This window comes from Burkholderia sp. 9775_39, assembly GCF_015712225.1.
Classification (GTDB): Bacteria; Pseudomonadota; Gammaproteobacteria; order Burkholderiales; family Burkholderiaceae; genus Burkholderia; species Burkholderia cenocepacia.
Genome location: NZ_JACCQC010000024.1, coordinates 1 through 57,671 on the forward strand (window position 1 = coordinate 1; position 57,671 = coordinate 57,671).

Here is a 57,671-nt window from a genome sequence, read left to right on the forward strand (position 1 = left end):
ATCCGCATAGGGCGGCCCGCCCGTGTATCGCCCCTCCGGTCCGAACCGCGTACCGGGCGGGCCGCCCTATGCGGATCGGCCGAGCTTCGCACCGCCGGCGGCACGCCACGATCGTCGCCCGCCGCCGCCGCGGCCGCACGGCTATATATGGACGGACGGCTACTGGCGCTGGCAGCGCGGTCGCTATATATGGGTGTCCGGTCGCTGGGTCGCACGGCGCCCCGGGCGCCGCTGGGTGCCCGGCTACTGGCGCCGCCAAGGGCCGGTCTGGGTCTACGTCGACGGTTCGTGGCGGTAAGCAGCGGCTCGATACCGGCCGATGAAGCGCCCGGGCCGGACGGCGCGCGAGAACCGCCGCCGCTCGCGCCACGGAATCAGTCGCCACGGCAAGGGTGCCAAATCAACCTATCGTCGGGCTATCCATTCCGACGCCATCCTTCGGATAACGAAGTCACGCGATGGCGATGCGAATGCATCCGCACATGCTTCAACCCGTCGAGCTCGCCTGCCGCGCACCGCCAGTCAACGAACCGATGCACGCAGCGCACTCAACGCCCGCCGCCTTCCTGCTCGCGCGCCCGACGGCGCGCCGCGCAGATCGCGCGATGATGTTCGTCGGCCCACCGGATCATCGCTTGCATCGGCGTCAGGAACGAACGCCCGAGGTCGGTCAACGCATATTCGACACGCGGCGGCACTTCGGCGAACAGCGTGCGGCTGACGAAACCGTCGTGTTCGAGCCGCTTCAGCGTGCGCGACAGCATCTGGTTCGACACATCGCCGATCGTACGGCCGAGTTCGTTGAAGCGTATCGTTCCGCCCGCCAGCGCCTCGAGTACGAGCAGGCTCCACTGGTCGCCGATGCGGTCGAGCACATCGCGGATCGGGCATGGCTGATCGAGTTCGACGGATTCGTCGGCAGACGGAAGCGGCATGACGGCATTCTCTTTCAAGGGCGATGCGCGGTCACCGCGGCGTGACCTGTTCACACCGCGATGACTTCTTGTGACGGGTTCGCGGCAACTGTACCATTCGATCGGCCGACAGCCGCCCGGATTCGCCAGTTCAACGAAGCATGACGATGCCCCGCGGCGTCGCAATACCGGCAGCGGCAACGTGGTCTCGTCGGCGCGCCGTTGATGCCGATACGGCGTGCACGTCGCGCCCCGCCCGCACCGACCGCCGATCGTCGCGCGCCGCGCAAAGCCGCCGTCTCGCTCGCGCATCCCTCCACGAACCGTCAGACAAGGAAAACGCTACATGTCATCGTTCCGCTCCCCCGCTCGCGCCGTTGCCGCATTCGTTCTGCTGGCCGCATCATCGGCGGCCGCGCTGGCTGCCGGCCCGGCCACGCGCGACCTGGCCGCGGAGGAAGCCAACCGCCAGTTGGTGCTGACGTTCTACGACCGCTTCTTCAACCGGCACGAAGCAGTCGAAGCCGCCGCCGTCGTCGCGGACGACTACAAACAGCACAACCCGCACGTGCCGGACGGCAAGCAGCCGTTCGTGTCGTACTTTGTCGGCGCGTTCCAGAAGAACCCGGCTTCGCGCGCGCGCATCGTCCGCAGCGCGGCCGACGGCGATCTCGTCTACCTGCACGTGCATGCGACCGAGCGGCCGGGCGATCGCGGCGAAGCGGTGGTCGACATCTTCCGCGTGAAGGACGGCAAGATCGTCGAACACTGGGACGTGATCCAGCCGGTACCCGAAACGTCCGCGAACCGGAACACGATGTTCTGATTGTCCTGATGCACGAGGCCGGCGCGCGGCACGCCGCGACCGGCACCGCATCGCGCTCACCGGAGCGTCGGCCGGCCGCCGGGCAAGCGCGGATGCCCCGCGGCGGCGAACTCCCCTACAATCGTGCTTCGCCGCCGCGCCGGCCTCCGTCTCGCATGATCGCAATGCCGGCCACCGTGCCGCCGCACGCGACGCACGGCCTGCACGCGCGGCCGTTCGCGAAGACGGTGTCAACGATGAGCCCCGCCCATATTTCCCTGAGCAACGCCGGCGACCTGGTCGCCAGCCTCGGCAGTCCGCAGTTTCCCGCCCGGCTCTGGGCGTGGCTGCGCGAAACCGTCGATCCGCAGTCCCATTACAGCGTCGCGACGCGTTACCGTCGCGACGCGCCGTCGCACTCGGTCGACAGCGTCGACGTGCTGTTCTTCGCCGGCGGCGACGATCCGGACGGCACGCGCCACGCGCTCGATCTGTATACACAGGGCGACTGGCGCTCCGACACGCTGCTTCCGCACATCGAGCGCGCGACCGATTCGCAGCTCGTGTTCTCGTGCAACGAGGAAATCGACACGGCGACCGAGTACGGCCGCCAGTTCGCGCTCGGCGAGCTCGGCGAAGACTGCACGCTGCTCGGCAGCGAACGCGACTACGTCTATGTGTTCTCGCTGTTCCGCCGGCGCGGCCAGCCGTCCTATACGCTGGCCGAACTGGCACTGCTGCGTCAGCTCGGCGATTTCGTGCTGCCGCTGCTGATCCAGCATGCGCGGCTCGCCCGCCTGACACCGCGCTCGGACGACGGCGCGCTGCTGCAGCGCTTCGAACAGCGCCTGGCGCGCAGCGGCGCGACGCTGTCGCAGCGCGAACGGCTCGTGTGCCGCGCGGTGCTGCAGGGCCAGCCTGTTCCGCGGATCGCCGACACGCTCGCGCTCAAGCCGAGCAGCGTACGCACCTATCTCGGCCGTGCGCTCGCGAAACTCGGCGTCGCGAACCGGGCCGGGCTCTTCGCGTGGTGCGTCGAGGAAGAAGCAACGCCGGAAGACCGCGGCAACTAGCCGCCACCACTGCGTCGTGACTTCTACCGTCCGTCCTCCTTTGTCGCGCGTTGTCCTCAAAACGATGACAGACAGCCGCCGCTCCCGCTCCTAGTATCTGTCTCCACCGACGACAGGAACGCGTCGGATGCCACGGAGACACGCAATGCCGAATACCGAAGGGACGCCGGCCCGCGAGGCCGCGCGCGCGTCGACCGCCGCTGTACCGATACGCGCTCGTCGACGAACCCGGCATGACGCTCCGGTAGCCGTGGTCGGCCTTCATCCCCGCGCAGCCCCGCCTCTGCCGCGCGGCGCCGGGACATAACGCTCCGCATCCCATTCCAACCCGACCGGGTTCATGCGACCGGACGAGCCACACGGCCCGCCCGTCGGACGCGTGCGCCCGTCGACACACCCCCATCCGGAGGAGACACATGCAACACGCCGATACCGTCTATCTGAACGGCCTGCTTTACACGGGCGACGCGCAGCGCCGCTTCGCGCAGGCCCTTGCGACGAAGGACGGCAAGATCGTCGCGGTCGGCCGCGACGACGACATCCGCCTGCTGGCCGGCCCCGCGACGCGCACGGTCGACCTCGCCGGCCGCCTGATGCTGCCCGGCTTCATCGACGGTCACGTCCATCCGCTCGAAGGCCATCAGATCCTCGGCGACTTCGACCTGTCCGGCATCAACGATCCGGACACGATCGTGCAACGCATCCGCGCATGCGCCGATGCGACGCCGAACGAGCCGTGGGTCTATCTCGGCGGCGCGAACCTCGCCGCGTTCGGCGCGTATCCGACCCGCGAACGGCTCGACCGGGTCGTGCCCGACCGGCCGCTGCTCGTGGTCGGCTTCGACGTGCACAGCGGCTGCCTCAACACGAAAGGGCTCGAAGCGGCCGGCATCCGCACCGATACGCCCGATCCGTCCGGCGGCGTGATCGAGCGCGATGCGTCGGGCGCGCCGACCGGCGTCGTGCATGAAGCGGCGTTCTACCGCGTCTGCCCGATCATTCCGCAACTGAGCCCGGCCGGCTACCCGAAGTCGCTCGCGAAAGCCCATGCGATGGCGCACGGCTACGGCATCACCGGCTGGTTCGACGCACGCGTCGAGGAGGCGGAACTCAAGGCTTACGCCGACGCGCAGCGCGCCGGCACGCTGAAGGCCTACATGAGCGCGGGCCTCTATGCGAACCCGCGCCGCGATCCGCGCGAGCAGGTCGAACGCTTCGTCGCGTGGCGCCGTCAGTACGAGCGCGACAACCTGCGCCTGCATACGGTGAAGATCTTCGTCGACGGCGTGCCCGAATCGAAAACCGCCGCGCTGCTCGAGCCGTACGCCGGCACCGACGACTGCGGCCTCGCGCTGTGGAGCCAGGACGCACTGAACGAAATCTGCCTGCTCGCCGATACGGCCGGCTTCGACCTGCACTTCCACACGCTCGCCGACCGCGCGGTGCGCATGACGCTCGACGCGCTCGAAACCGTCCAGCGCCGCAACGGGATGCGCGACCGGCGCGCGCAGCTCGCGCACCTGCAACTCGTCGATCCGGCCGACATGAGCCGCTTCAACCGGCTCGGCGCGATCGCGAGCGTGCAGACGCTGTGGACCGCCGCCCGCGAGGAGCAGCAACAGCTCTACCGCGACCTGCTCGGCGCCGAGCGCACCGCACGCAACTATCCGTTCCGCAGCCTGCGCAACGCGGGGGCGATGCTCGCGGCCGGTTCGGACTGGTCGGTCAGCACGATGGACCCGATGCAGATCATCCAGACGGGCGTCACGCACCTGCTGATCGACCAGCCGGACAGCCCGCCGTGGAATCCGCACGAACGGCTCGACCTGCTCACGATGCTCGAGGCCTATACGGTCAACACCGCGTATGCGCTGCGCTTCGACGACTGCACGGGCTCGCTCGAAGCGGGCAAGGACGCGAGCTTCGCGATCCTCGACCGCAATCCGTTCGCGCACCCGGTCGAGACGTTCGCGCAGGCCCGCGTGATCGAAACGTGCTTCCGCGGCGAAGTCGTGTACGCCGCGCCGGGCTGGGCCGGCTGACGCGCGAACCGGCCGCCGTCACGCGACGCCGAGCGCCAGCACCTGCTCGGTCGTCAGCACGTCGCCGAACGTGTCCGACAGCGCGGCCAGCGTCGCGCGATGGAGCTCGCGGTGCGGCACCGTGCCGCCGTCCGCGACGTCGAGGTCGCGCGTCGCACAGGCATCGTCGACGACGATCACCGCATAGCCCAGCGGCACCGCATCGCGTGCCGCGCCGGCCACGCACGCATGCGTCATCAGGCCGGTGACGATCAGCGTGTCGATGCCGGCCGCCTTGAGCCGCGCATCGAGATCCGTCGTCGGGAAGACGCTCACCGAAGTTTTCTTCACGACGGCGTGATGCGGCGCCGGCTGCAGGTCCGCATGAAAACGGAAGCCGTCGCTGCCATCGGCGAAGATCGGGCTGTCGGCCGTATCGACGTGCTGGACGTGGAACACCGGAATGCCCGCGCGATCGGCGAACGCGATCACGCGCTGCGTATTGTCCAGCGCGCGCGGCCCGTCCGGAATCGGCAGGCGGCCGCTGAAGTATTCGTTCTGGAAATCGATCACCAGCAGCGCGGTGCGGGCGGCGGCGATCGACGTCGGCGCGCTCGCGCCGGCCAGGGTACGGATGGTCGGATGTTGCATGACATGCTCTCTCGGTGGTTACATTGACGAAACGGCGCGCCGGCCCGGCCGGCGCCGCCGCACGCGGCCCGGAACCTCTCCGGCCGCGACGCGCCAGTGTCGGGCCGCGCGGCGCGATGCGACAGCGGCGCGCGGGACAACCTCCGACAGGATCGGGCCAACGTACGTGTGAGCAACTTACGAGAGCGCGGCCGTTCGCGCGCCCGGCCGCGTGCGGCCGTACGCGACCATCATCGCGAAGCTGAGCAGGAAACCCGCGCCGCCGATCAGCAGCAGTCCGATTTCGCCGAATACGGGCAGCAGGTTCGTCAGCGCACCCGTCACGACCCACGCGACCGCCATCACCGAGCCCGCGACGCCGAGCGCCCAGCCCTGCCGATCGTCGCTGACGGCATCGGAAAACGCCGTATACATCGTCGTGTACGCAACCATGTCGAAGCAGCCGACGACCATCGCGAGCGCCCACAGCACCGGTTCGTGCGGAAACAGCGCGGACAGGATCTGGCCAAGGCCGGCCACGAGCAGGCCCGTCTTCGCGATATCGACCACGCGCCACACGCGCAACATCAACCGCACGACACACAGCAGCCCGAACACGAAACAGATGCCGATCACGCCGCTGAACAGCCCGAGCCGCGCGCTCGTATAGCCGAATTTCGCCTGCAACAGCAGCATGATGGTCTGCAGGTAGAGTCCGTAGCCGACCTGCATCAGGAAGAACACCACCGACAGGAACGCGACGTTGCGCTGTCGCGCGGCCTCCCAGATGATCCGCAGCGGCAGCAATGGATCGATGCGCGTATCGCCGCGCGGCGCGGCGGAATCGCGATACGACACCCAGGTCCAGCCCGCGCAGATCAGCGACAGCGCGGCGACCAGCACGAACGGCGTGCCGTAGTCGAACAGCGGCGAGATCGTCCGGTCGGACGTGACGCCGCCGAGCACCGGGCCGACGATCACGCCCGCGCTGAACGCGAGCGACATGATGCTCATGTTGTACGCCTTCGTGTCGGGTGTGCTGAGATCGGTGATGGCCGCCTGCGCGATGCCCTGGCAGCCGGCCATCAGGCCCGTGAGCCCACGGCCGACCAGCAGCAGCGCGATGCTGGCCCGCCACGCGCCGCCCGCCATCAGCGCGTAGCCGGCCGCGAGGCCGAGCACGCACAGCAGCAGGATCCGGCGGCGGCCGTAGCGATCGGATAGCTCGCCCATCAGCGACGAGCCGAAGAACATGCACAGCGGGTAGATCCCGTAGCCGAGGCCGAGATAGAAATTGCGCGCATGCGCGCCGGCGTCGGCCGGCAGGATGCCCGCGTGCGGATCGCTGAAGATCGCGGACATCATCGGATAGACGAGCCCGAACCCCATCGCGTCGAGCGCGATGGCGAGCAGGCAGGGGCCGAGCAGGGTGTAGTCGAGCCGGGACATGGCGACCTTCCGGACAGAGTGGACGATCGCCCAAGCGTAATGACGCGGCGGCCGCCGCGGTAGATGGCCGGCCGCGATGCTCATCATCGGCTCGCCCGATACCCCGCCTGTGGCCCGCGCCGATGGATCGTGGCCCTATCTGGCGTCGCTGATGGCGCTGCCCGACCCGGACGCCGAGATCGAGTCGATCGCGCTGTTCGAGGACGAGATGTCCTTCGCCGCGTCGGTCGATTCGCCGTATGCGCAACGCGATGCGATCGATCTCCACGCATGCGGCGACGAACCGTTCGTGTCGCTCGGCGAAGGCTTCGCGACGCGCCACGGCTTCACGGAGGCGTTCCGCGCGGCCGGTGTCACGCCGAACGTCGTGATGCGCGTGGGCGACATCTTCTCGCTGATCAACCTCGTGTCGGGCGGCGTCGGCTGCTCGCTGCTGCCGGGCCGCGTGCGCGATCTGGTCGCGCACCGGATCGCGCTCGCGACCGCTCGCCGGACCGACGATCCGCCAGACAATCGGCCTGAGCTTTCTGCATCGTCGCGAGCGCGACCCGAACCTGCTCGCGCTCGCGACCGTGTGCCGGCTGACGGTCAAGGGGTCGAACGCGCGGTAACGCGTCGAGCGCATTGCCCGCTTTCAGCTCGCGCACGCGTTGCGTCGGGGCGCCGCATCGCACGACGCTGCGTGCGCGCCTACTCGTCCGTTTGGATGGCACGAAACACGCGCTTTGTTGCGATCATGGCCGTCATGCATCGCACGGCACGCACCGGTGCGTCCGCCACGGAGACGACATGCACGACCCCGCCCTCGGCCCCATCGACCAGATCGGCTACGTAGTCGCCGACCTCGACCGCAGCATCGCGCGCTGGCGCGCCCGCCACGAGGTCGGCCCGTGGACCGTGTTCCGCAACGTGCGGCTCGACGGCCGCCATCTCGGCGAACCGGTGACGGTCACGATGGACGTCGGGCTCGCGTATCGCGGCGATCTGCAGATCGAACTGATCCACGTGACGAACGACACGCCGTCGCCGTATCGCGACGCGCACGGGCAACCGCTCGTCGGCCTGCATCACGTCGCGTGGGTCGTCGACGATCTCGATGCGGCGGTCGCACGGCTCGCCGCCCGCGGCCTGCGCGTCGTGTTCGATGCGCACAACGCGGCCACACGCGTCGCGTATCTCGACGACGCCGACGATCCCGGCGTGCGCATCGAAGTGATCGAAGGCGCCGGCATGCGCGACCTGATCGCGCACGGCATCGCCGAAGCCCGCGCGTGGCGCGGTGGCGATCCGGTCCGCAGCGTGGACGCGGCGGCCGCGTCCACGCGAGCCGCGCACGCCCCCTTTCACTCACAGGAGCAAGCACGATGAAACGACTCGAAGGCAAGGTGGCGCTGATCACGGGCGGCGCCCGCGGCCAGGGCGAAGCGGAAGCGCGCCGGTTCGTCGCCGAAGGCGCACGCGTGGTGATCGCCGACGTGCTGGACGACGCCGGCCGGCGCGTCGCGGCCGAACTCGGCGATGCCGCACGCTTCCAGCATCTCGACGTGACGAACGAAGCCGACTGGCACGCCGCCGTTCAGGCCACGCTCGCGCAGTTCGGCCGGCTGGACATTCTCGTGAACAACGCGGCGATCCTGAAGCTCGTGCCGATCGAAGCGTGCTCGCTCGACGACTACCGCAAGGTGATCGACGTGAACCAGGTCGGCTGCTGGCTCGGGATGAAGTCGGCACTGGCCGCGCTGAAGGACGCGGGCGGCGGGTCGATCGTCAACGTGTCGTCGACGGCCGGGATGGAAGGCGTCGCGGGCGGCAGCGCTTACGTGTCGAGCAAGTTCGCGGTGCGCGGGATGACGAAGGCCGCCGCGCTCGAATTCGGCCGCCACGGCATTCGCGTGAACTCGGTGCATCCGGGCGGCATCGATACGGTGATGGCGCGCCCGCCCGAGTTCGCGGATTTCGATCCGTCGTCGATCTACAGCGGCCTGCCGATCGCGCGCATCGGCAAGCCCGACGAAGTGGCCAGCCTCGTGCTGTTCCTCGCGTCCGACGAATCCACGTATTGCACGGGCTCGGAATTCATCGTCGACGGCGGGCTGCTCGCGGGCAGCACGTTCCACTGACACAACGCGGCGCTTCGCCACAAACGTCAACCCAAACGACAACGCCGCCGGCGGCTGAGCCCGCACGGCGGCGTTGTCGTTTCCGGATCAGGTGCAATCCGTCGACCAGCAATCAGTATCCCTTCGGCTGGATCGCCGGTGCGCCGACCTCGCGCGCCTTCCGCTTGCCGCCCCGCACGAAACGGCGCCCGTGCGGGCCGTACACGCCGTCCGGTTCCGGATACAGCGTCAGCAGCGCGAAGTACAGCATCCCGCCGACCGCCAGCGACAGCGGCACGCTCAGGTCGAGCCCGCCCGCGAGGTTACCGAGCGGCCCGACGAACTGGCCCGGCAGGTTCACGAACGCGAGCCCGACGAACGCGGCCGGCAGCCACGCGCCCATCGCGCGCACGTTCCAGCCGTGCGTGAACCAGTAGTGGCCACCGCGCAGCCCGCGATTGAACACCTGCAGATCGTCGGCGAGATAGTAACCGCGGCGGGTCACGTAGCCGATCACCATGATCGCCATCCACGGGCAGCTGAACGTGTCGATCAGCGTCGAGAACGTCGCGACGCTTTCGACGAGGTTGAACCAGAAACGCCCGACGAAGATGAACGCGATCGCGATCGTGCCGATCAGCAACGTCGCGCGCACACGGTTCAGGACCCGCGGGAACATGCTCGATACGTCGAGGCCCGTGCCGTACAGCGCGGTCGTGCCGGTCGACATCCCGCCGATGATCGCGATCAGGCACATCGGCAGCAGGAACCAGCGCGGCGAAATCGCGAGCAATCCGCCGACGTAGTCGTTCGACGCGATGAACGCGGGCGCCTTCGACGCGATGATCGTCGCGGTCGCGAGGCCGAAGAAGAACGGCACGAAGGTCGCGATCTGCGCGGCGAACACCGCCCCCATCACGCGACGCTTCGGCGTGTGCTGCGGAATGTAGCGCGCCCAGTCGCCCAGCGTCGACGCGAACGACACCGGGTTGCTCAGCGCGACCAGCACCGCGCCGACGAACGCGGCCCAGAAGCCCGCGCTACCCTGTTGCAGCGTACCCGCGTAGCGCATGTCGAACAGGCCGGCGAACGCGAACAGGCCCGCGACGAACAGCACGCTCGCGGCCCACACGGCGATCTTGTTGACCCACAGCATGAAGCGGAAGCCGTAGATGCAGACGATCAGCACGAGCACCGCGAACACCAGGTACGCGGCGCCGAGCGTGAAGCCGTTGACCGGCACGCCGGCCAGGTTGTGCGCACCGCCGACGAGCGCGTCGCCCGAGCTCCACACCGCGAGCGAGAAGAACGCGATCGACGTGAGCAGCGCGAGGAACGAGCCGACGATCCGGCCGTGGATGCCGAAATGCGCGCCGGACGACACCGGGTCGCTGGTGCCGTTGCGCGGGCCGAACAGGCTCATCGGCGCGAGGATGCAGGTGCCGGCGAGCACGCCGAGCACGATCGCGCAGACGCCCGCCTTGAACGACAGCCCGACCAGCACGGGAAAGCTGCCGAGCACCGATGTGGAAAACGTATTGCAACCGCCGAACAGCAACCGGAACAGATCGATCGGCCGCGCATAGCGCGATGCATCGGGAATGCGCTCGAAACCGAACGACTCGACCTGCGTAATCCTGCCTTCACTCATTTTGTCTCCAGCTCCTCGTGCGTCGGTACGGCCCGGGGCTGCGGCCATACGACACATCGTCATCGATTCGCGGCCACTCTAAACCGGATCGGGCCGCGCAAATATCACGCATTCGAGACGTTTACGACGAAGGAGAACAATGTTTTCCCGGCGGCCAAGCGGCCGGCGCCCGCGCCGTCCATCCGGCGCGGGCGATGCGACGTCAGTGCGCCGCCTCGGCGGCCGGCGCGCGGCATGCGATCAGGCCCCGTTGCACGGCCGGCCGCGCGGCGATCTCGGCGAGCCAGCGCTCGACGTGCGGGAAGCCGGTCACGTCGAGATCGAGCTCGGCCGCCGTGCGCAGCCACGGGAACGCGGCGATATCGGCGATCGAATACCGCGACGACGCGAGATACGCCGATTCCGACAGGCGGCCGTTCACGACCCCGTAGAGCCGCAGCGCCTCCTTCCGGTAGCGGTCGATCGCTTCCGCATTGACCGTCTTCGATGCATGCAGGAACCACCACAGCTGGCCGAGCATCGGCCCGATCCCGCCGATCTGGAAATGCAGCCATTGCTGGACCGCCGTGCGCTCGGCCAGCGTGTCAGGCTGCAGGCAGCCGGTCTTGGCGGCGAGATAGCCGAGGATCGCGCCGGATTCGAATACGGCGAGCCCCGTGTCGTGGTCGACGATGGCCGGGATCTTGCCGTTCGGATTGATCGCGAGATACGCCGGGCTGCGCTGCTCGCCGGCGGACAGGTCCACCAGCACGCGATCGTGCGCGAGCCCGGCCTCTTCCAGGTAGATCGCGATCTTGTGCCCGTTCGGCGTGTCGGCCGTATAGAACGTGAGGGAGTGCGTCGAGGTCATGTCGGTCCTTGTCATCGGGTTATCGTTGCAACTACAATCGTTGCAATTGCAATCCTATGCCGGAATCGATGACGCCGGCGCCATGCCAGTACTCGAAGGAGGGACATGCAGACTGCGCGATCCGGTCCGCCCGTGCGGACGCCCGATACCCGCCGCGCCGCGGCGGCCTGCCTCGAACGGCTGACCACGCGGCGGCTCGTGCCGCCGGGCGCGGCGGTCTCGCCGCTCGGCGCGATGCGGGCAGCCGCCGAGTGTCTCGAACGCGATGCGGCGACGTCGAAGCGCGTGTGGATCGTCCGCGCCGATGCGCGCGAGCCGGTTTCCGGCACGCACGCGCATCGCCACATCAGTGCGTGGCCGCTGCGGTTTCTCGATCCGGGCAAGCGCTTCGAGCGGCCGCTGTTGTACCTGCTGCATGCGCGCGCGATCGACCGGTTGCGGCTCGCGTCGATCGAAACCGTTGATCGCGGGATCTTCGTGAACGACGCGGAAACGGCCGCATCGTCATGGCCGAAGGGCGTGACGCCCGACGTCCCGCACTGGCTCGCCGCGAACGCCGCGTGCACGCCGTACGATCCGGCGTCGGGACACGAAGCGATCGCGATCCTGCGCCACGCGCTGCGCACGCTGTACGTCGCCGGCCAGCCTGGCTTCGTCTATCTCGCGAGCCATGACGACTGCGAGCCCGATGCGAAGCCGCTGTCGGCGTCGGCCGCCCGCGACGCGTTCAACGGCATGGTGCGGGCCGGCCGGCGTGCCGCCGCCGGCGCGGCAGCGCATATCCGGCTGTGCGGCGCGGGCAGCACGCTCGCGCAGGTCAGGGAAGCGGCCGACCTGCTGCACGACGAATGGCGAATCGACTCGACGATCTGGAGCTGCCCGAGCTATACGCAGCTCGCGCGCGACGGTCGCGCGGCCGAACGCTGGAGCCTGCTGCATCCGCATGACGCCCCGCGCGTTCCGCACGTGCGGGCCTGCCTCGGCGAAGGCGGCACGCCGGTGCTCGCGGTGACCGGCTATGCACGGCACATTGCCGCGCAGATCGGTGCGTTCGTGCCGGCCCGCTTCACGGCGCTCGGCGCGGATTCGGCCGGGCCCGGCGCACGCGCGCCGACCGCGCGCTGGATCGTCGCGGTCGCGCTGCGCCTGCTGGCCGACGATGGCCGCGTGCCGGCCGACTGGGCCGCGCAGGCGATGCGCGGCCATGCGCGCGGCTGATGCGCGCCGGACGCCGTTACTTCGCGTCGGCCGCCGCGTCGCGCGCCGCGGCGGTCGCGCGATCGAGCGCGGCGGCCATCGTCGCCTGCTCCTTGCCGGTGAACTGGTCGAGAAACAGCTCCGCGACCGTCGACTGGTACACCTTCCACATCTTCTTGCGCAGCGTCCGCCCCTTGTCGGTGATGCTCGCAAACGCCGCGCGGCCATCGTCGGCCGACCGCGCGCGCGTGACGAGCCCATCCTGTTCGAGCCGATCGACGAGCCGCGTGAGGTTGTAGCGCTCGATCGCGAGCACGTCGGCGAGTTCGTGCATGCGGCGCGTGCCGTCGGGCCCGCTTTCGAGCCCCCACAGCGCGTCGTACCACGCGTACGCGGGCAGGCCGGCCGCCGCAAGGCGGCGCTCGATCTCGCGAATCATCGTCCGGTGCGCGCGGACGAACGAGAACCACAGATCGGGTTCGGGTGCGCTCATGTCAGGTCGTTCCTTTCGTTGAATTGCAGTTGCAATTAAATTTTACCTCGATAACAATGCCCGTCATACGATTGCAATTGCAACTACTTGCCCGCCAACCGGCGGGCGTTTCGTCGCGCGACGCGGCGCCACGACCGTCGCTGCGCGCTGCCTGATGCTTCTGGAGACATTGCATGACCGCACCTCTCGCGTTACCCGACATCGATCCGCAGGAAACCCGCGAATGGCTCGATGCGCTCGAATCCGTGATCGCGCTCGAAGGCCGTCCGCGCGCGCACTATCTGCTCGACCAGCTCGCCGATCTCGACGCGGCCCGGCATGGCGACCTGCACGGCCGCGTGACGACCGCGTACGTGAACACCGTGCCGCGCGAGCGGCAGCCGGCCTACCCGGGCGATCTCGCGCTCGAGCGGCGGCTGAACGCGATGATTCGCTGGAACGCGATGGTGATGGTGCTGCGCGCCGGCCGGCATTCGAACGTCGGCGGCCACATCGCGACCTACCAGTCGGCGGCCGTGCTGTACGACGTCGGCTTCGACCACTTCTTCCGCGGCCGCACCGACACGTTCGACGGCGACATGGTCTACATCCAGGGCCACTCGGCGCCCGGCATCTATGGCCGCGCGTACCTGGAAGGCCGCATCACCGACGCGCAGCTCGACCATTTCCGCCGCGAGACCGGCCGCGAAGCGGGCCGCGACGGACTGTCGTCGTATCCGCATCCGCGCCTGATGCCCGATTTCTGGCAGTTCCCGACCGTGTCGATGGGGCTCGGGCCGCTCACGGCCGCGTATCAGGCGCGTTTCATGCGTTACCTCGAATATCGCGGGCTGAAGGCGCATCAGGGCCGCAAGGTGTGGGCGTTTCTCGGCGACGGCGAAATGGACCAGCCCGAATCGCTCGCGGCGATCTCGCTGGCCGGGCGCGAGCGGCTCGACAACCTGATCTTCGTCGTCAACTGCAACCTGCAGCGCCTCGACGGCCCGGTGCGCGGCAACGGCAAGGTCATCCAGGAACTCGAAGGCACGTTCCGCGCGGCCGGCTGGAACGTCGTCAAGGTGATCTGGGGCGGCGGCTGGGATCGCCTGCTCGAACGCGACACGACGGGCCTGCTGCGCCAGCGCATGATGGAATGCGTGGACGGCGACTACCAGACCTTCAAGTCGCAAAGCGGCGCCTACGTGCGCGAGCATTTCTTCGGCAAGTACCCCGAACTGCTCGATCTGGTCGCCGACCTGTCCGACGACGACATCTGGAAACTGGCGCGCGGCGGCCACGATCCGGAGAAGGTGCATGCGGCCTATGCGCAGGCGATGCGCGCCGACGGCCGGCCGACCGTCGTGCTCGCGAAGACGGTCAAGGGCTTCGGGATGGGCGAAGCCGGCGAAGGCCAGAACGTGAACCATCAGTTGAAGAAGATGAGCGCGGATGCGGTACGTGCATTCCGCGACCGCTTCGCGCTGCCGGTCAGCGACGCGCAGCTCGACGCGCTGCCTTACCTGAAGCCGGAACCGGGCAGTGCCGAGGCACGCTATTTCGCGGAACGCCGCGCCGCGCTCGGCGGCCACGTGCCGGCCCGCTTCCACGCGGTCGCGCCGCTGCCGACGCCGCCGCTCGCCGCATTCGACGCCCAACTGAAAGACACCGGCGAGCGCGGCTTGTCGACGACGATGGCGTTCGTGCGCATCCTCGGCACGCTGCTGAAGGACCCACAGCTCGGCAAGCTGGTCGTGCCGATCGTGCCGGACGAGTCGCGCACGTTCGGGATGGAGGGCCTGTTCCGCCAGATCGGCATCCATTCGCATCTCGGCCAGCTCTATACGCCGCAGGACGCGGGTCAGCTCAGCTACTACAAGGAAGCGAAGGACGGGCAGATCCTGCAGGAAGGGATCAACGAATCGGGCGCGATCGCGTCGTGGATCGCGGCCGGCACCGCGTACAGCAACCACGGGTTGCCGGCGATCCCGTTCTACATCTTCTATTCGATGTTCGGGCTGCAGCGGGTCGGCGATCTCGCGTGGGCCGCCGGCGACGCGCGCACGCGCGGCTTCCTGCTCGGCGCGACGTCGGGCCGCACGACATTGATGGGCGAAGGGCTGCAGCACAACGACGGGCACAGCCAGGTGCTGTCGTCGGTGATTCCGAACTGCGTGTCGTACGACCCGACCTATGCGTACGAACTCGCGGTGATCGTGCGCGACGGGTTGCGGCGGATGTTCGCGGAGCAGGAGGACGTCTACTACTACATCACGCTGCTCAACGAGAACTATCCGCATCCGGCGCTGCCCGACGGTGCGGAAACCGGCATCCTGAAGGGGCTCTACCTGCTGCGCGACGGCCCGCCGCACGCGGCCGACGCGCCGCGCGTGCAGTTGATGGGCAGCGGCGCGATCCTGCGCGAAACGCTTGCCGCGAGCGACCTGCTCGCGCAGGACTTCGGCGTGTCGAGCGACGTCTGGAGCGCGACGAGCCTGACCGAGCTGCGCCGCGACGGGCTCGCCGCGGAACGCTGGAACCTGCTGCATCCGGACGCCGCGCCGCGCGTGCCGTACGTGCAGCAATGCCTCGACGGCCGCGCGGGGCCGGTGGTCGTCGCGACCGACTACATGAAGATCGTCGGCGACCAGATCCGGGCGTTCGTCGACGGTCGCCGCTTCGTGTCGCTCGGCACCGACGGCTTCGGCCGCTCGGATACGCGCGAGGCGCTGCGCACGTTCTTCGAGGTCGACCGGCACTTCATCGTGATCGCCGCACTGAAGGCGCTCGCCGACGACGGCATGATCGAACGGGCTCGCGTCGGCGAAGCGATCCGGCGTTACGGCATCGATATCGACAAGGTCGATCCGGCCACCGTGTAGTCATGCGGCGCGCGGCAGGCTGCATCGCATCGGCCTGCCGCGCCGCCGGCGCTACTGCCCCGACCGCGCGAGCGGACCGGGCGCGCCCTGCCCCGTGCCCGACGGCCAGCCGCCCGCGAGCGCCTTGTACAGCGCGACCGTCGATGCCGCGCTGCGCATCCGCCCGTCGGCCGCGGCGTCCTGCGCCTGCAGCAGCGTCCGCTGCGCGTCCAGCACTTCGTAGTAGTCGATCGCGCCGGCCGAGAACCGGGCCTGCGCGAGCTGCGCGGCGCGCGCGCTGTCGTCGGCCGCGCGCACGAGGTGCGCGGTCTCGTCGCGCGTGCGGGCGACACGCAGCAGCGCGTTCTCGGTTTCCTCCAGCGCGCCGAGCACGGTCTGCCGGTACTGCGCAAGCTGGCCGGCCGCTTCCGCGTCGCTCGCGGCGATCCGTGCGCGCACGCGGCCGACGTCGAGAAACGACCAGTCGATGCCGAGCGCGATCAGGTTCGTGTCGCTGCCCGCGCGAAAGAACCCGTAGCTGCTCGTCGCGCTGCCGAGCAGCCCCGACAGCGTGAAGCGCGGGAACAGGTCGGCGGTCGCGACGCTGACGCGCGCGGTCGCCGCATGCAGCCGCGCCTCGGCGGCCGCGACATCGGGCCGGCGGCGCAGCAGGTCGCCCGGCGTGCCGGGATCGATGTCGGCCGCGAGCGCCGGCAGCAGCACCGGCGTGCCGGTCGACGCGGCCGTCCCCGGCAGGTCGAACCGGCCGATCAGCGCGTCCGGCGTCTGCCCGGTCAGCACCGCGAGCCGATGCTCGTCGACGCCGATCGCGGCTTCGTACACGGCGATCCGCGAGGTCGTCGATTCGTACTGCGCACGCGCGCGCGCCGCATCCAGTTCGGAGCCGCGTCCCGCGCCGACGCGCGCATTGATCAGCGCGAGCGTCTGCTTCTGGTTGTCGGCATTCTCGCGGGCGATCCGCAAGCGCTCCTGCGAGCCGCGCAGATCGACGTACGTGCTCGCGACCTCGCCCGCGATCGCGACGCGCACCGCGCGCACGTCGGCCGCGCTGGCCGACGTTTCCGCGCGCTGCGACTCGATCGAGCGGCGCACCCGGCCGAACAGGTCGAGTTCCCACGCGGCATTGATGCCGACGCTCGACGTCGGCGCATCGCGCTGGCTGCGCGGCGCACCGAACGCCTGGTCCTTGCTCATCAACCGATGGCCGATCTGGCCGCTCGCGGTAATCGTCGGATAGCGGTCGAACGTGGCCTGCGACAGCAGCGCATTCGATGCGTCGTAGCGCGATACGGCGACCTGCAGGTCCTGATTCGCGGCGAGCGCGGCATCGATCAACTGCGTCAGCGTCGGATCGCCGAACCCGCGCCAGAACGTGGCATCGGCGGCAGCCGACGCGTCGGGCGGCGTCTCGGGCGCCGTATCGGCCGGCGCCGCATCGTGCTGCGTCGCCGGGTGGGCGTCGCGCGCGAACCGCGCGGCGGTGGCGGTGTCGGGCCGTTTGAAATCGGGGCCCACCGCGCATGCGGCGAGCGTCACCGACATCGCGAGCGCGGAAAGACGGAACGCGGCGCTCATCGGTTTTCTCCTTCGAGGGTGCCGTGCTGTTCGCTCCAGACGGCCGGCGTGCCGCCCGCGAGCTTGCGGATCGCCACATAGAACACGGGCGTCAGGAACAGCCCGAACAGCGTGACGCCCAGCATCCCGGCGAACACGGTGATGCCGGTGGCCGCCCGCACCTCGCTGCCCGCGCCGCTGCCGATCAGCAGCGGCACCGAGCCCGCGATGAACGCGACCGACGTCATCACGATCGGACGCAGCCGCAGCTTGCACGCCTCGAGCGCGGCTTCGACCACGCCCTTGCCCTGGATCTCGAGTTCGCGCGCGAATTCGACGATCAGGATCGCGTTCTTGCACGCAAGCCCCATCAGCACGACCAGGCCGACCTGCACGAACACGTTGTTGTCGCCGCCGGACAGCCACACGCCGAACAGCGCCGCGCACATGCACACGGGCACGATCAGGATCACCGCGAGCGGCAGCGTCCAGCTCTCGTACAGCGACGCAAGCACCAGGAACACCAGCATCACCGCGAGCGGGAACACGACGATCGCCGCGTTGCTCTGCGTGACCTGCTGATAGCTGAGGTCGGTCCATTCGAGCGTGATGCCCGGCGGCAGCACCTCCTTCGCGATCTGCTGCAGCTTCGCGATCGCCTGCGACGACGACATCATCTTCGGATCGGCGTCGCCGATCAGGTCGGCGGCCGGATAGCCGTTGTAGCGGACCACCGGGTCGGGGCCGTACGCGGGCCCGACCGTCACCATCGAGCCGATCGGCACCATCTCGCCCTTCGCGTTGCGTGTGCGCAGGTTCGCGATGTCGGCGGCCGTCTGCCGGTGGCCGGCGTCCGCCTGCGCCATCACGCGATACACGCGGCCGAACACGTTGAAGTCGTTCACGTACATCGAGCCGAGATACACCTGCAACGTATTGAACAGATCGGTCAGCGCGACGCCCTGCGCCTTCGCCTTCAGCCGGTCGACCTTCACCTCGAGCTGCGGGATGTTCGCCTGGTACGAGCTGACGGGATAGCTCATCCCCGGCGTCTTCGCGACCGCGGCCTGGAACGCGCCGAGCGCCTTCTGCAATTCGCCGTAGCCGAGCCCGCCGCGATCCTCCAGGTACAGCGAGTAGCCGGAGCCGTTGCCGAGGCCCTGGATCGGCGGCGGCATCAGCGCATAGGTGATGCCGCCGTCGATCGCCGCGAAGCGCGCGTTCAGGTCCGCATTGATCTGCGCGGCGCTGCGGTGACGCTGGTCGAACGGCTTCAGGATCACGTACGAGTTCGTGATGTTCGGCGTGTTCACGCCCTGCAGCGCGTTCAGCCCCGCGAACGCCGGCACCATCTCGACGCCGTCGGTGCCGAGCGCGATCTTCGTCATCTGCTCGGTCACCGCGCTGGTGCGCGCGAGCGATGCGCCTTCCGGCAGCTTCGCGCCCGCGAACAGGTACAGCTTGTCCTGCACCGGGATGAAGCCGCCCGGCACCGCGTTGAACAGCAGCGCGGTGGCCGCGAGCAGCGCCGCATAGACGGCGAACACCACGCCGCGCCGCTTCAGCGTGCGCCCGACGACGCCGTGGTAGCGGTTGGAACTGCGCTCGAAGAAGCGGTTGAACGGATGAAACAGCCAGCCGAATGCGCGATCGAGCCCGCGCGTCAACGCATCCTTCGGCGCGCCGTGCGGACGCAGCAGCTTCGCCGCGAGCGCGGGCGACAGCGTCAGCGAGTTGATCGCGGAGATCACCGTCGAGATCGCGATCGTCACCGCGAACTGCTTGTAGAACTGGCCGGTGACGCCCGACATGAATGCCATCGGCACGAACACCGCGCACAGCACGAGCGCGATCGCGACGATCGGCCCCGACACCTCGCGCATCGCCTGGTGCGCGGCATCGCGCGGGCTCAACCCCTGCGCGATGTTGCGCTCGACGTTCTCGACGACCACGATCGCATCGTCGACGACGATGCCGATCGCGAGCACGAGCCCGAACAGCGTCAGCGTATTGATCGAATAGCCGAGCAGGTAGAGCCACGCGAACGTGCCGACCACCGACACCGGCACCGCGACGAGCGGAATGATCGACGCGCGCCAGGTCTGCAGGAACAGGATCACGACGAGCACGACCAGCACCACGGCCTCGACCAGCGTGTGCTGCACCGCGCGGATCGATTCGCGCACGAACACCGTCGGGTCCCACACGGGGCGGTACGCGACGCCGGGCGGGAAGCGCTTCGACAGCTCGTCGAGCTTCGCGTACACGGCCTTCGCGACGTCCAGCGCATTCGCGCCCGGCGACAGGAAGATGCCGACCACGGCGGAATGCTTGTCGTTGAAATACGAGCGCAGCGTGTAGTCGCCTGCGCCGAGCTCGATGCGCGCGACGTCGGACAGCTTCACCACCTGGCCGTCGTCGCCGTTGCGCAGCACGATGTCGCCGAATTCCTGCACCGTGCGCAGGCGGCCGCGCACGTTGATCGACACGAGGAAGTCGTTTTTCTTCGGCGACGGCTCCGCGCCGAGCTGGCCGGCCGACACCTGCACGTTCTGCTCGCGCACGGCCGCGATCACGTCGCTCGCGGTCAACCCGCGCGACGCGAGCCGGTTCGGGTCGAGCCACAGCCGCATCGCGTAGTCGCCGGAGCCGTACACGCCGACGTCGCCGATGCCGGTGAGCCGCGACAGTTCGTCCTTCACGTGCAGCGTCAGGTAATTGCGCAGGTACAGCGAATCGCGGCTGTTGTCCGGCGAATAGAGGCTCACGTACATCAGCGGCGTGGGCGACTGCTTCTGCGTGGTCACGCCGTACTGCCGCACCTCGTCGGGCAGGCGCGACAGCGCCTGGCTCACGCGGTTCTGCACGCGCACGGCGGCCGTGTCGGGATCGACGCCCTGCAGGAACGTGACGACGACCTGCAGGCTGCCGTCCGACCCGGCGACCGACTTCATGTACATGATGCCTTCGACGCCGTTGATCGCCTCTTCCAGCGGTTCGGCGACCGACTCGGCGATTTCCTTCGGGTTCGCGCCGGGGTACGTGGCACGCACGACGACGCTCGGCGGCACGACTTCCGGATATTCTCCGGCCGGCAGCATCGGAATCGAGATCAGGCCGAGCGCGAAGATGACGATCGACAGCACGACCGCGAAGATCGGCCGGTCGATGAAGAAACGGGAGAAATCCATCGTCTCGCTCCCGTCATTGCGCGGCAGGCGCGCCGGCATCGGCGAGCGCCTGCGTGGCGTTGCCCGCGTCGGCGCGCGCGGGCAGCGCCTTCGGCTTGACCTGCGCGCCCGGATAGTAGATGCGCTGCACGCCGTCGACCACCACGCGGTCGCCCGACTGCAGCCCCTTCTCGACGATCCGCTCGCCGTCGAGCTCGCGGCCGATCGTCACGTCACGGCGCAACGCCTTGTCGCCGGGGCCGATCACGTAGACGTACTTGCGGTCCTGGTCGGTCAGCACGGCCTTGTCGTCGACCAGCAATGCATCCTGGTCGCGGCCGCTGACGAGCTGCACGCGCGCATACAGGCCCGGCGTAAACGTATGGTCCGCATTCGGCAGCCGCACGCGGGCGCGGATCGTGCCGGTTTGCGGATCGAGCCGGTTGTCGAGGAAATCGACGGTGCCCGCATGCGGAAAGCCCGTTTCGTTCGCGAGGCCGACGCGCACCGGATCGGCGCCGATCGCGCGATGCTTCGGATCGGCGCGCCGCGCGTTGTAGCGCAGGTAGCTTTGCTCGTCGCAATCGAAATACACGTAGACGGGGTCCTGCGACACGACGGTCGTCAGCAGCGTGTCGTCCGCGCGTGCGAGGTTGCCGACGGTCGCGACCGCGCGGCCGACACGGCCCGCGATCGGCGCGCGCACTTCGGTGAAGCCGAGATTGAGCTTCGCGTCGGCCACGGCCGCATCGGCCGCCTGCAGATCGGCGCGCGCCTGCTCGGCGGCGGCGCGCGCGTTGTCGAGTTCTTCCTGCGACGTCGCATGCGCATCGATCAGCGTCTGCACGCGCTTGAGCTGCACGTTCGCGAGGCTCGCGGCCGCACGCGCGCGCTGCTGCTGCGCATTCGCACGATCGAGCGCGATCCGGTACGGCCGCGGATCGATCTCGAACAGCAGCGCGCCCTGCGCGACCACATCGCCCTCCTTGTACGCGACGCGCTGCAGATAGCCGCTGACGCGCGGCCGCAGTTCGACCGCGTCGACCGCTTCGACGCGCCCGTTGAATTCGTCCGCGAGGCGGATGGTGCGTGGCGCAACGGTGGCGACGCCGACTTCGGGAAGGGGATGAGCCGACGATGTGCCTTTGCCGTCGTGACAGCCCGACAACGCCAGCAACAGGGCGCAAGCCGCGCCCAAAGGCGACGTCCTGCGTAGGGAAAAGGAGAGCATGATGCCTCGCGACGGGTTAAACTGCCGCGTAGCATAAAAGTTGAAGTTAACTTCAAGTCAAGCTTTCCCGGAGGGCGTCATGGGTATCCAGGAAACCCCGCAATGGCCGCTGATGTCGATCCGCGAAGTGGCCGCGCGCAGCGGCGTGCCGGCGTCGACGCTGCGTTTCTACGAGACGCGCGGGTTGATCAAGTCGCACCGCAACGGCTCGAGCCATCGCCACTATTCGCGCGCGGTGCTGCGGCTGATCGCGTTCATCGTGTTCGCGCAGAAGATCGGCTATTCGCTCGACGAAATCGCCGAGCAGCTCGTCAGCCTGCCCGAGGACACCGCGCCGAGCAACAAGGACTGGCAGCGGCTGTCGCGCGGCTGGAAGCAGCGCGTCGCGAGCCGGATCGAGGAGCTGCAGCGACTCTACATCAACCTCGACGAATGCATCGGCTGCGGCTGCCTGTCGCTGAAACGCTGCAAGCTGACCAACCCGGAAGACCGCGCGGGCCGCAACGGGCCCGGCGCGCGGCGCTGGCTCGGCGACAAGCCGCCGACCGATTGCGAATGACCCGCCGGCCGGGCACGCGCTGCATCACCCGACGCGCCAGCCGCCGTTCACCGCGATCGTCGCGCCCGTGACGAACGACGCGCGCGGCCCGGCGAGCCACGCGACCGCGTCCGCGATGTCGTCCGGCTGCCCCGCGCGGCCGACCGGCGTTTGCTCGCGGATCGTCGCCGCGATGGCCGGCGCGACCCCGCCGTCGCCGAAGAAACGCGTATCCGCGATATAGCCGGGCGCGACCGTATTGACCGTCGCGCCGCGCGGCCCGAGTTCGCGTGCCAGCGCGACGGTGAAGCCTTCGACGCCGGCCTTCGCGGCCGCATACGCAAGGCCGCCCGGCAACAGGCTGCCGGCGCGCGCCGCGATCGAGCCGATGTTGACGATGCGCGCCGCGTGCTCGGCCAGGTGCGGCAGCACGGCCATCGTCGTCAGGAACAGGCTTTTCAGGTTCGCGTCGAGCACCGCGTCCCAGACGGACTCGGCCTCGGCCGCTTCGGTATCCGCGCCGACGCGCCCGGTCAGCCCCGCGTTGTTGACCAGTACGTCGATGCGCGGCCAGCGCGCGACGATCGCAGCGACCGCCGCTTCCGCTTCGCGCCGCACGCCGAGGTCGCCGGCCTGCCCGATCGCCGCGCCGCCGAGACGCGCGACGGCCGCCGCCAGCCGCGCCCCGTCGCGCCCGACGATCGCGACGCGATACCCGTCCTGCACCAGCCGGTGCGCGATCGCGAAGCCGATCCCGCTCGACCCGCCCGTGACGATCGCCGTTCGCTGCTGTTGGTTGCCCGTCATGACCTGCCCTCCCGAATCTCGATGGTGAATGACAACCCCATTCTCGGTAACGCAGGGTGATAGGTAAAATACGAATTCGATGATCTACTGATACATGGAAGGTATCGCATGATCGATCTGCGCCAATTCCGGCAATTCATCGCGGTCGCCGAAACGCTCAGTTTCCGGCGCGCGGCCGAGCGGCTGCACATGGCCCAGCCGCCGCTCAGCGCGGCGATCCGCAAGCTCGAGGACGAAGTGGGCGTCGCGTTGCTCGAACGCGACAACCGCGGCTCGCGGCTCACGCCGGCCGGCGAAGCCTTCCTGCTCGAAGCACGGCGCACGCTCGAACAGGCCGAGCGCGCGGTGGCCGTGGCGCGCCGCGCGGGCGCCGGCCTCGGCGGCACGCTGCGGCTGCGCTTCGTCGACAGCACCGTCAACGCGCTGTTGCCGCTGATCCTGCGGGCATTCCAGGAACGGCATCCGAACGTCGATTTCCAGCTCGAGGAAGGCACGACCGCCGAGCAGGTGCTCGCGCTGCGTCAGGACCGCACCGACGCCGGCCTCGTCGTGCTGCCGGTGGCCGATGCCGGCGACGTGCACGTCGAGCCGCTGCTGCGCGACCGGATGGTCGCCGCGCTGCCCGACGGCCACCGGCTCGCGCGCCGCCGCCGCGTCGCGCTGGCCGAGCTGGCGGACGAACCGTGGGTCATGTTCGCCGCGCACCACGGGCCCGGCATGCATGCGCTGATCGTGACGGCGTGCGCGCAGGCGGGCTTCGCGCCGCGCGTCGTCCAGCAGCCGCGCCAGATGCAGACGACGGCCGGGCTCGTCGCGGGCGGCATCGGCGTCGCGCTGATGCCGCGCCTGTTCGTGCCGATGCAGCCGCAAGGCATTACGTTCTGCGAACTGAAGGATGCGGGCAGCCCGCTCGCATACGAACTGGCGCTCGCGTATCGCACGCCGTCGCCGCTCGTCGACGCGTTGCGCGAAAGCGCGCGCAACGCGGTGCGCGAACTCGGGCTGGTCGCCGCGACGTGACCGCGCGCGGCGCTCAGTCGCCGATGAGGTTGAACGCGACGCCGAGCACGGCCTGCCGGAACGCCTCCGGCCGCGTCGGCAACGACGTGAACTCCAGCATCATGTGGCTGTACGACACCGTCGTGCCGATCGCGCTCGCGATCATGAAGAACAGCACGTTCGGATCGACCGGACGGATCGTGCCGGCCTCGACCGCGTCCGCCAGCAGCGGAAACATCGCGTCGTGATACGGGCGCACGATCCGCTCCTGCAGCCGGTCGAGCCTCCCGCCCTCCTCGGTCGCCGCGGTCGAGAAGAACATGCCGATATCCGGCTCCGCGAATTCGTGATCGACGCACAGCTCGAGCGCGCGCCGCACGCGGTCGCGATGCGGCAGCGGCGACGTGCGCAACGCACGCAGCGCGTCGAACATCGGTTCGGCCAGCTCGACGATCTGCTCGACGACGGCCAGCCACAACGTTTCCTTCGTACCGAAGTGATGGGCGATCAACGCCGCATCGATGCCCAGCTCGCGCGCGACTTCGCGCACGCTCGTCGCGTCGTAGCCGCGCTTCGCGAACGTGCGGCGCGCGGCCCGCAATATCACGTCCGGGCCGACGGACGCATCCGCCAGCGGCCGTCCGCGCGTACGCCGCTTCGACGGTGCGCGCTCAGTGACTTCTGCCACGTTTTTCCTGCTCCTTGAACGATTCGAATGCCCGTGCTCGGTCCCCGGTTTCACGTACCGGAAGCGGGCGGCCTGCCCCGCTCCGTTGACACGCGGAGCCGGGAAGCGCTAGGATCATACCTTATTCATCACGTGATGATTTATCCATGACAACCCCTACACGCATCGTCATCGTCGGCGGCGGGATCGCCGGGCTGCAGCTCGCGACCCGCCTGGGCGAGCGTCTCGGCCGCTCCGGGCGGGCGCAGATCACGGTCGTCGATCGCAGTCCGACGCACATCTGGAAGCCGATGCTGCACACGATCGCGGCCGGCACGCGCGACGTCCAGCAGCAGCAGGTGATCTTCCTCGCCCATGCCCGCGACCACGACTACACGTACCAGCCCGGCGAACTGAAGGGGCTCGATCGCGCACGCCGCCGCGTGCAGCTCGGCGAGATCCGCTCGCAGGACGGCGACGTCGTGATCGACGCACGCGAACTCGAATACGACGTGCTGATCCTCGCGCTCGGCAGCCAGGCCAACGATTTCGGCGTGCCCGGCGTGCGCGAGCACTGCTACTTCATCGACAGCCAGCAGCAGGCCGAGACCTTCAACGAAGCGTTGCGGATGCGCGTGTTCCGCAGCATCGCGCGCGACGAGCCGTTTCGCGTCGCGATCGTCGGCGCGGGGGCGACGGGCGTGGAACTCGCGGCGGAGTTGAGCCGCTTGCTGGAAGTCGCGCAGGCCTATGGCGACGACACGGTGCGCGAGCGACTGCAACTCACGCTGCTCGAAAGCGGCCCGCGCATCCTCAACGCGTTTCCGCCGAGGATTTCCGCGTCGGCCCAGCGGCGGCTCGAACAGATCGGTTTTCGCGTACTCACGTCGACGCGCGTCACGTCCGCCGACGCGAACGGTTTCCACTACGGCGACGGTTCGTTCGCCGAAGCGGACCTGATGGTATGGGCGGCCGGCGTGAAGGCGCCCGATTTCATGCAGGCGCTGGGCGGGCTCGACACGAACCGCGCGAACCAGATCGTCGTCGGCCCCACGCTGCAGGCGACCGGCGACGAGCGCGTGTTCGCGATCGGCGATTGCGGCAGCCTGCTGCCCGACGGCCACGAACGGCCGCTGCCGCCGACCGCGCAGGTCGCGACGCAGCAGGCCGAGCATCTCGCGAAGCATCTGCCCGCGTGGCTCGACGGCACGCCGATTCCGCCGTTCGCGTTCCACGATTTCGGCGCGCTGGTGTCGATCAGCGACTACGACGCGTTCGGCACGCTCGGGCAGTTCGGATTCTTCCGCGGCGGCTTCATCCAGGGCCGCTTCGCGCAGTTCAGCCACCTGATGCTCTACCGGCGGCACCAGCAGGCGCTGCACGGTTTCTCCAAGGCGACCCTGCTGTGGATCGCCGAACGGATCAACGGCTGGGTGCAGCCGCGCATCCGCCTGTCGTGATGCCGCGTGTCGCGGCACCGCGCAACGTTTCGAGGAACAGAGACATGAACAATCGTGTAGCGCCCTGGCTCATGACCGTCGCCGCAATCGGCAGCTTCGACATGCCGTCCGTTTCGTGGAGCGGGCCGCGACGGCGCAGCGTCACGCGTGACCGGCTGCCGTCGTGGGACGCGACGAGCAAGCCGACCATCAGCGTGCTCGAACGGCCCACGGCCGACACCGTGATGATTTCGTGGTGTGATGCATGCACCGGGCACTACGGCTACCAGAAGTGGCGCCTGTTCACGACGCGCAAGCGCGGCGTGTGCGCGCTGTCGGGGCGCGCGATCGAGATCGGCGACAGCGTCTATGCGCCGCAACTGCTCGGCTCGACGCCGGGCAACGCCGCCGCGATGGTGCTCGCGGCGTGCATCGATGAGGCGCTCGCGGCCTGACCGTCAGGTCGACGTGGCCTGACCGGCGCCATAGGCCGGGTCGCCGTTCTGCCGTTCGAGTTCGGCATCGAGATGCGCGGCATGCGCGTGCGCTTCGGACTCCGACATCAGCTCGCCTTCCCACTTCGCGACCACCGCGCTGGCGATCGAGTTGCCCACCGCATTGGTGGCCGAGCGGCCCATGTCGAGGAACGTGTCGACACCGAGAATCAGCAGCAGCCCGGCTTCCGGGATGTTGAACTGGTGCAGCGTCGCCGCGATCACGACGAGCGACGCGCGCGGCACGCCGGCCATCCCCTTCGACGTCAGCATCAGGATCAGCAGCATCGTGACCTGCGTGCCGAGCGACAGGTGGATGTCGTACGCCTGCGCGATGAACAGCGTCGCGAACGTGCAGTACATCATCGAGCCGTCGAGGTTGAACGAATAGCCCATCGGCATCACGAAGCTCGAGATCTTGCGGCGCACGCCGAACCGGTCGAGCGCGTCGAGGATCTTCGGATACGCGGCTTCCGAGCTCGCGGTCGCGAACGACAGCATGAACGCTTCCTTGATCAGCACGAGCAGCTTGAACACGCGGCGACCGAGGAACAGCAGCCCGGCCGTGACGAGCGTGGCCCACAGCAGCACGAGGCTCGCGTAGAAGTCGCCCATGAACACCGCGAACTTCAGCAGGATCGACAACCCGTTGATCGCGACGGTCGACGCCATCGCGGCCATCACCGCGAGCGGCGCGAGCTTCATCACGTAGCCGGTGATCTTCAGCATCACGTGCGCGAGCTGGTCGATCGCGGCGACCAGGATCTTGCCGCGCTCGCCGAGTGCGGCGAGCGCGACGCCGAAGAACATCGAGAACACGACGATCTGCAGGATCTCATTGTTCGCCATCGCCTCGGCAATCGACTTCGGCACCATGTGGCCGACGAAATCCTTCAGCGTGAACTTGGACGTCGCGAGATGCGCGGACGCGCCGATGTCCGGCAGCGGCAGCCCGAGGTTCTCGCCGGGTCGCAGCAGGTTCGCCATCAGCAGCCCCAGCAGCAACGAGATCAGCGACGCGGTGACGAACCAGCCGAGCGCCTTCACGAACACGCGCCCGACCGACGACGCATCGCCCATGTGCGCGATGCCGACGACGAGCGTCGAGAACACCAGCGGGCCGATCACCATCTTGATCAGCCGCAGGAACACGTCGGACACGAGCGAGATGTAGCCGGCGATTTCCGCGGCCGATTGCTTGTCGGGAAGCTGCGTGTAGATCAGGTAGCCGACCAGGATGCCGGCTGCCATCGCGAGCAGGATCCACCCTGCTGCAGACATTCGTTTGTTCATGACGGGATTCGCCGCATGGCGATGGAGTTGACGGAAGAAAGCTGCGCGCGCCGTGCCTCGGTGCGCACCGGGCGCGCCGCTGCGGCTGCCGGATGCCCGCTGACGGACACGCTTGCCGCCGCACCGGCATTCGCGGCAACGCGAACGCCGGCGGCAGCGATTCAACTTGAAGCGATCGCGTCAGTAGCCGATCGCCGAGCCGGCCGGACGGCGCGGGTCGTTGTAGCCGTAGATGAAGCCGACGCGCACGTTGCCGGACACCGACGAATCGTTCCCGGAACTCTGGCGGCTCGCCGCTTCGGTGCCCGGCAGGCCGACCATGATCAGCTCGGCGGCGCCCCACGGCGTCTGCTCGACCATCTTGTAGCCCATGTTGCGCAGGATCGCGAGCGTGTCCGGCGACAGGCCGTAGGTTTCGTAATAGACCGCGTCGGGCAGCCACTGGTGATGGATGCGCGGCGCGGCGACCGCGTCCTGCGGCGTCATCCCGTAGTCGATCACGTTCAGCACGGTCTGCAGCGTGATCGTGATGATGCGCGAGCCGCCGGGCGAACCGACCACCATGAACACCTTGCCGTCCTTCTTCACGATGGTCGGCGCCATCGACGACAGCGGACGCTTGCCCGGCGCGATCGAGTTGCGCGTGCCCTGCACGAGGCCGAACAGGTTCTGCGCGCCGACCTTCACGGTGAAGTCGTCCATCTCGTCGTTCAGGAAGAAGCCCGTGCCCGGCGCGATGACCACGGCGCCGAAGCGGCCGTTGACCGTGTAGGTCGTCGACACCGCATTGCCGTCGTGGTCGACGATCGAGTAATGCGTCGTTTCCGGCTTCTCGTGCACGCCGACACCGGGCTGCACGTCGACCGACGGCGTCGCCGTATCGGCATGGATGCTCTTGCGGATCTGCGCCGCGTACTCCTTGCTCGTCAGCTTCGCGATCGGGTTGTCGATGAAGTCCGGATCGCCGAGCAGCGTGTTGCGATCTTCGTACGCATGGCGCATCGCCTCGGTCATGTAGTGCACCGCCGCGGCCGAGTGGTAGCCGAGCTTGCGCAGGTCATATCCTTCGAGGATGTTCAGCGTCTCGCACATCGTCACGCCGCCCGAGCTCGGCGGCGGCGCCGACACGAACTCGTAGCCGCGATACGTGCATGTCAGCGGCGCCATGTCCTGCGCGCGATAGGACGCGAAATCGGCCGCCGTGATCACGCCGCCGCCGCGCTTGGCCGCCGCTTCCACGATCTTCGGGATCTCGCCGTGATAGAACGCGTCGGGCCCCTGCTCCGCGATGCGCTCGAGCGTGCGCGCCAGATCCTTCTGCACCAGGCGATCGCCCGGCTGCAGCGCCGTGCCGTCCGGGCGCAGGAAGATGCGCGCGGCTTCCGGATCCTTCCTGAAGCGCTCGACCGTCGTGTCGAGGATGTCGGTATCGCCGCGCGTCAGCACGAAGCCGTCGCGCGCGAGCCGGATCGCCGGCGCCATCACCTGCCGGCGCGTCAGCTTCCCGTATTTGCGCTGCGCGAGATCGAGGCCGGCCACCGTGCCCGGCACGCCGACCGCACGGTAGCCGTACAGGCTCTGGTCCGGAATCACGTTGCCCGCCGCATCGAGATACATGTTCGCGGACGCCGCGGCCGGCGCGGTCTCGCGGAAATTGATGAAGCGGTCGCGACCGTCGGCCAGGTGGATCGTCATGAAGCCGCCGCCGCCGATGTTGCCGCAGCACGAGTTGGTCACGGCCTGCGCATAGCCGACGGCCACTGCCGCGTCCACCGCATTGCCGCCTGCCTTCAGGATGTCGACGCCGATCTGCGATGCGAAGTGCTGCGACGACACGACCATGCCGTTCTTCGCTTCGACCGCCGGGTCCGACGCGGCGAACGCGCACACGCTCATCGCCGACAACAGGGTGAGTACTACGAGCCGCCTCATGACGGAATCCTCCAGACGAATAAACCGGGCCATGCCGGGATGCGTCGACCGCGCAATTGGTTGGTCGACGCTGCCGATTCGACGTGTAATAAACGATACATTTCAATGAGGCCGCGATCATATCATTCGCTTTTTTGTACCATAACCTAGGGTAATCACTGAATTTAAAGCGAAACATCCGAGATACATCGGGTGAAGTATGTTTGATTTATTACATATATGAACATATCGTCTGGGCAGGTGATGCGTCCCTCTAATTTGAAACCGCACGCGGCCTGCCGCCCCTCGATCGGCTAACATGCGTGCAGTTGCCGGCAGACGCCCGTCTGCCGTTTCATTGGGTCATTCAATTCAGATAGAGAGCCGGAGTGCCGATGGGGACGAGCATCAGGGCGTTGCTGTTATCCCAAATGGATAGCTTCACGCCGTCGGAACAGAAGGTCGCGCAGGCGTTGCTGGATCGCTATCCCAGTCTGGGGCTGGGCCCCATCGCGCAGGTTGCGAAGCAGGCGGAAGTCAGCGACCCGACCGTGTTCCGCTTCGTCGTCCGGATCGGTTTTCCGAACTACTCGTCGTTCCAGCAGGCGCTGCACGACGAGATCGACACCGCGATGAATTCGCCGCTCGCGCGGATGGATGCGTTCCACTCGGAAACGGGCATGCGCGACAGTCACGCGGCGATTTTCCAGCGGCTGTCCGAATCGCTCGCGACGACGATCGACGGGCTCGACGCGGCCGCCTTCGACGCAGCCGTGGCGGTGCTGGCCGATCCGGACGTGCGCGTCTTCTGCGGCGGCGGACGCTATACGGCGCCGCTCGCGTCGCTGTTCTCGTTCACGCTGGCCTATGCGCGGCCGCACGTGCAGTACGTCGAGCCGAACGTGAATCTCGCGTCCGTCGCGCTGGCCGACATGGGGCGCAACGACGTACTCGTGATCTTCGATTTTCGCCGTTACCAGAAGGACAGCATCCGCTTCGCGCAGGCCGCGCACCAACTCGGCGCGCGAATCCTGCTGATCACCGACGAATGGCGCTCGCCGATCGGCGAGTTCGCGGAGATCGTGCTGCGCATCCAGGGCCGCCCTTTCGCGATGCTGCAGACCAACGTGCCGGCGCTGGCGCTCGCCGAAGCGCTGGTGATCGGTGTGACGAACCGGCTGCCGGAACTCGCGCGGCAGCGGATGGAGAAGATCGAGCAGCTCAATGCGGGCGGGATCGAGTGGGATGTGAGCCGGCGGGATTTGCCGGAGTGATGCGAGCGGCCATTCGGGCTTAGGCGTCAACGCTCGGCCTCGCGGCGTGTGCAATTCGAATCCCGAACTGCAAATACGCACATGTCATGCGTCTTGCCAACCACCATCGCATTCCTTCGTTCAGGGCGCCAGCTCCATCCGGTTGCCCGTCACGACCAACTTGACGGGATCCGTCTTCTTCCACTGCGACTTCGGAATCACCAGTTGCCACTCGGCATCGCGCTGATCCCGAAAGAATCCCGCCACGCCCACAACTTGCGCGTCGGCTGCCGTTGGCGCGGACAGCGTCACCGTGGCGCCCGGCACGAGCGTGGTCTCCATGCTGTCGAGCAGATCGGTCTTCAGTAACGCACGGTGATCATCGAGCAGCGAGACGTAAGCTGCATTCTCGAAGATATGCGCATCCTTCAACTGGTAGACGCGCATTACAACCGGTAGCGATTGCCCCTGCTCGCTCTCGTTGAGTGCGGCGCGGCTTTCGACCACGAGGTTCATCTGCTTGACCTTCGTGACGAAAATCGCGCGTGTCATGCCGGCGGTCGTCTCTTTCATCGATTGCCATATACCGCAGCCAGACAGCAACGCGGCCGTCATCGCAATAGCAGCCGCCAATCGAATGCTTCGCATCATCGGATGTGCTCGCGGCGTCACAGCCAGTCTCCCGTCTTGATCGTGCATGGATAGCGCCGGCTCGGGCCGCCCACGCCTTCATACAGAACGAGCCGCACCGCGAAATGGAAGCACGCATAGCGGCCGACGAAACGGCTGAGTACGTCGCCGAACAGCGCAACGTCACCCGGCCCGGCAAAACCCGACGGCTCGATACCCACGTTCACATTCACGATACGGTCGACACGCGCCCCGACGAATTCCGTTTCCTCATCGAGCCAAACGTGATGAATCGCATCGATGCGTCGCCGGTTATCGTCCTCCCGTGTCCAGTCGTACAACGACAGCGCGCCGCGCAGCACATTCGCATCCATCATGTTCAGCTCGGTTGTGCCGACCCCATTGAAGTGGGAAATCACCCGCCAGTCATAATCGCCGCCGCGCGGCGGATACAGCGGCATCGTCGGGGCCGTCAAATTGTGCACGCGCTCGACACCATTGAAGGTCGAAGCAGGTGTGGTAACCATCGATTCACGCAGCGCCATCCGCGGCAGGCGCCCGTTGTTTGCCAACACCCGGACCGTTACGTGTCCGTCCGGCAAGCTGCCCGGTTCATCCGAAAGATGTCCGCCCAACGTCACGACCATCTCGCGCCGGCCCGTCACGCCCTGCCGAATCGAAGCGTGGTAGTACCGATCCGGCGACTCGTGCCGGATCATCCCGCCGCGGTGCCGGAATGCCTTGATCGACTGATACGGGTATTGCCTTGCGGTACGCGGATCGGTCGCCACGACCGACAGTACATCGTAGGGCTCGACGTACTCGCCTGCGGAGGCCGGGGCGCGCACCGGATAGTCGCGGTCATGCGCATTGGGGCGGATGGCCTGCGCGTCCAGTTCGAGCAGATTGATCACCGGCGTGCAGAACAACCGGATGTTGTCCGCGCCTAACGTGACGTCACCGGGAATCCGGTCTCGAATCACGATCTCGAATTCAAGCCGTGTTTCGCCCGGCGGCACACTGGCCGCGTCTAAACCGCACAAGTCCACGAAGTGGAACTTCTCGGGGAACGCGAAATATTCGAGCATCGTTTGCTCGCAGTCGAGATCGGCGTCGCGTGCATCAGGGTCGGTCGGCCACAGTCGCGCCTGCGCGCCGAAGCCCGCCGCCTCGATCGTCATCGCCGGGCGGGGTTGTAGCTGGCCGTCGAGCAGGCGCGGCATGCGCACGCCGATCGACTCCACCTGGCGCGTGAAAGCCGCGTACAGCGCCGATGCAGTCGGCCGGTCGCCATGCAGGTATAGCCGGATACGCGACAGGTCGTCCAGCAACCGCTGTTCTCGGTGCAGCAGGTCGAACGCGAGCCGGATCACCGTACGGCCGTCCTCACGCATGCGCGCGCCCGCTTCACGCACGTTGAGCGGCAACAGGTGTATCGCCCGCGTGGTTCGATAGACACATATCGTCCCCTCCGGTCCGACCGGTGTCGAACGTACCTGCAACCCCGCCGGCAGCGTATCGAGTATCCGCGCCTCGCCGGAACGCGGCACGCACTCGAGGATGGTCAGCGACGGAATCGTGCGGCCTGTATGCGGCCACAGATGATCGAGCAAAGGATCGGTGATTTCCGGCGCTGCGTCGTCGAGCTTCATCCGCAGCCGGCTCGTGAGAAACGCGAAACCCTCGTAGGTCTGCTCGACACTGTCGTGGCGCGCGCCGGGCATCGTCATCCCCACGCGGCGGGCGCCCTGTGGCTGGGACCTCGCGAACTCCCTCCCCGCCTCGCGCAGGTATCGCATCTCCGCATCGAAATAGCGCAGGTACCGGTCGTCCTCCGCGCCGAAACCGCCGCCGGCGTGCGTCGTCGGATGGGTCTTGTCTTCACTCATGGCTGGAAATCCGGTGGCAGTGGCGGCAGAAGCGGCATCGTCGGCACGGCACCCGCCTTGCCGACAACGAAAATGCGATCCGGCATGCGGAACCCGCGCAGTTTCAGCAAGTCGATCGGCCCGGCTCCGACCCGCGTGCGCAACACGTACGACAGCGGCTCATCGCCCCCCGTGTTCCACGTGAGCCGATAGCGCGTGCCGTCGAGCGGCTTGATCTCCGCCTGGCTCAGCAGACGCAGGAATGCCCAGTCGCCGGTCGCATCAAATGCCTGTCGCAGGCCAGCGTCGAGCGTCTGCCATATCAGCCTCGCGTGCCCGTTCAGGCCGTTGCCGGGCCACGCCAACGGGGTCCAGCGCTCCTGCTGATTGAAATAGACGATCTGCATGCCGTCGACCGACAGTTCCGAGCGCGTCACGTTCGGCGTCGGCAGCGCCATCATGTCGAACTTCTCCCCGGCGTCGGCCTGCGGGTAGAGCTGTGCGCCAACCGTCGACAACTGCCGAACGGCGCTCAGGAATGCCGGGTCGAACCGCAACGCCTGCGGGGCGAGCTCGCTGGGTGCCCAATGGTCGCCTTCGAGTTTCATCACACCGGCCAGTTGCGTCGCAACGAAACGCGAAATCAATCCGGTATCGGGCCGCACGTAGCGGCCAAGCTCGGCGAAGGACGCATCGGCCTGCGTATCGAAGAACGGATAGCGGCCGCTCATCGCCGCGTTGAACGGTGCGGCAACACCGGCTCGCCACGCGTCATTCAGGCTCGCTGCCGCCGGTTGCAGGATCGTCTGCCATGCGGCTTCGAGCGGTTGCGCAAACCCCGTATCGCCGAAACCCGCCCACGCCGTACCCAGGCTCGCGGCCGTGAGCGCCGCGTCGTTGCGCGCCTGCGACAATTCCGACAACTTGCCTTGAAATACTGCCTGGGCGAGCGAGCGCGCCATGACCTGAGCGTCCGGACTGCTCGCGATCTGTTGCAGCTTCAGCCGCATCGTCGTGACGGCCGTCAGGTAGCGCGACAAGCTGACACCACTTAGCGCGATGTCGGCCGGCGTGGCGCGCTTTCCGTTTTCCCCGGCAGACGACGCGCCCGTGTCGCCCATCAGCACCAGCAGCGGGCCAAACGCCTTGTCGAGCGGGTTGACGACGGTCGTCCCCACCTCGTCGTCAGCCCCGATCAGGTTCTGCGCCTTTCTCACCAGGGTGTCGGCCAGCGCCTGCGATGGCCGCCCCGCTAACGCCTGATACTGTACGGATTTCATCAGCGCGATCAACGGTGACGTCTGAGCGTCCGCCAGTCGGGAAAGCTGTTCGATCGCACCGCTGAGACTGGACGCCGGTTGCCACTGCATACTGTTGAGCATGCGCTGCCATGCCGCCGTGTACTCGCCAAAATACCGGGCCGTCAATCGCTGCTTCAGTTCCTGGGCTGCACGTTTCTCATTGTCGATCGCCGTGGTTTGGGTCATGCCTGGCGAGAGCGTATTGCCGACCCTGTGCGATCCCTGCGGACCGGACAGCACCCAGTCACTGCTGATCCGGCGTTCATGTGACGCCTTGTCGATTGCCGCGGCGACCATGCCGTCCCACGCGGCACGGGTATAGATCCCCGGGACAGTCCGCGACGCTGCGAACATCCCGCGCGCATCGGCGCCGCTCAGGAGCGTTTCGAGCGACGCGTCGGCGTATTTGTTTTTGACCTCGTCGAGAATGCGCTGGTACACCGTGTCGTCAGCCGATGCGAGTCCCATCTGCGTGACCAGCATGTTGCGGGTCGAAGTCACGATGCGGTCGTCAGTCGCGATCCGCCATTCGGGATGTGCTTTCAGGTGATCAGCGTAGAAGCCTGCAAGCCGCCTGCCAGTATCGTCACGCTCGCCGAGCGGCATCTCGACCGGCCGCACCCACAGGGTGACGAGCGCGCGCCTCAGGAATGCGGGCTCGGCAAGCGAGGGCTCGCCGAGCATCAGATAAGTCTTGAGCGCGTTGTAGGTACTACCTCGCGTGTCCTGAGATTGCAGGCTATCGGCGCGCGCCTGATCTGCTGCCTTCAACAGTTCGTCGATCGTTTGTACGACAGGCGCCTGCAAGTTGCGGGTCGCAGCGATTCGGTACGGTTGCCAGAGACCGGCGAGGATATCGTCATTGCGGGACAGCCCCGCCCGCAGGTACCACGGTGCGCCATGCTGCTGCCGGTATTCGAGCCTTTCCATCAACTGTTGTAGCGCCAGTTGCGCGCGCCACGCGGCAGCGGTCTGCGGCCGCGCATCGACCGCTGCGCGCGCTGCCGCCTTCGCTTCGCGCATGAGTTGCTGGTTGCCGACGAACGATGCGGTCATCCATGCGCACGACGCTATCGCCGCAACGGTCACGCCCATTGCCAGCGCATCCGGCCAGTAGAATCCCGCCCGCCGGCCATTGCGTCGCCGGCTGGCGATTGCGCGCCACGTGGGCAGCAGTGCAGCGGGTTGCGGCGGGAACTCGATCGACATGTTCGTCACCGATGCGCTCTGGTCCGCAGCGATCGGCACCGGCGTCGGCGTCGCCGCTGTCGCCTTAAATACCGGAGCGAACATCACGCCTGCTAGCGGCGCGCGCACCCATTGCGATGCCAGGAGCGCTTGCCAGCCGGTAACGATGGGTTCGAGCTGTGTCCCGATGTATTGCGAGATTTCGGCTAGATAGCTGATCCGCGTGGGCGCTGTACATTGCCGCACGCACGCGTCCGCCGTATCACGCTCGATCGCGGCAAGCTGATCGCGCAAGACCACCGCCAGTTGCTCCCCCTTGTACACCGCCCCCGGAAACGCACCGATTGCCTCGAACATTTCGGAGCGATCGCCCTGCGCCGGCACGGTGTGCAGCAACGTGACAGGCGCGACCCAGCCGATGTCGGCGGCCAGCGCGGCAAGTACGCGCGGCGATTCGATATCGCGCTCGTCCACGTGCGTGACGTGCACAACACCGTCGACGGGCCGTTTGCTCCGCAGCTTACGAAGCTGCCGGCGCCATACCCCCGCGTCGATGCCATCCGGTGCCCCGTGTACCAGGATCGCATTGCCGACCGGCATCACGCCCGCGCGCTTCAAACCGGGCGCGACCTGATCGACCAACGTGTCCGCACCGCTCACCATCAGCCACGGTGATCGGTATCGCCAGAACCGGCCCTGCGATATCCGTAGTTCCTCGACCAGGCGTTGCAGACGGGCGTCGCGTTTCAGCGGCTTCTGCGCGTTCGTCGCGTCGCCGATATCCCGGCGAAACATCCGCCCGGCGATCCCGTATGCACCGATAAAAAACAGGCAGAGATGTATGGCAACGAAGACGATCAGTGCAACGACGATGACGACCACCACCTGCATCCGCGCCCCGCCGGGCGCGAGATCGAACAAGTCGCCGCGCACCCATACAAGGCCGATCACGAAAGCCGCGACGATCAGTGCCGCAACCACCACGCCCCAGAGCGCAACGCGTCCGGAGGGCTGAGCATCTGCAGCGCGTGCCGAGTCAAGCGATCGCAAAGTCAGTTTCGGATCGGTCATGCTGAGTGTGTCCAGGCAACGAAGTTTCCTTCCCGGGGATACCGGGAAGCACATGGAGGATGGCGGACTGCACGCCATCGACGATCAGTTGCGGCGCGTCGACAGCACCGCATTCGATAGCGGCTGCGATGGAGAGCCAGCCGCTGGCATTACCAAAATCCCCCGCGATGTAGGTGAGGTCGTATTGCGCGTCGCTATTCGCAAGCGTCGCCAGGTTCGCGATGCGCAATCCCTGGTTGCAACGCTCGACGGCACGCGTGGTCCAGGCACGCGTCACGGCATCGGAATCGGTATTGCCCCAGATCACGGCATTCGCGAAACCGTATTCGATCTCGTCCGGCTTGCCCTCGACAGGACGATGCAGGGACGCCATCACGGGCACCCCTTCCGGTAGACGGTAGACGCCGGCATCGAGCAGCACCGCGACACATCCCTCCGTACTGCCGGTAGGAGGCCATTCTTCATGCCATGCCGTTGCGATTACGAGCAGTGGGCATGCGTCGCGGGTTTCGAGCCATGCGTCCGCGATCAGTAACCCGTGCGAAGCCGGTACGGCTGATACCGCAAGCGGCGGCAAACCGGCCAATTGCAACGCGTCGTGCACTTCCTGCTCGCGCAAAGCTTCTTCGCCGGGTTCGGCCAGTACGCGAACCTTCGGCCAGTGGGTGGCTTCGTAGTGCGTCAGCGCGTGCAGGCTCGCTGCGATTGGTTCGAGCGCTTCGGCGATCCTGAACGCCAACTGAGTAAGGGGTCGCTTTGGCGGTGCATCTGCTGCGGCATCGGCTTCACTGTCGCCGGCCAGATCGATCTCGTCGATGTCGCCGGCCTCGTCGGATCTCTCCGGCGGGTCATCAAAGCGACAATGCACGACGACTCCCGCGCCATAGCGAGGTTGTTGCGATCGCGGCAGACGCGCGCCGGCACGGATCGCCTGGGCAAGCGTCTGGCCGTTCAAAGGCAAGCAATAACCCACGCCAAGCACTCGAAGCGGTTGCTGCGCGACACGGATTCGCTCCGCCAGCCATCGATCGCGATGGAGATTCCGGTGGTATGCGCGGTACCACATGGCCTCATAGCATGCGCGTTCGATCGCGAACAGAAGGCCGAATAGCCCGTTCGGGATACCGACGATGCAGAACCAGAACCAGGGGCTGCCCGCCCGTTCACCCTTGGGCCAGGTCAGCAGGGCAATCGCTGCTCCGGAAACCGCGCAGGCTAGCCAAATGCAGAACCACCATGGCCACAAGCGTGGATGGCTCGGATAGGCGCTCGGGCGCCCCGCCTGGGAAAGGTCGACAGGCATTATTCGAAGTGGACGTTCGGTAACGACGAGATCAATCGACAACCACATGCGCAGCGATGGCCGTCCAGCGCGAATGGCTTGTTGTCGCGATCGGGAAACTTGTCGGCGCCTTCGTCGATGACGGTCTGGCCATGCTGCTCGCAGAATGCCTCGTCGCCCTTGCGGGCAAGCGGTTTGCCCATGAATGTTGTCCATGGTGAGCCATTGGTGACCTCGCCGCCGTGTTCTAGTTTGTCGCCTTTGCGGATGGGAGATTTTTTATTCATGCAGCCAGCCCCAATTAAGTCGGTTACGGTTTTAAAATTGACAATCTAGTAATACACTTTTTAGGAGAATTACCACTCCAATAGGTACTAACCAGGTAATGCCTCCTTTTATCAACTTCAAGATTAAAAAATCCATCCCCACACGACGGAAACCTCTCCACAAACTCATAAGACAATGAAGAAAATGTAAAAACTCTATCGACGCTATACACGCCCTTCCCATCATCTATATGCGACACCCGAAAGCCCAGCCGCCCACTAAAATCATAACTATCCACCTCGATATTCAACGGCTTTTCCGTATCGCAATTTACCACCGCGCGCTTAACTCCACCGCGGCCCGACAACTGCCAAACCAAACTATCACCCTTTATTTTTATCACCGACACGATGCCCGGCGACGGGGAAAAAGTTTTGGAAATATCGCCAGCATACGAAAAAAACGATGCCGCGAGCATAACCACAGCCGCCAAACCCTTGATTACCATCATAAATCACTCTCAGACACCCCATAGATTTCGCCCACACGTCTTCGGCCATACAGTACGCATCGCTCACAAAAATTTGAATTAATCAATTTCTCTTTATTTTTCAAAAAGCGCAATGCAGACATCATTCTCCACCACAACACGGCGATTATTTTTTATATCCCACACTCCCGGATAGGATGTTTTTGAACAATCTATTTCACCAGTGGGCGCCACATAGCGTCCATCGGGGGAAATAATTGACGCCCCCGCCTCACCACTACTGTTAAAAGCCGCGCGCCTAAGCTCACTGATTTTTTTGCCAGCGACATACGCCCCCTTCAAAGACACAATATTTTTTGAATTCCCGACACGAGCCACTGTAGCCAAATACAAAAATGGCCGCACATCAACAAAATCAAGTGCAACGTAAATTCCCTTCGAGATATTTATATCCGACAGCACACCAACACGCGTCGGAATCGAAAGAACGTGAACCGCCACCCCAGTTTGGCACTGATCCAGCTGATGCTTATCGACGTAAGTTGTCTCGGAGAGCATGACGGCGGATTTATCGAAACTCTCAATCGCGTAGCGCGCTCTCCTATCAAGCAAACATATTTTTGAATCACCTATTTTCAGTGATGTTCCGACCACCTCATAGGCGCCACCTGCATAGACATGATTAGCAGTATAGATCAGCACCAGTGCAAACAAAATTCTCCAAAATTTATACATATATTTCCATTACAAAATCACACTCTTAACAAAGCGCGTGAACTCCAAACGTCGCTCCCAGTCTGTATAGCCCCCGTTAATGGCATACGTAACATCGCGCGATATCGCCCGCTCCCTTTGTCGATCGGCTTCCGAAATTGCTACTCCCGAGGAATCACGATCGATATTCCTAGCCACCTCCGGCCGCTCGATTCTCATATAAAACCCTCCACTATCCATACTGTTATCAGGAAGAGCAACATCATGAGGCCTATCAATTACTGCGGGAATCTTCGTCATACCACCGCGATTTCGTGCACGAAATGCTGAGTCGGTCCACCACGATTCGGTAAAGGACGATTTCGAAATCCATCCTCTGAATACCCAGTAACCCGCATAATTACTTCGCCCTGTCAATTGCTTGAAACCTCTTCCACGGAACTTCTGTGAATCGCCCCGATCACAGTTACCATTCCGCCAGTCGTACGAGCTCGCGATGCGCGCACCTTTACTGTTAAATTTTTCCGACCGATACCAAGCATCATCCTCACCAGAATTCTGACCATACCAATGTCCCAATGTAGACTCTGGCACTTTTGATATCGGATTGATAACTTGACCGTAAAACTTTCCATCCTTAAATTTTCCGAGCATGCTTGTTTCCTGCATACTCGCCAAGCAGTTGCTCTCAATAGCACCTTGACCAATAAAATGGGATAACCGGATCAGCGATGTCAGCCCATACTTTCTCGTCGTCTTATTTAATGGTCCCAAGTAAGCATCACGCAATTGACTCGGAGTTGGCAGCTGCCCCCGGCTATAGCGGGTATCTGCATAGATATTTTCGAACTCACTCCTATCAATCCACCCGCATTTCCTGAAATGCCGAATAAATTCAAGCGGATGAAAAAACCACAACTTCTGCCCCGCCGGAAGCCCCGTTTTGTCCCAAAACTGAACTTCCTTCAGATACTTCATGAAATCGTTGTAGCCTTTGTCATTTCCGTGATAGTAGCCACCCTCGTCAAGCAGACTCGCGTAACGCTCCTCGTTGTTCGTACTGTCCCATTCACTCGGCGCGTTGCAGACGAGCCGGCGCAACTGCTGCCGTACCTGGGCGTTGCCTTGTACATACCCTGAAAGCGCTCTCGCCTTGTGCGCTTCCGGCGTTTCATCTTTCACCGCCGGTACCTCGCGCGGAGCGGCATCGCCCAGTATTTCTTTCAACACTGCCACATCGCACATTCCATCGCTGTCGAACGGAGTGTTCCCTTCACTGATTTTCTGCCAGCCCATAAATGACAGGAAATCCGCATCGGAGAACTTCTGGATACTCGGGTCATTGATATCGATGTAACCTGCCTTACCCGCTGCCCAATTGACCTGCATCCACGTCATGCGCGCATCTGCTGCCAATGTTTGAGACGGCGATAGGATGCGACCGAAACGCAGCAGCTCGTAGCCGTCGCTCGGACATGACGAATAAAGCGCCGTCGCACGCTTGTACAGGTCGTATTCGTAGTCTTTTTCCTCGACGGGTTGCGGCGTAAGCAGCGTGCGGGTGCCGTCTTGCGCCATACTCCAGACCTTGGTGTATTTCGAGCCGACGCTGAAGTAGGTCTCGACAAGCAACGGCAAGGTATTCGAACCCTCGTGACCCGGCTTGAATTCAATCCCGTGCAACTTGTTTCGAGCATCGGCCTTCTCAGGCAAACGACGAAAGTTACTGCCTGCCGGAATGACAAAATACGCGTGCCCCCACCAGTCCGTTCCATTCGGCGAAGTGGGTGTGCTGTTACCCAGCTGTGTCCTCCCGAAGTAGGCGTCGAAATCGTCCGGCAACATGAAGATTTCGAAATGCAAATGCGGCATCTCCTCATATTGACCGCGCCACCCCAGTACATCCTTGCGCCGGACCTTCTTGCCCTCCCCCGCGACAGCCGGCGTCACCTGCCCTCTGCTCACCGGGCCAGTCGGCATGCGCAGGAATTCCGGCAAACGGTTTTTATCTGCGCCGTGCTCCTCATATTCCACCAGCGGCAACAGATGCATATAAAGTGAGTAGAAGACCAGCGCGCGGCCTTCCCCCGTCTCGGTCGTGTGCTTGAGCAACACGAAGCCGATATGGCTCGCGCCGCTGTCGACCGCATGCTGGCAGACCCGATAGGCAACGACTTCCCCATCGGCGATCGCGTACACCTCGCCTTTCTCATCGGGCTGAAGATGCATGCCGCAATGCCAGCGCCGATCGAAGGCGATCGGATAGATGCCGTGATCGCATTCGCGCTCGTCTACGGCGTCCATCATCGGATCGGGGTTCGGCCCGGTCGGGGCCGCAAGGCCGGCTTTGGGCAAAAAAGGTGGGCTGATGATCATGTCGTTACCGTGTGTGGCTGTATCTTGAGTTGGGCGAGTAGTCGCTCACCGGCAGTTGCGGCAAGTTGACGGACGTATGGCGCGGCCCTTCGAACACGAATGAGGCGGCCCTGATGCGAAATTCACCCGGACAATTGAAGACGACATTGCCGTTCTCGATGGTCATCGACGCGCCGCCGCACGCCACCATCGCCCTGGTCTTCGCGCTCACGAGCACATTCGCGCCGGCGCTCGACACGTGCAATTGCTCGTCGGAGAAGAGATCCATCGAAGCACCTTGCGCCTGAAGCTCGATTTTTCCTTTCGAAAAAATCTTGATGCCGAGCTTGTGCGAACACAGCGAGATCAGGTCACCCGCCACCATGCGCAATCGCTTCACGATGCTCACGTCCATGTTCTGCCCTGCGGTAACGATCACGTTCTCGCCCGCCGATTGCTGCAGTGATTTCGGTGTCACGAACGCGATGCCGCCGGGAGCACTCGCAAGCAGCCCCGCGTCGCGAAGCTGATCGAGGCCGTCGAGCAGCGCCGCCTGCGTCGCGCGGTCCGCAGGGTCGGCCTTGGCTTGCGTCGTCGCAGCCGCAAGGTCCGTTACGCGCTGCAATGCGGTCTTGAGTTGCGCGATAGCGGCGGGCATGTCGAGATGCGGCGTCTCGGATCCGCCTGCTGCGTCTGCCGAAACGAACAGCCCCTTCGGCGCGCGCAACGTGCCCCAGTGCTGCGTGGTCAGTTCGAAACCCTGGCCGCGCTTGTTCTTGTCCCTGTCGACCAGATGGCCCATGTTGAGCGACGACTGCCCGAACACCGTCGCCAACCGGATGCCCTCGTGGTCTTTCAAATCCTCGAAGCGCAACTTGTTGCCGAGCAACGGCGAGCGGAATACGGCGCGGCTGTACCACCCTTCCTTTCCGTGGACGAGGTCCCGACGTGCATGGTCATGCAGAGCCCCTGCGATCAGCAGGCGGTCGCAATTTCCCTGGGTCGCGACGACGCGTACTTCGGACCGCGGCAGCAACGGGATGTGCAGGCCGCCCTGATACGACGCGGACGCACGCAACAGCCGCAACGGCATGCTGTTCGTGCCGCGCTTGCCGCTGTGCCGGGTGAACAGCAGCCGGACGCGATATCGGCCATATTCGTCCATCCATGCGTACGGCTCGTCGTCGCCGGACTCGACCACACCGATCAGCATGCCGGCGATCCATCGCCAATGCTTTTCAGGAACGTATTCAGGCCGGTAGGTCTGATGTGCGGGAATCGCTTCGAAGGTGTTGACTACCGACTGGCTGCGGCTGCCGGTCGTGACGAGCTTCGTGATCACCAGCCCGTGCGGCGCCTCGTGCACCTCGTCATTGCTGATCCGCACCACCATGCCAGGCGTCATGCCGATGACGTCACTCGTGCCCGTGAGCCGCACTTGCCGCGTGAGCAGTTCGTCACGCCGCGCGTCAGCCAGCGCCTGCCCTTCCTCGACCGAATGGAAATGCTCGATGCTGCGGTTGATGCTCCCATAGATAGAGCGGTCGTCATGGGCCACGATCGATTCGACCTGCAGCGGATCGTCGGGGACGCGATAGTTGTGATCCCATTCGCGCACCGTCTGCGGCACCAGCGCGCGCGTAACCTCCAGTGTCAGGATCGCCTCGTGCCAACTCGCCAGGCCGGAATACGGCAACAACGGCACTTCGAGCGCTCGCATATAGCCGCGCGGTGTATTGCCGAACACCAACGTGTCGCGTTGCGGGCCGTCCTCTTTCTTCGCCTGCTTGAAGTAGTAATAGACTCCTGAGCGGCGGCAGTGCCGGTCGATAAAGTTCGCGACCGTCTCCTCATACATCACGGTTTGTTCCAGCTTTCCGTCAAGCCCTTCCAGTTCGAACTCGACGTCGAAGGACTGGAACAGGCTGCGATCGACGATCATGTCGCTCAGCAGCTCGCGAAGCGACTTGTCGAGAAATACAGCCGAATCGTGCACCTCTTCGAGCAGCGAGAAACGCGGCTTCAGATGGACTTGGTAGGTTGCTTCGTCGTGAGACGTTCTGACGCGAGTCCATTGCGTGACGACGCCGTGTACGGTACGTGCCGCATGCCGGACCGGATCGATCACCGCGGCCAGCGCCGGCACGGAAGCATGCTCCTCGATCGTGAAGACTGCCGGCTGGCCCACAATAGTCGCACCGTCGATCCGCTTGTCCTGCGAGGTTACGGTGATGTCCGCGAGAAATGGCGTATTCATTTCCTCGGTCAGGACGAACGACAAAACGGAGACCGGCGCATCGAGCGCCGCAATCTCGAGATGCAGCGGCTGGGTAACGACCGAATTGGGGTGTTTCAGTACATCCTGAATGGTTCGCATGGTTGCCGTTGAACGAGAGGTTTTACACCGGCACGTTCGCCCATTTACGCATTCAGGGACGCAGTGCCACAACGCTCTCGCTAGTGAAGCATGTATTCACGAAAATGAACATGCACCGGCATCGGATCTGTTAATCATGCATTTTCACATCATCATGGAAATAGCTTTTTTATTTTATTAATTTATATCCACGATGGTTAAAATTTATATTTTTTATTATCTCTTTTTAACTCAAACCCAGCGCCCTCAAGCACCGTCAAACGGAATCATCGGATGGCGAAGTTAGGCCTACAGACCAGCAAAACTGGGGTTCTCGGTTACCCATACTTCAACCCCGCACTGAACACAACAAATTCAATTCAGTGGAAATGCAGGTTGATTTCAAGAATAAATCTATCCAATAAATCTCCATTCAAATCATCAACACCCCGAATGACACAAGACAACCAATTCGATAATCAATCGAAATTTACAATGTAGAAAATTGTCACGCATCAATTTCACTGGGCATTGCTCTAAAGCAGGAATGACGCCCGGATTCGCTTCCGATTCGGTCGGATAGCGCTTAGGTGACGCTTGCCGGCACTGTGACGGGCGAACTTGTCGGCAGTGCTGGCTGCCGTGCAGCAGGGCTCGACGTCGACGCGACATCGACGACGAATGGATGTCGCGCCTTACAGATCTACTTTCCGACTTTACGACTCGACATCCTCCAGACTGAACACTTCCGTCTTGTCGTTATACGAAAAGACCTCCCCATACCGCCCCCAGTCGATCACCGCATCGAGCGTTTCCTCCGCCGCCTCGTCGGACAGAAAATCCTCCAGCTCCTGCTCGAAGCGCACGCGCGGCGCACGATGGCCCGGACGCTCGTTCAGCACCTTCCTGATCCGCGCCGCGAGCGGCACGTGCTTCAGCAGGTGATCGGCGAACATCAGCTTGCGCTCCTGCGTGCCGAATTCCGCGAACACGCGGGCGGGCGGCGTCAGAAACACGTCGCCTTCGCGCACGTCCGCAAAGCCGAGGTGCTGCAGCACTTCCGCGATCGGGAACAGTTCATCGACCTCCAGATGCAGCGAGCGTGCGATTTCCGGCATGTCGGCGCGGCCATGGTACGGCGCCATCGCGAGCGTCTCGATCAGGCCGGCCATCAGGTTGGTCGACACGCGCGGCATCCAGCTACCCAGCTCGAGCCCCTTCTTCGTCGCCTCGCCGGTCTGGCGCGCGGTCATCTTCGCGTAGATGTCGTCGACGAGCTTGCGGAAATCGGCATCGAGCCGGTTACGCGGATGCTTGAACGGCACCTTGATCTCGGCGATCACGCGGCCCGGATTCGACGACAGCACGAGAATCCGGTCGCACATGAACACCGCTTCCTCGATGTTGTGCGTGACGATCAGCACCGACTTGATCGGCATCCGGCCTTGCGTCCACAGATCGAGCAGATCGGTGCGCAGCGTTTCAGCCGTCAGCACGTCGAGCGCGGAAAACGGCTCGTCCATCAGCAGAATGGTCGGGTCGACGACGAGCGCGCGCGCAAAACCGACGCGCTGGCGCATCCCGCCCGACAGCTCGCGCGGATACGCGTTCTCGAAACCGTCGAGACCGATCAGGTCGATCGCGGCGAGCGCACGCTCGCGCCGCTCGCGTGCACCGACGCCGAGCGCTTCCAGCCCGGCTTCCACGTTCTGCAACACGGTCAGCCACGGGAACAGCGCGAAGGTCTGGAACACCATCGCGACGCCTTCGGCCGGGCCGCGCAGCGGCTGGCCGAGGTAGGTCACTTCGCCGCCGGTCGGCTCGATCAGGCCGGCGATGATGCGCAACAGCGTCGATTTCCCCGAGCCCGAGCGGCCGAGCAGGCCGACGATCTCGCCTTCGCGCAGCGACAGGTTCGCGTCGTCGAGCACGAGCAGTTCGCCCTGCGTCTTGTTGAAGCCGCGGCAGACATGATCGACGCGCAGGATTTCTTCACCGAGCCGCGGCGGCTGCAGCGGCTGGGACGTCTTGACGGGGGCGTTGATAACGGTCGAATTTTGCATCGCGCTTACTCTCAATCGAGACGGAGCCGGGATTCCGCATAGGCGTACATCGGACGCCACAGCAGGCGGTTGAACAAGGTAACGAACAGGGACATCACGGCGATGCCGAGGATGATCTTCGGGAAATCGCCGGCGGCGGTCGTTTGCGCGATATACGAGCCCAGGCCGTGCGCGACGACCTTCGTATCGCCCCATTGCACGAATTCGGACACGATGCTCGCGTTCCAAGCGCCGCCCGACGCGGTGATCGCGCCGGTCACGTAGTACGGGAAGATGCCGGGCAGCATCGCCTGGCGCCACCACTGCCAGCCGCGGATGCGGAAATTCTTCGTCGCTTCCTTGTAGTCGTTCGGATAGGACATCGCGCCGGCGATCACGTTGAACAGGATGTACCACTGCGTGCCGAGCACGATCAGCGGCGACAGCCAGATGTCCGCGTTCAGGTGGAAATGGACGATGACGATCACGAACACCGGGAACAGCAGGTTCGCCGGAAACGCGGCGAGGAATTGCGCGAGCGGCTGGATCTTCTCGGCGAGCTTCGGGCGCAGCCCGATCAGCACGCCGAGCGGCACCCAGATCACCGACGCGATCGCGATCAGCACCAGCACGCGCAGCAGCGTGATCAGCCCGAGCACGAGCACGTGGCCCACCTCGCCCATCGTCACGCCGGTCGCGACGAAACTGACGACGCGCCACACGACGTACAGCGTCAGCGCGATCACGAACGCGCCCCATACGATGTCGCCGATGCGCGACGAACGGCGCGACGATGCGCCGCGCACGCGCGTACCCGCCAGCGACGGCACGCGCAGCGGAATCCGCGCGGCCTGCGACAGCAGCCAGCCGGCCGGCACGAGCAACTGATGGATCAGGTGCGTGCGACGCATCATGTCGAGCAGCCACGATTGCGGCGCATCGCCCGACGCGGTGTTCTCCATCCGGAACTTGTCGGCCCACGCGACGAGCGGACGGAACAGGAACTGGTCATACGCGAGGATCACGACCGACATCGCGACGATCACCCAGCCGACCGCGCCGAGATTCTTGTCCGCGATCGCCTGCGCGAGATACGCACCGATGCCCGGCAGCGTGATCGTCTGGTTGCCGACGGTGATCGCCTCGGATGCGACGACGAAGAACCAGCCGCCCGACATCGACATCATCATGTTCCATATCAGGCCGGGCATCGAGAACGGCACCTCGAGCTTCCAGAAGCGCTGCCACGGCGTCAGGTGAAAGCCGCGCGACACTTCGCTCAGGTCGCGCGGCACCGTGCGCAGCGACTGGTAGAAGCTGAACGTCATGTTCCACGCCTGGCTCGTGAAGATCGCGAAGATCGCGGCCAGCTCGGCGCCGAGCACGCGGCCCGGAAACAGCGCGAGGAAGAACGTGACGGTAAACGAGATGTAGCCGAGCACCGGCACCGACTGCAGGATGTCGAGGATCGGGATCAGCACCATGCCCGCGCGGCGGCTCTTGGCCGCGAGCGTGCCATAGACGAGCGTGAACACGAGCGACGCGATCATCGCGGCGAGCATCCGCAGCGTGGTGCGCAGCGCGTATTCGGGCAGGTTCGACGGATCGAGCGAGATCTTCTGCGTCTGCAGCACGCCGATCGGCGCCATCGTCTCGTGAAAACCGACGATCGCCATCGCCAGCACGCAAATGATCAGCGGAAACGCGACCGCATCCCAGCGGTTGGGCAGCACGCGCCACGCCGACGCGTTGGCAGTGCGATTCGGATCGAAGAAACGGATATCCATCGGTAGCGTCTTGTGTGGAATTGAAAATCGATGGGGTCGGCCGCCTGTCGCGCAGCCGGGCGTCGCACTCGCGGTGCGAATCAGAACAGCCCGTGCAGTGCCCGGTATGAGGTGGCCGGCAGCGCGAACGGCCGCACCGCACCGTCCTTGACGAAACGGAGACCGGCACCGGGATGAATGCCGACACCGACGATGCCGCAGGCAACGATCAGAAAAAGCGGCGCGAGGCCGAGGGCGCGTGTGCGGTGAGCGACCGCACCGCCCGTTTCCGTTGCCGCGAGGTTCGGCATGAAGGGCTCCGGAGAGGGGTTCGGAGTGGGAGGCTATCGGGCGGCCGTGACGCAAATGTGACGTGTCACTTACAGGACATTGACGGCTCATCCGGGCGGAATCGTGCATCGCCCCGTCGGCTGTCAATGCGAGTGTTCAACCTCGTAACGGGCGGGAATAAATCCGCCGCTTCGCCGGTATCGCATGCGAATGCGCCGGCTTATTCCAGGACGATCCGGCCGTCCGGTTTCGTCACACGAATGCGAGGCTCACATGTCTTCATCGACTCCCACCCGCCCGTCGCGCCGCAAGGCCCTGCAATGCATGGCCTTCGGCGGCCTCGGTACGCTGTTCACGTTGTCGGGCGGCATTCTCGCGCCGTTCGACCTCGCGCTCGCGCAAGCCGGCGATGCGCGCCCGGCCGACGCGGGCCGGCCGCTGTTCGTGCAGATCAGCGATACGCACATCGGCTTCAACAAGGACGCGAATCCGGACGTGTCGGCCACGCTGAAGCAGACGATCGACCTCGTCAACGGGATGCCCGCGCTGCCGGCGCTGACGATCCACACCGGCGACATCACGCACCTGTCCAAACCCGAGGAATTCGATCACGCGTCGCAGTTGCTGTCCGCGCTGCGCGTGACGGAACTGCATACGGTGCCCGGCGAACACGACGTCACCGACGGATCGGGCGCCGAATATTTCGGCCGGTTCGGCAAGGCGTCGGACAACCGCGGCTATTACAGCTTCGACCACGCGGGCGTGCACTTCATCGGCCTCGTCAACGTGATGCACTTCAAGCCGAACGGGCTTGGCAGCTTCGGCGACGAGCAGCTCGCGTGGCTCGCACAAGACCTGAAAGGCCGCTCGTCGAGCACGCCGATCGTCGTGTTCTCGCACATGCCGATGTGGACCATCTACGAACCGTGGGGCTGGGGCACCGGCGACGCGCCGCAGACGATGGCATTGCTGCGCCGCTTCGGCTCGGTCACCGTCCTGAACGGGCACATCCATCAGATCGTGTCGAAGGTCGAGGGCAACGTGACGTTCCACACCGCCCGCTCGACCGCGTTCCCGCAGCCGACGGCCGGCAACGGCCCGGGCCCCGTGCCGCTCACGGTGCCGCACGACCGGCTGCCGTCGATGCTCGGCGTGACGACCGTCGAGTTTGCCGGCCATCCGGTCGCGTCGTCGCTGCACGATGCGACGCTCGCGTGATCGATATAAGGAGAACGACATGATCCGCTTCCAACGCCACCGAATCGTCGCCGTGCTGATCCTGTGCGGCGCCGCTGCCTGCACGCCGCCCGCCGCGTTCGCGCAGGGCCCGACCGGCCCGCTCGTGACGATCCGCAATTTCATGTTTTCGCCGATGTCGACCACGATCAAGGCCGGCACGACCATCACGTGGAAGAACCTCGACGCGGAGCCGCATACCGTCGTCAACGACGCCGGCATCTTTCATTCGAAGGCGCTCGACCAAGACGAGACGTATTCGTTCCGCTTCGACAAGCCGGGCGTCTACAAGGTGTTCTGCGGTATTCATCCGTACATGAAGGAAACGATCACCGTCGAATGACGCGGCCTGCCACGCACCGCGGGCGAACGACGGGCGGCCGCCTACAATGACTGTCGTCCCCTTCGCCCGCGAGGCAGACGGAGCCGTCCATGCCAAGGATCGATCTCGGTACCGTGCCCGAACGCCGCGGCAGCGGCTATCCGCGGCCGTTCGATGCGCCGTGCGCGCAGCGCATCCGCCAGCGTCTCGGCGACGCCGGCGGCCTGCGCGATTTCGGCGTCAACCTGATGCGCGTGCCGCCAGGCGGCTGGTCGTCGCAGCGCCACTGGCATTCCGACGAGGACGAATTCGTCTACGTGCTCGCAGGCGAGCTCGTGATGATCGAGGACGGTGGTGAAACCGTGCTGCGCGCGGGCGACTGCGCGGCGTTTCCGAAAAATTCGGGTAACGGCCATCATCTGATCAACCGATCGGATGCGGTCGCCGTCTATCTCGAGGTCGGCTCGCGCTCGCCGGACGACGTGATCACGTGCCCGGACATCGACATGATGAGCCCGAGCCGCGACGGCCGGTTTCTGCACAAGGACGGCACGCCGTACCCGGACGCGTGACGCCTGCGCGTCGGTCACGCCCGCCGGGCCCGCAGGCGCGCGCGGCCGGCCGGGGTCACCGCCACTTCCGCCACGCCGCCAGGTGTATGACGCCGGACCACGTAGCCGCGCGCGCAGGCTTCCTCCCACACCGGCAGGCGCGGGCACGACGTGCGCCACGCATCGATCACCTCATCGTACGGCCGCGCGGCGGGCCCGATCCATTCGAGCAGGTCATCGATCAACGGCTCGAGCGACGCCGCTTCGCGCTCGGACGCCTTCGGGTGGACTACGTGGATCGGCTGCGCATCCGGCTTGCGAAAGCTCGGCAGTGCACACAGCGTGTCGAAATGATCGTCGAGGATCGTGATGTTCATGGGGGCGCTCCTGTGAACACCGTCATCCTGAACCGCGAGCGCCGAACCGGGAAATGAATTTAACGTGCGGATTCCTGCATTTTTCTGATCGATCTGTTTCCGTCGCTCACGCGCGTCGCATGCAGGCTCACTGCCCCGCCGCGCGCAGCGCCGGCGCGGTGCCGGCGACGACCGGACACGATCGAGGCAGCGCATGCCCGAACAACACGGCCAGCCCGCAAGCGGACGTGAACATGCCGACGCCGTCGTGCCCGACACCCGGCACTTCGACCACCTGCTGCGCGAGATCGTCCGGATGCCGCTTCTTCAGGTAATCGAAATACGCGAGCCCGCGCGCCAGCCGGTACGGCCCCTGCGCCATCGCCGCGCACGAGCGGTCGATGAAATGCGTGGTTGGATTCGTGTCCGCCTGCCCGAGCAGGTACACGACATGGCGTGCGACGTAGCGCGTTTCGAGATCGCGCACGTCCTGCGACGCGACATAAGGCGGCGCCGATTTCAACCCGTACTTCCATTCGGTCGCGCGCGGACAGGCGCCGCCGGCAAGCGCGTCGGCATTCGGCCGTTCATCGTCGAAATACAGGTAGCTCGACGGATTCGCGACCACGTAACGCACGGCAATGCCGGCACGCGCCAGTGCGTCGCCTTCGCGCCCGGCCACCGCATAACGCTGCAGCAACTGTGCACCGGCGGAATGACCGATCACGACGACCGTCGACAACGACGGGTACAGGCCGCGATCGGCGAAATGCGCGAGCAATGCGTCGAGCGCCGCGAACGAGCTGACCGGGCCCGGCTCGCGCGCCGGTTCGCCGCCTTTCCATCCTTCCTGCGTCCACGCGAGCGTCGATGCGGACAACGAAAAGGCGCGCGCGTCGGCACGGGTCAGGAACTGCGGTGCGACCACCATCGTGCCCGCGCCGGCCGCCCCGGCCTTTTCGACGACCTTGCGCCCCGATGCGTAATACGCGTCGGCGTTACGGAGCGTGCCGTGAATCACGATGAACACGCGCGTGACGTCGGGTGCGGCCTGGTCGAGCGGACGGTCCGCGTAGACGGGCAGCTCCGCGCGGTCCTGCGGCGTGTCGACGGCCAAGCGCTGGTCGGCGACGGCCTTGACCGGCGCTTCGAGACGTTCGCGCTGCGTGGGCGTGGCGGTTTCGGCCTGCGCGCCGCCCGGCATGCCGACGGCGGCGACCGCGAGCGGAACGGCGAACGACAGGGCTCGGGCGAGCGGCAACGCACGCAAGCGTCGGAGGCAGGCAAAGGCGACGGAAATGGCGGACATGGCGGCGGCTCGGGTGGCGAATATGACTTGAACGGCGATGGTCGCAGAATCCGTCGCGCGCTGCCGGCCCGTTGCCGAAAACGGGTCAGCCGGCCGGCTGCGCACCCGGTTCGGCGTCGGCGCACGCTTCGCCCGCTCGACGCTGCAGCTGCTGCACGATGCCGACCAGTTCGCCGATATGCGTCGCTACCGCCTGCTTGCCGGCACGCGCCCACGCGTCGAACGACGTCATCCCGCTCACCGCGCCGACGAACGGCATGCCGGCCCGCTCGGCCGCTTGCGCGTCCACCGCATGGTCGCCGACGTAGATCGCGGCGGCGGCGGGCAAACCGAGCCGCGCCAGTGCCTGCACGAGCCCTTCCGGGTCCGGCTTGTGGCGTTGCACGTCCTCCCCGCCGATCAACACGTCGACCATCGATTGCAAGCCGTTGCGTTCGAGAATCGCGTCGATCCGGTAGCGAAACTTCGACGACACGATCGCGACGGCAAGCCCTTGCTCGCGCAACGCCGCGAGCAGCGACGGCACTTCGGGATAGATGCGGGTGCCGGGCACCATGATCTCGTCGGCGCGCGCGACGAAGTGCCGCGCGAACGCATCGGCCCGCGCCGCCACGGTCTCGCCCGTCAACGAACGGAACATGTCCGGCAGCGGCAGTCCGATCACGGCGCCGATCTGCGCGGGTGTCGGGCCGGCGGCGTCGAGTTGATCCAGCGCGTACCGGGTGCATTCGATGATCGCGGCGGACGAATCCGCCAGCGTCAGGTCGAAATCGAATATGACGGCCCGAACCGACATGAAAGAACTCCGTAAGTAAAGCGCGATGCCACGTATGTTACGCGTGCGGCGAGATGAGATCGCCGACGAGATGACCTGAAACCGGGCGGCCGCGTTGAAGGCGCGTCGCCCGGCGTTGATCCGCCCCCAAGATCGCCGCACGCTATCAACCCCATTGCCGGTAGTGCTTACAAACATATCGTCAAAACACGATATATGATTCGCCCATCGACGATACCCGTCTGCCTGACCGAAACACCCAGCCTTTCCATGCCGACCGAACTCGACATCGACGCGATCCTGAAAGCGCTCTCGAACCCCGTGCGCCGGGAGATTCTCGTCTGGCTGAAAACGCCCGGCGAGCATTTCCCGCAGCAGACGCTGCCGTACGAACACGGCGTCTGCGCGGGCCAGATCGACGCGCGCTGCGGGCTGTCGCAGTCGACCGTCTCCGCGCACCTCGCGACGTTGCAGCGCGCGGGGCTCGTGACGTCGACGCGGATCGGCCAATGGGCGTTCTTCCAGCGCAACGAGGCCGTCATCGACGCATTTCACGACGCCCTGCGCCGCGAACTCTAGCCAACGGCCGAACCGGCCATGCGGGGCGCCATCGCACACGACGCGACGGCTTCCCGCCTTTCGTGAAGAGGTTATCTGCCATGCCCACGCTGTTCGATCCCGTTACCCTCGGCGACCTGACCCTGCCGAACCGCATCGTGATGGCGCCGCTCACCCGCTCCCGTGCGGGCGCGACGCGTGTGCCGAACGCGCTGATGGCGCGCTACTACGCCGAGCGCGCATCGGCCGGCCTGATCATTACCGAAGCGACGTCGGTCACGCCGCAAGGCGTCGGCTATGCCGACACGCCGGGCATCTGGTCCGACGAACAGGTCGAAGGCTGGAAGCAGATCACGCAGGCCGTGCATGCGGCCGGCGGGCGCATCGTGCTGCAACTCTGGCACGTCGGCCGGATCTCCGATCCGATGTTCCTGAACGGCGACCTGCCGGTCGCGCCGAGCGCGATCGCCGCGGGCGGCCACGTGAGCCTCGTGCGTCCGCCGCGCCCGTTCGTGACGCCGCGCGCCCTCGAACTCGACGAAATTCCGGGCATCGTCGCCGCGTACCGCAAGGGCGCCGAAAATGCGAAGGCAGCGGGCTTCGACGGCGTGGAAATTCACGGCGCGAACGGCTACCTGCTCGACCAGTTCCTGCAGGACAGCACCAATCGCCGCACCGATGCGTACGGCGGCCCGATCGAGAATCGCGCGCGCCTGCTGCTCGAAGTGGTCGACGCGGCGATCGACGTGTGGGGTGCCGGCCGGGTCGGCGTGCATCTCGCACCGCGCGGCGACGCGCATACGATGGGCGATTCCGATCCGGCGGCCACGTTCGGTTACGTCGCGCGCGAACTCGGTCGCCGCAAGATCGCGTTCATCTTCACGCGCGAATCGTATTCGGGCGACCAGTTGAGCCCGCGCCTGAAGGAAGCATTCGGCGGCCCGCTGATCGCGAACGAGCAGTTCACGCTCGACACCGCGCAGGCCGCGCTCGCGAACGGCAGCGCCGACGCGATCGCCTGGGGCAAGCTGTTCATCGCGAACCCGGACCTGCCGCGCCGCCTCGAAATCGGCGCGCCGCTCAACAAGCCGGTGCCGGAGACGTTCTACGCGGAAGGCGAAACGGGCTACACCGACTACCCGGCGCTGAGCGACGCGGCCTGACGGTAGGACGGCGCGGGTTCAGGCGCGCACGGCGGCACGCATGAACACGCGCTGCGTTTCGTCGAGACCGAGCGCGACGTGGTGCGCGCGGATCGCGCGCAGCGCGTCGTCGAGAGATGCGTCGTCGATGATGTGAAAACCGAGGCGCGCGTAATAAGGGGCGTTCCACGGCGCGTCGCGGAACGTCGACAGCACGACCTCGACGATGCCGTCTTGCGCGGCGCGCGTCATGATCCGCTCGATCAGGCGCGCGCCGATCCGCTGCCCCGCATGCGACGGCGCGACATCCAGTTCCTCCAGATACAGCCGCTGCGCATCGAGCAGCCGGTAGAACGCGAACCCGACGCACGTGCCTTGCGAATCGACCGCGACGTACGCGCGACCGTCGTCGATCCGCATGAGCACGGCAGCCGCATCGGTCGGCTCGCCGTCGGCGATGTCGGCCATGCCGACCTCGCGAAACCGCTGCGCGGCGGCCACTTCCACGGCGGCCATCGCGGCCGCGTCTTCCCGCGTGGCGGGGCGAATCAGGATCGATGCAGGCATGACGGCAATTCGGGCAGGCAGTCCGGGACGGCCGTCACTATAATCGAAACCTCATACGTATCGTCTAGAACGCCCGATCCACGGGGTTCGCCGGCCGCGGCAGCCCCGGCGACCCGCCGCCGCCCGCTAACAGCGAAACGCCTTGCGCCAGACGCCCTGCTCCGGCGTGCGAGCATTGCATTCGATCAGCGCGCGCACCAGCGCCCAGTCGTCGTCATCGCAGAAATCGAGCAGCATCGCGCCGTACGGGCCGCGCTGTTCGCGCAAGCGCTCCGCCAGTCGCGCATGAATGCCCGGCACGCGGCCATCGCCGTGTGCGACCACCGACGGATTCGCGCCCATCCCCGTTCCGCTGCAGAAATTGAGCGCCCAGCAGCCGCTGTCCGGCAGCGGCAGATGCGTCAGCAACGCGTCGATCGCACGCCATTTCCATGCGATCGATGCGGCCACCGGCACGCGATACTCGTCCTGAATCACGAACGCGCCGTCCGGATGGTCGATCGTGAACGTCGCGTTGTCGGGCCACGCGGTCAGGTCGATGCCGAGCGGCCGGCCGCTGCGAAAGCGCCGCAACAGCACGACCGCGCCGCGCACGTCGCCGAGCGTCGGCAGCGTGCCGCCGGCATGCCAGCGCAGCCGCGGATGCCGCGCGCGATGCGCGTCGAACGTCGCATCGAAACCGCGCGTGCACGCATGCGCCGGCCATTCGTCCTTCACCGACATCACGATGCATTCGCGCGGATGCGCATCGAGAAAGCGCGTACAGGTTGCCAGCACGTCGTCGAACGTCATGCCGAGCGCGATGCCGCCGTGATGGATGTCGAACGCATCGCGCACGTGCCGGCAGCGGATGTCGAGCAGCCGCACGCCATGCGCGAGCTGCGCCTCGAGCGGCGCGCGCTGCGTGCGCACGAGCAAATCGTCGACCGTATACGCACAGGTGTCATGGCTGCCCGGTAGGGTCAGCGTATGCAGCGGCCGCGCGTCGTCGAGCGCCGACATCCAGTCGGCAGGCGGCACGCACGTATCGTGGCTCGAAGGGATCATGAATCGATGAATGACAAGGAAAGAAAACCGTGGGTCACGGCGTCGGATGTCGCGGCGCGGGCCGGCGTCTCACGCTCCGCAGTGTCGCGCGCGTTCTCGCCGACGGCAAGCATCGCGCCGCAAACACGCGAACGCGTGATGGTCGCCGCGCGGGCGCTGGGCTACCAGGTCAACCTGATCGCGCGCGACATGATCACGCAGCGCAGCAGCATGATCGGCGTCGTGACGGCCGGATTCGAGAACCCGTTTCGCGCGCGGCTGCTGTCGGACCTGATGGCCACGCTCGGGCAGCGCGCGCTCACGCCGCTCGTGACCAATGCGGAAGACCCGCGCCAGATCCGGCAATCGCTCGAACAACTGCTCAGCTATCGGATCGCGGGCCTCGTGATGACGTCCGCGTCGCCGCCGCTGTCGGTCGCGCAGCAGTATCTCGAACACCGGATTCCGGTCGTGATGATCAACCGCGAAGCGAACCTGCCGGGCGCGGACGTGGTCGTCAGCGACAACGCGGCGGGCGCGGTCCACGCCGCGCAGCGGCTCGTGCGGGCCGGCGCGCGCCGGCTCGCGTTCGTCGGGCCGCGCGGCACGAGCTACAGCGCGCGGTCGCGCGCCGCGGCGTTCGAACAGGCGCTCGCGCAACGCGACGCATTCGACGCGACGCTCGTCCGCGTGCTCGACACGCCGTCCGACACCCACGCCGGCGGGATCGACGCGGCGCGGCAACTGTTCGCGACGGGCGAGCGGCCCGACGGCGTGTTCTGCTCGTCCGACCTGCTCGCGCTCGGCGTGAT

Annotated in this window: 48 protein-coding genes and 2 pseudogenes (1 of these 50 running past the window's edge); 20 read left to right on the forward strand and 30 right to left on the reverse strand. The window is 65.9% G+C overall.

Features of this window, described 5'->3' with window-relative positions; translation table 11 throughout:
- Positions 1–16 precede the first annotated feature (16 nt).
- Positions 17–298: pseudogene (locus tag H0X90_RS26855) on the forward strand (YXWGXW repeat-containing protein); the annotation flags it as partial.
- A 250-nt stretch (positions 299–548) separates the two neighbouring features.
- Here the strand turns inward: H0X90_RS26855 and H0X90_RS26860 are convergent.
- Positions 549–935, reverse strand: a complete 387-nt coding sequence (locus H0X90_RS26860) for a helix-turn-helix domain-containing protein (protein WP_006496910.1) — start codon at positions 933–935, stop codon at positions 549–551.
- A gap of 325 nt (positions 936–1,260) precedes the next feature.
- On the opposite strand from H0X90_RS26860, the gene H0X90_RS26865 reads away from it, so the two are divergent.
- The 3 genes from H0X90_RS26865 (at position 1,261) to H0X90_RS26875 (ending at position 4,834) form a co-directional block, all read left to right on the forward strand.
- Entirely contained in the window at positions 1,261–1,740 is a 480-nt protein-coding gene (locus H0X90_RS26865; RefSeq protein WP_006496909.1) for a nuclear transport factor 2 family protein, read from the forward strand.
- A gap of 155 nt (positions 1,741–1,895) precedes the next feature.
- Entirely contained in the window at positions 1,896–2,792 is an 897-nt protein-coding gene (locus H0X90_RS26870; RefSeq protein ID WP_227739696.1) for a helix-turn-helix transcriptional regulator, read from the forward strand.
- A gap of 416 nt (positions 2,793–3,208) precedes the next feature.
- Positions 3,209–4,834, forward strand: coding sequence for an amidohydrolase (locus H0X90_RS26875; RefSeq protein WP_077189338.1), 1,626 nt, complete (start codon positions 3,209–3,211; stop codon positions 4,832–4,834).
- 18 nt (positions 4,835–4,852) lie between these two features.
- On the opposite strand, the gene H0X90_RS26880 is transcribed toward H0X90_RS26875, so the two are convergent.
- Both H0X90_RS26880 and H0X90_RS26885 read right to left on the reverse strand, forming a co-directional pair.
- Entirely contained in the window at positions 4,853–5,464 is a 612-nt protein-coding gene (locus H0X90_RS26880; protein ID WP_006496905.1) for a cysteine hydrolase family protein, read from the reverse strand.
- 177 nt (positions 5,465–5,641) lie between these two features.
- The gene (locus H0X90_RS26885; protein ID WP_077189337.1) at positions 5,642–6,892 is read right to left on the reverse strand and encodes an MFS transporter; all 1,251 of its coding nucleotides are present in this window, start codon (positions 6,890–6,892) and stop codon (positions 5,642–5,644) included.
- A gap of 142 nt (positions 6,893–7,034) precedes the next feature.
- On the opposite strand from H0X90_RS26885, the pseudogene H0X90_RS36245 reads away from it, so the two are divergent.
- The 3 genes and pseudogenes from H0X90_RS36245 to H0X90_RS26900 all read left to right on the forward strand — a co-directional run.
- Positions 7,035–7,503, forward strand: a pseudogene (locus H0X90_RS36245) (LysR substrate-binding domain-containing protein); the annotation flags it as partial.
- 178 nt (positions 7,504–7,681) lie between these two features.
- Positions 7,682–8,260, forward strand: coding sequence for a VOC family protein (locus H0X90_RS26895; RefSeq protein ID WP_058903264.1), 579 nt, complete (start codon positions 7,682–7,684; stop codon positions 8,258–8,260).
- Complete coding sequence (locus H0X90_RS26900) at positions 8,257–9,012, forward strand: glucose 1-dehydrogenase (RefSeq protein ID WP_006496902.1); 756 nt, start codon at positions 8,257–8,259, stop codon at positions 9,010–9,012. Before H0X90_RS26895 ends, H0X90_RS26900 begins: the two co-directional genes overlap by 4 nt.
- 112 nt (positions 9,013–9,124) lie before the next feature.
- Here H0X90_RS26900 and H0X90_RS26905 read toward each other — a convergent pair whose 3' ends face one another.
- Both H0X90_RS26905 and H0X90_RS26910 read right to left on the reverse strand, forming a co-directional pair.
- Positions 9,125–10,642 (reverse strand): cytosine permease, encoded by a 1,518-nt coding sequence (locus H0X90_RS26905; protein WP_006486042.1) that lies wholly within the window; start codon positions 10,640–10,642, stop codon positions 9,125–9,127.
- A 202-nt stretch (positions 10,643–10,844) separates the two neighbouring features.
- A complete protein-coding gene (locus H0X90_RS26910) occupies positions 10,845–11,492 on the reverse strand; it encodes a glutathione S-transferase family protein (RefSeq protein ID WP_034202167.1) in 648 nt (215 codons plus the stop codon).
- A 105-nt stretch (positions 11,493–11,597) separates the two neighbouring features.
- Here H0X90_RS26910 and H0X90_RS26915 point away from each other — a divergent pair, with 105 nt between their 5' ends.
- Positions 11,598–12,710: a hypothetical protein gene (locus tag H0X90_RS26915; RefSeq protein ID WP_062910389.1), complete on the forward strand. Its 1,113-nt coding sequence runs from the start codon at positions 11,598–11,600 to the stop codon at positions 12,708–12,710.
- A 16-nt stretch (positions 12,711–12,726) separates the two neighbouring features.
- On the opposite strand, the gene H0X90_RS26920 is transcribed toward H0X90_RS26915, so the two are convergent.
- On the reverse strand, positions 12,727–13,182 hold the full coding sequence (locus H0X90_RS26920; protein ID WP_006485425.1) for a MarR family winged helix-turn-helix transcriptional regulator: 456 nt from the start codon (positions 13,180–13,182) through the stop codon (positions 12,727–12,729).
- Between the two features lie 173 nt (positions 13,183–13,355).
- On the opposite strand from H0X90_RS26920, the gene aceE reads away from it, so the two are divergent.
- Positions 13,356–16,040 (forward strand): pyruvate dehydrogenase (acetyl-transferring), homodimeric type, encoded by a 2,685-nt coding sequence (gene aceE / locus H0X90_RS26925; RefSeq protein ID WP_006496896.1) that lies wholly within the window; start codon positions 13,356–13,358, stop codon positions 16,038–16,040.
- A 51-nt stretch (positions 16,041–16,091) separates the two neighbouring features.
- On the opposite strand, the gene H0X90_RS26930 is transcribed toward aceE, so the two are convergent.
- From H0X90_RS26930 to H0X90_RS26940, 3 genes are read right to left on the reverse strand one after another with little or no spacing between them, the layout of a single operon-like run.
- On the reverse strand, positions 16,092–17,615 hold the full coding sequence (locus H0X90_RS26930) for an efflux transporter outer membrane subunit (protein WP_077189335.1): 1,524 nt from the start codon (positions 17,613–17,615) through the stop codon (positions 16,092–16,094).
- The gene (locus tag H0X90_RS26935; RefSeq protein WP_060211245.1) at positions 17,612–20,785 is read right to left on the reverse strand and encodes an efflux RND transporter permease subunit; all 3,174 of its coding nucleotides are present in this window, start codon (positions 20,783–20,785) and stop codon (positions 17,612–17,614) included. The genes H0X90_RS26930 and H0X90_RS26935 overlap by 4 nt, the downstream gene beginning before the upstream one ends.
- 13 nt (positions 20,786–20,798) lie before the next feature.
- Positions 20,799–21,995, reverse strand: coding sequence for an efflux RND transporter periplasmic adaptor subunit (locus tag H0X90_RS26940; protein WP_059720742.1), 1,197 nt, complete (start codon positions 21,993–21,995; stop codon positions 20,799–20,801).
- Positions 21,996–22,074: 79 nt separating this feature from the next.
- On the opposite strand from H0X90_RS26940, the gene soxR reads away from it, so the two are divergent.
- Positions 22,075–22,554, forward strand: a complete 480-nt coding sequence (gene soxR / locus H0X90_RS26945) for a redox-sensitive transcriptional activator SoxR (RefSeq protein ID WP_006485131.1) — start codon at positions 22,075–22,077, stop codon at positions 22,552–22,554.
- A gap of 24 nt (positions 22,555–22,578) precedes the next feature.
- Here soxR and H0X90_RS26950 read toward each other — a convergent pair whose 3' ends face one another.
- Positions 22,579–23,340: an SDR family NAD(P)-dependent oxidoreductase gene (locus H0X90_RS26950; protein WP_006496892.1), complete on the reverse strand. Its 762-nt coding sequence runs from the start codon at positions 23,338–23,340 to the stop codon at positions 22,579–22,581.
- Positions 23,341–23,448: 108 nt separating this feature from the next.
- On the opposite strand from H0X90_RS26950, the gene H0X90_RS26955 reads away from it, so the two are divergent.
- Complete coding sequence (locus H0X90_RS26955; RefSeq protein WP_077189334.1) at positions 23,449–24,360, forward strand: LysR family transcriptional regulator; 912 nt, start codon at positions 23,449–23,451, stop codon at positions 24,358–24,360.
- A gap of 13 nt (positions 24,361–24,373) precedes the next feature.
- Here H0X90_RS26955 and H0X90_RS26960 read toward each other — a convergent pair whose 3' ends face one another.
- Positions 24,374–25,027, reverse strand: a complete 654-nt coding sequence (locus H0X90_RS26960) for a TetR/AcrR family transcriptional regulator (RefSeq protein WP_006496890.1) — start codon at positions 25,025–25,027, stop codon at positions 24,374–24,376.
- Between the two features lie 146 nt (positions 25,028–25,173).
- Between H0X90_RS26960 and H0X90_RS26965 the strand changes: the two genes are divergently transcribed.
- Both H0X90_RS26965 and H0X90_RS26970 read left to right on the forward strand, forming a co-directional pair.
- Positions 25,174–26,466: an NAD(P)/FAD-dependent oxidoreductase gene (locus H0X90_RS26965; protein ID WP_077189333.1), complete on the forward strand. Its 1,293-nt coding sequence runs from the start codon at positions 25,174–25,176 to the stop codon at positions 26,464–26,466.
- A 44-nt stretch (positions 26,467–26,510) separates the two neighbouring features.
- On the forward strand, positions 26,511–26,900 hold the full coding sequence (locus H0X90_RS26970; protein ID WP_058903269.1) for a DUF3331 domain-containing protein: 390 nt from the start codon (positions 26,511–26,513) through the stop codon (positions 26,898–26,900).
- A 3-nt stretch (positions 26,901–26,903) separates the two neighbouring features.
- Here H0X90_RS26970 and H0X90_RS26975 read toward each other — a convergent pair whose 3' ends face one another.
- Together H0X90_RS26975 and ggt are read right to left on the reverse strand one after the other, a co-directional pair.
- The gene (locus tag H0X90_RS26975) at positions 26,904–28,232 is read right to left on the reverse strand and encodes a dicarboxylate/amino acid:cation symporter (RefSeq protein WP_077189332.1); all 1,329 of its coding nucleotides are present in this window, start codon (positions 28,230–28,232) and stop codon (positions 26,904–26,906) included.
- A 180-nt stretch (positions 28,233–28,412) separates the two neighbouring features.
- Entirely contained in the window at positions 28,413–30,164 is a 1,752-nt protein-coding gene (gene ggt / locus H0X90_RS26980; protein WP_006496886.1) for a gamma-glutamyltransferase, read from the reverse strand.
- 374 nt (positions 30,165–30,538) lie between these two features.
- Between ggt and H0X90_RS26985 the strand changes: the two genes are divergently transcribed.
- Entirely contained in the window at positions 30,539–31,417 is an 879-nt protein-coding gene (locus H0X90_RS26985; protein WP_006484428.1) for a MurR/RpiR family transcriptional regulator, read from the forward strand.
- Between the two features lie 120 nt (positions 31,418–31,537).
- On the opposite strand, the gene tssJ is transcribed toward H0X90_RS26985, so the two are convergent.
- The 12 genes from tssJ to H0X90_RS27045 form a co-directional block, all read right to left on the reverse strand.
- A complete protein-coding gene (gene tssJ / locus H0X90_RS26990; RefSeq protein ID WP_227739695.1) occupies positions 31,538–32,095 on the reverse strand; it encodes a type VI secretion system lipoprotein TssJ in 558 nt (185 codons plus the stop codon).
- The gene (tssF, locus tag H0X90_RS26995) at positions 32,065–33,915 is read right to left on the reverse strand and encodes a type VI secretion system baseplate subunit TssF (RefSeq protein ID WP_077189330.1); all 1,851 of its coding nucleotides are present in this window, start codon (positions 33,913–33,915) and stop codon (positions 32,065–32,067) included. The genes tssJ and tssF overlap by 31 nt, the downstream gene beginning before the upstream one ends.
- Positions 33,912–37,454 (reverse strand): ImcF-related family protein, encoded by a 3,543-nt coding sequence (locus H0X90_RS27000; RefSeq protein ID WP_077189329.1) that lies wholly within the window; start codon positions 37,452–37,454, stop codon positions 33,912–33,914. The genes tssF and H0X90_RS27000 overlap by 4 nt, the downstream gene beginning before the upstream one ends.
- Complete coding sequence (locus H0X90_RS27005) at positions 37,420–38,805, reverse strand: hypothetical protein (RefSeq protein WP_227739694.1); 1,386 nt, start codon at positions 38,803–38,805, stop codon at positions 37,420–37,422. Before H0X90_RS27005 ends, H0X90_RS27000 begins: the two co-directional genes overlap by 35 nt.
- Positions 38,757–39,023, reverse strand: coding sequence for a PAAR domain-containing protein (locus H0X90_RS27010; RefSeq protein ID WP_077189327.1), 267 nt, complete (start codon positions 39,021–39,023; stop codon positions 38,757–38,759). Before H0X90_RS27010 ends, H0X90_RS27005 begins: the two co-directional genes overlap by 49 nt.
- A 23-nt stretch (positions 39,024–39,046) precedes the next feature.
- Positions 39,047–39,514 (reverse strand): hypothetical protein, encoded by a 468-nt coding sequence (locus H0X90_RS27015; protein WP_125346448.1) that lies wholly within the window; start codon positions 39,512–39,514, stop codon positions 39,047–39,049.
- A gap of 93 nt (positions 39,515–39,607) precedes the next feature.
- Complete coding sequence (locus tag H0X90_RS27020) at positions 39,608–40,228, reverse strand: hypothetical protein (RefSeq protein ID WP_125346450.1); 621 nt, start codon at positions 40,226–40,228, stop codon at positions 39,608–39,610.
- Between the two features lie 9 nt (positions 40,229–40,237).
- Positions 40,238–42,583 carry a M23 family metallopeptidase gene (locus H0X90_RS27025; protein WP_077215611.1) on the reverse strand — a complete coding sequence of 782 codons (2,346 nt, stop codon included), beginning with the start codon at positions 42,581–42,583 and terminating at the stop codon, positions 40,238–40,240.
- Between the two features lie 4 nt (positions 42,584–42,587).
- Positions 42,588–44,939 (reverse strand): type VI secretion system Vgr family protein, encoded by a 2,352-nt coding sequence (locus H0X90_RS27030; RefSeq protein WP_077189325.1) that lies wholly within the window; start codon positions 44,937–44,939, stop codon positions 42,588–42,590.
- Positions 44,940–45,634: 695 nt separating this feature from the next.
- On the reverse strand, positions 45,635–46,981 hold the full coding sequence (locus H0X90_RS27035) for an AAA-associated domain-containing protein (RefSeq protein ID WP_077189324.1): 1,347 nt from the start codon (positions 46,979–46,981) through the stop codon (positions 45,635–45,637).
- Between the two features lie 11 nt (positions 46,982–46,992).
- Positions 46,993–48,747, reverse strand: coding sequence for an ABC transporter permease subunit (locus tag H0X90_RS27040; RefSeq protein ID WP_006484435.1), 1,755 nt, complete (start codon positions 48,745–48,747; stop codon positions 46,993–46,995).
- An 80-nt stretch (positions 48,748–48,827) separates the two neighbouring features.
- Entirely contained in the window at positions 48,828–49,037 is a 210-nt protein-coding gene (locus H0X90_RS27045) for a hypothetical protein (protein WP_006484431.1), read from the reverse strand.
- 253 nt (positions 49,038–49,290) lie between these two features.
- Between H0X90_RS27045 and H0X90_RS27050 the strand changes: the two genes are divergently transcribed.
- The 3 genes from H0X90_RS27050 to H0X90_RS27060 all read left to right on the forward strand — a co-directional run bounded on the left by H0X90_RS27050 (position 49,291) and on the right by H0X90_RS27060 (position 51,147).
- Entirely contained in the window at positions 49,291–50,235 is a 945-nt protein-coding gene (locus H0X90_RS27050) for a metallophosphoesterase (RefSeq protein ID WP_077189323.1), read from the forward strand.
- 19 nt (positions 50,236–50,254) lie between these two features.
- Positions 50,255–50,596: a cupredoxin family copper-binding protein gene (locus H0X90_RS27055; protein WP_058903273.1), complete on the forward strand. Its 342-nt coding sequence runs from the start codon at positions 50,255–50,257 to the stop codon at positions 50,594–50,596.
- Between the two features lie 89 nt (positions 50,597–50,685).
- The gene (locus tag H0X90_RS27060) at positions 50,686–51,147 is read left to right on the forward strand and encodes a cupin domain-containing protein (protein WP_048988653.1); all 462 of its coding nucleotides are present in this window, start codon (positions 50,686–50,688) and stop codon (positions 51,145–51,147) included.
- 14 nt (positions 51,148–51,161) lie between these two features.
- On the opposite strand, the gene H0X90_RS27065 is transcribed toward H0X90_RS27060, so the two are convergent.
- The 3 genes from H0X90_RS27065 to H0X90_RS27075 all read right to left on the reverse strand — a co-directional run bounded on the left by H0X90_RS27065 (position 51,162) and on the right by H0X90_RS27075 (position 53,587).
- Entirely contained in the window at positions 51,162–51,503 is a 342-nt protein-coding gene (locus tag H0X90_RS27065; RefSeq protein ID WP_077189322.1) for a 3-phosphoglycerate dehydrogenase, read from the reverse strand.
- A gap of 127 nt (positions 51,504–51,630) precedes the next feature.
- Positions 51,631–52,791: a hypothetical protein gene (locus tag H0X90_RS27070; protein ID WP_077189321.1), complete on the reverse strand. Its 1,161-nt coding sequence runs from the start codon at positions 52,789–52,791 to the stop codon at positions 51,631–51,633.
- 85 nt (positions 52,792–52,876) lie between these two features.
- The gene (locus H0X90_RS27075; protein WP_077189320.1) at positions 52,877–53,587 is read right to left on the reverse strand and encodes an HAD family hydrolase; all 711 of its coding nucleotides are present in this window, start codon (positions 53,585–53,587) and stop codon (positions 52,877–52,879) included.
- 249 nt (positions 53,588–53,836) lie between these two features.
- On the opposite strand from H0X90_RS27075, the gene H0X90_RS27080 reads away from it, so the two are divergent.
- On the forward strand, positions 53,837–54,145 hold the full coding sequence (locus H0X90_RS27080) for a helix-turn-helix transcriptional regulator (protein WP_006496873.1): 309 nt from the start codon (positions 53,837–53,839) through the stop codon (positions 54,143–54,145).
- 80 nt (positions 54,146–54,225) lie between these two features.
- Positions 54,226–55,287 carry an alkene reductase gene (locus H0X90_RS27085; RefSeq protein WP_006484418.1) on the forward strand — a complete coding sequence of 354 codons (1,062 nt, stop codon included), beginning with the start codon at positions 54,226–54,228 and terminating at the stop codon, positions 55,285–55,287.
- Between the two features lie 18 nt (positions 55,288–55,305).
- Here the strand turns inward: H0X90_RS27085 and H0X90_RS27090 are convergent, their stop codons facing one another.
- Together H0X90_RS27090 and H0X90_RS27095 are read right to left on the reverse strand one after the other, a co-directional pair.
- Positions 55,306–55,833, reverse strand: coding sequence for a GNAT family N-acetyltransferase (locus H0X90_RS27090; protein ID WP_077189319.1), 528 nt, complete (start codon positions 55,831–55,833; stop codon positions 55,306–55,308).
- 126 nt (positions 55,834–55,959) lie between these two features.
- The gene (locus H0X90_RS27095) at positions 55,960–56,880 is read right to left on the reverse strand and encodes a phosphatidylinositol-specific phospholipase C (protein WP_153053958.1); all 921 of its coding nucleotides are present in this window, start codon (positions 56,878–56,880) and stop codon (positions 55,960–55,962) included.
- A 6-nt stretch (positions 56,881–56,886) separates the two neighbouring features.
- On the opposite strand from H0X90_RS27095, the gene H0X90_RS27100 reads away from it, so the two are divergent.
- Positions 56,887–57,671: the 5' portion of a LacI family DNA-binding transcriptional regulator gene (locus H0X90_RS27100; protein ID WP_058903277.1), read on the forward strand. It continues 238 nt past the right edge of the window; 785 of the gene's 1,023 nt are visible here — the first part of the coding sequence; it begins with the start codon at positions 56,887–56,889; its stop codon lies beyond the right edge, outside the window.

Excerpts from the sequence above, each read along its gene's own strand:
- H0X90_RS26955 (WP_077189334.1), top strand. The coding sequence starts at position 23,449 with ATGATCGATCTGCGCCAATTCCGGCAATTCATCGCGGTCGCCGAAACG.
- H0X90_RS27020 (WP_125346450.1), bottom strand. The coding sequence starts at position 40,228 with ATGTATAAATTTTGGAGAATTTTGTTTGCACTGGTGCTGATCTATACT.
- H0X90_RS27055 (WP_058903273.1), top strand. The coding sequence starts at position 50,255 with ATGATCCGCTTCCAACGCCACCGAATCGTCGCCGTGCTGATCCTGTGC.
- H0X90_RS27070 (WP_077189321.1), bottom strand. The coding sequence starts at position 52,791 with ATGTCCGCCATTTCCGTCGCCTTTGCCTGCCTCCGACGCTTGCGTGCG.
- tssJ (WP_227739695.1), bottom strand. The coding sequence starts at position 32,095 with ATGCACGATCAAGACGGGAGACTGGCTGTGACGCCGCGAGCACATCCG.
- H0X90_RS27060 (WP_048988653.1), top strand. The coding sequence starts at position 50,686 with ATGCCAAGGATCGATCTCGGTACCGTGCCCGAACGCCGCGGCAGCGGC.
- H0X90_RS27065 (WP_077189322.1), bottom strand. The coding sequence starts at position 51,503 with ATGAACATCACGATCCTCGACGATCATTTCGACACGCTGTGTGCACTG.
- H0X90_RS26900 (WP_006496902.1), top strand. The coding sequence starts at position 8,257 with ATGAAACGACTCGAAGGCAAGGTGGCGCTGATCACGGGCGGCGCCCGC.
- H0X90_RS26915 (WP_062910389.1), top strand. The coding sequence starts at position 11,598 with ATGCAGACTGCGCGATCCGGTCCGCCCGTGCGGACGCCCGATACCCGC.
- H0X90_RS27090 (WP_077189319.1), bottom strand. The coding sequence starts at position 55,833 with ATGCCTGCATCGATCCTGATTCGCCCCGCCACGCGGGAAGACGCGGCC.
- aceE (WP_006496896.1), top strand. The coding sequence starts at position 13,356 with ATGACCGCACCTCTCGCGTTACCCGACATCGATCCGCAGGAAACCCGC.
- H0X90_RS26875 (WP_077189338.1), top strand. The coding sequence starts at position 3,209 with ATGCAACACGCCGATACCGTCTATCTGAACGGCCTGCTTTACACGGGC.
- H0X90_RS26940 (WP_059720742.1), bottom strand. The coding sequence starts at position 21,995 with ATGCTCTCCTTTTCCCTACGCAGGACGTCGCCTTTGGGCGCGGCTTGC.
- H0X90_RS27080 (WP_006496873.1), top strand. The coding sequence starts at position 53,837 with ATGCCGACCGAACTCGACATCGACGCGATCCTGAAAGCGCTCTCGAAC.
- H0X90_RS26905 (WP_006486042.1), bottom strand. The coding sequence starts at position 10,642 with ATGAGTGAAGGCAGGATTACGCAGGTCGAGTCGTTCGGTTTCGAGCGC.
- H0X90_RS26880 (WP_006496905.1), bottom strand. The coding sequence starts at position 5,464 with ATGCAACATCCGACCATCCGTACCCTGGCCGGCGCGAGCGCGCCGACG.
- H0X90_RS27045 (WP_006484431.1), bottom strand. The coding sequence starts at position 49,037 with ATGCCGAACCTCGCGGCAACGGAAACGGGCGGTGCGGTCGCTCACCGC.
- H0X90_RS26870 (WP_227739696.1), top strand. The coding sequence starts at position 1,896 with ATGATCGCAATGCCGGCCACCGTGCCGCCGCACGCGACGCACGGCCTG.
- H0X90_RS27085 (WP_006484418.1), top strand. The coding sequence starts at position 54,226 with ATGCCCACGCTGTTCGATCCCGTTACCCTCGGCGACCTGACCCTGCCG.
- H0X90_RS26920 (WP_006485425.1), bottom strand. The coding sequence starts at position 13,182 with ATGAGCGCACCCGAACCCGATCTGTGGTTCTCGTTCGTCCGCGCGCAC.
- H0X90_RS27030 (WP_077189325.1), bottom strand. The coding sequence starts at position 44,939 with ATGCGAACCATTCAGGATGTACTGAAACACCCCAATTCGGTCGTTACC.
- H0X90_RS26895 (WP_058903264.1), top strand. The coding sequence starts at position 7,682 with ATGCACGACCCCGCCCTCGGCCCCATCGACCAGATCGGCTACGTAGTC.
- H0X90_RS26985 (WP_006484428.1), top strand. The coding sequence starts at position 30,539 with ATGGGGACGAGCATCAGGGCGTTGCTGTTATCCCAAATGGATAGCTTC.
- tssF (WP_077189330.1), bottom strand. The coding sequence starts at position 33,915 with ATGAGTGAAGACAAGACCCATCCGACGACGCACGCCGGCGGCGGTTTC.
- H0X90_RS27025 (WP_077215611.1), bottom strand. The coding sequence starts at position 42,583 with ATGATCATCAGCCCACCTTTTTTGCCCAAAGCCGGCCTTGCGGCCCCG.
- H0X90_RS27005 (WP_227739694.1), bottom strand. The coding sequence starts at position 38,805 with ATGTGGTTGTCGATTGATCTCGTCGTTACCGAACGTCCACTTCGAATA.
- H0X90_RS26935 (WP_060211245.1), bottom strand. The coding sequence starts at position 20,785 with ATGGATTTCTCCCGTTTCTTCATCGACCGGCCGATCTTCGCGGTCGTG.
- H0X90_RS27075 (WP_077189320.1), bottom strand. The coding sequence starts at position 53,587 with ATGTCGGTTCGGGCCGTCATATTCGATTTCGACCTGACGCTGGCGGAT.
- H0X90_RS26860 (WP_006496910.1), bottom strand. The coding sequence starts at position 935 with ATGCCGCTTCCGTCTGCCGACGAATCCGTCGAACTCGATCAGCCATGC.
- ggt (WP_006496886.1), bottom strand. The coding sequence starts at position 30,164 with ATGAGGCGGCTCGTAGTACTCACCCTGTTGTCGGCGATGAGCGTGTGC.
- H0X90_RS27050 (WP_077189323.1), top strand. The coding sequence starts at position 49,291 with ATGTCTTCATCGACTCCCACCCGCCCGTCGCGCCGCAAGGCCCTGCAA.
- H0X90_RS26865 (WP_006496909.1), top strand. The coding sequence starts at position 1,261 with ATGTCATCGTTCCGCTCCCCCGCTCGCGCCGTTGCCGCATTCGTTCTG.
- H0X90_RS26975 (WP_077189332.1), bottom strand. The coding sequence starts at position 28,232 with ATGAACAAACGAATGTCTGCAGCAGGGTGGATCCTGCTCGCGATGGCA.
- soxR (WP_006485131.1), top strand. The coding sequence starts at position 22,075 with ATGGGTATCCAGGAAACCCCGCAATGGCCGCTGATGTCGATCCGCGAA.
- H0X90_RS26950 (WP_006496892.1), bottom strand. The coding sequence starts at position 23,340 with ATGACGGGCAACCAACAGCAGCGAACGGCGATCGTCACGGGCGGGTCG.
- H0X90_RS27000 (WP_077189329.1), bottom strand. The coding sequence starts at position 37,454 with ATGACCGATCCGAAACTGACTTTGCGATCGCTTGACTCGGCACGCGCT.
- H0X90_RS26910 (WP_034202167.1), bottom strand. The coding sequence starts at position 11,492 with ATGACCTCGACGCACTCCCTCACGTTCTATACGGCCGACACGCCGAAC.
- H0X90_RS26965 (WP_077189333.1), top strand. The coding sequence starts at position 25,174 with ATGACAACCCCTACACGCATCGTCATCGTCGGCGGCGGGATCGCCGGG.
- H0X90_RS26885 (WP_077189337.1), bottom strand. The coding sequence starts at position 6,892 with ATGTCCCGGCTCGACTACACCCTGCTCGGCCCCTGCCTGCTCGCCATC.
- H0X90_RS26930 (WP_077189335.1), bottom strand. The coding sequence starts at position 17,615 with ATGAGCGCCGCGTTCCGTCTTTCCGCGCTCGCGATGTCGGTGACGCTC.
- H0X90_RS27015 (WP_125346448.1), bottom strand. The coding sequence starts at position 39,514 with ATGATGGTAATCAAGGGTTTGGCGGCTGTGGTTATGCTCGCGGCATCG.
- H0X90_RS27010 (WP_077189327.1), bottom strand. The coding sequence starts at position 39,023 with ATGAATAAAAAATCTCCCATCCGCAAAGGCGACAAACTAGAACACGGC.
- H0X90_RS27040 (WP_006484435.1), bottom strand. The coding sequence starts at position 48,747 with ATGGATATCCGTTTCTTCGATCCGAATCGCACTGCCAACGCGTCGGCG.
- H0X90_RS27095 (WP_153053958.1), bottom strand. The coding sequence starts at position 56,880 with ATGATCCCTTCGAGCCACGATACGTGCGTGCCGCCTGCCGACTGGATG.
- H0X90_RS27035 (WP_077189324.1), bottom strand. The coding sequence starts at position 46,981 with ATGCAAAATTCGACCGTTATCAACGCCCCCGTCAAGACGTCCCAGCCG.
- H0X90_RS26970 (WP_058903269.1), top strand. The coding sequence starts at position 26,511 with ATGAACAATCGTGTAGCGCCCTGGCTCATGACCGTCGCCGCAATCGGC.